Below are 57,046 nucleotides of genomic sequence, written 5' to 3' on the forward strand. Positions count from 1 at the left end.
AGGCCGACGTCAAGGCGGTGGTGCGCGGGTGACCAGAAACGTGGATGCGATCGTCATTGGCGGCGGCATCCACGGATGCTCGACCGCGCTGCATCTGTGCCTCGCTGGTATGAAGCCGGTGCTGATCGAGAAAGACTACGCCGGCCGCCATGCGTCCGGCGTCAATGCCGGCGGTGTCCGCCAGCTTGCGCGGCACATTCCGGAGATCCCGCTCTCGATCCGCTCGATGGGGATCTGGGAGAAGATCACCGATCTCCTCGACGACGATTGCAGCTTTGAGAGTTACGGTCAGGTGCTCGTCGCCGAGAACGAGGAGGAGCTCGCCGTCTGCCGCGCCCGCGTCGCCGAGCTGAACGCGCTCGGTTTCACCCATGAGGAGCTGATCGACGCCACCGAGCTGCGGCGGCTGGTGCCCGCGGTGGCAGAGACCTGTCCCGGCGGCGTGGTCTCGCGCCGCGACGGCGCGGCCAATCCGGCGCAGACGACGAGCGCGTTCCGCCGCAAGGCCGAGCAGCTCGGCGCGACGGTGCGCGAGGGCGTGGCTGCCAGCAACATCCGGCACAGCGCTGGCCTCTGGTACGTCGATGTCGGCACTGAGAGCTATGCTGCACCGGTGCTCGTCAACGCCGCCGGCGCATGGGCCGGGACGATCGCGGCTGCGCTCGGCGAGCCGGTTCCTGTCGAGACCGTGGCGCCGATGCTGATGATCACCTCGCGCGTGCCGCACTTCATCGATCCCGTCGTGATCCTGCGCGGGCGCAAACTGTCCTTCAAGCAATTCACCAACGGCACCGTGCTGATCGGCGGCGGCCATCTGGCGAGGCCCTATCAGGACCGCAACGAGACGGTGCTGGACTGGAAGAGCCTTGCGACCAGCGCCCGCACCGTGTTCGAGCTGTTTCCGGTGATGCGCGATGCCACGATCATGCGCGCTTGGGCCGGTATCGAGGCGAAGATGAAGGACGACATCCCAGTGTTCGGCCCGAGCACCCGCCACAAGGGCCTCTATCACCAGTTCGGCTTCTCGCTGCACGGCTTCCAGCTCGGTCCCGGCGCCGGCGCGGTCATGGCGGAGCTGATCGTCAACGGCGGCACCCAGACCCGTGTCAGCGGTCTCGGCATCGACCGTTTCCATCCTTCCACACTCTAGCAACAAGAGGACATCATGAGCATCACCCGCAGCATCCGCACCCCCATCATGCACCGCGCCGTCGAAGCCAACGGCTTCGTCTTCATCGGCGGCACCATCGCCGACGACACCTCCGTCTCGATGGGCGAGCAGACTCGCAACATCCTCAGCAAGATCGCCGGCTTTCTAAAGGAAGCGGGCACCGACAAGAGCCGAATCGTCAGCACCTCGATCTTCGTTACCGATCTCTCTAAGAAGAAGGAGATGGACGCGGCCTGGACCGAATTCTTCGGCGACAATCTGCCGACGCGCGCCACCGTCGGCGTCGCCGATCTCGGCGGCGGTGCGCTGATCGAGGTGGTGGTCACCGCGCTCAAGGACTGAAATGCTCGCCGGCGGAGCCGATACGGCTTGATCTCGTCCGCCGGCAGGTTTAGTTAAGCCAGCTCCCAATCAGGAATTAGCAGCCATGGATTTTACCCCGACCGCAAAGCCGACCTGCCTTGCTCACGGGGAATTCCATGCCTGCTTCAATCATCCTGTCGAACCTGTCGCTGTTCACGCCTGACGGCCGCGCTCTCTTTTCCAACATCGATCTGACGTTCGGTGCCGAACGAACCGGCCTCGTCGGCCGTAATGGCGTCGGAAAAACCACCCTGTTTGCATCGATTGCCGGGGAGCGTGCTCCCCAGTCCGGACGCATTCTGATCAACGGGACCATCGGCCTGCTGCGCCAGGACGTGCAAATGCCTGCGGGTGCGACGGTGGCCGACCTGTTCGATGCGCGGCAGACGCTGGAGCTGCTTCGCCGTGCGGAGCGGGGCGATGCCTCGGCCGAGGATATCGCCGAGATCGACTGGACGCTCGAAGCGCGGCTTGAGGCTGCTCTGGCGCGCCTCGGGTTCGGGCCTTCTCCCGATACGGAGTTGTCCTGCCTGTCCGGCGGACAGGTCACGCGGGCCCGTCTCGCTGCGCTGGTTTTCGCACAGCCGGACTTCCTGCTGCTGGACGAGCCGACCAACAATCTCGACCAGGACGGACGCAAGGCCGTGACCGATCTCCTCGCCGCCTGGCGCGGCGGCGCGATTGTCGTCAGCCATGATCGGGGCTTGCTCGAAACGATGGATGCGATCGTCGAGCTGACGTCGCTTGGGGCGACGCGATATGGCGGCAATTGGAGCAGATATCGCGAGCAGAAGGCCACCGAACTCACCGCCATCAGGCACGACCTCGCGCACGCCGAGAGGCGTCTGTCCGAGATCGACGGGAAGACGCAAGAGGCAGCCGAACGGAAGGCACGCAAGGACAGCGGTGGTAGGAAGAAGCGGGCCAAGGGCGACATGCCGCGCATCCTGGCCGGCGCGCGCAAGGACCGCAGCGAGGACACCGGCGGCAAGAACGCGCAAATCGCCGAGCGACGTCGCGCCGAAGCGCTCGAGGCCGTCGACGCGGCGCGCCGGCGCATCGAGATACTTCAGCCGCTGTCCGTGAAACTGCTGTCGACGAATTTGCCGGCGGGCAGAGAGGTGCTCTGGCTGGATCGCGTCAGCGCCGGCTATCAGCCGGAGCAGCCGGTTTTGCGCGATCTCTCATTCGCCGTCGTTGGGCCGGAACGGGTCGCGCTGGCCGGACCCAACGGCTCCGGCAAGACGACGCTGCTGAAACTCATCGCGGGCGAGCTGCGCCCGCTCTCGGGCTCCGTCCGGGTCAGGCCGGAGTTTGCGCTGTTCGACCAGAAGGTCAGCCTGCTCGATCCCGCGATGTCCATTCTGGACAATTTTGCGCGTCTCGATCCAATGGCGGGTGCGAACGAGTGCCATGCTGCCCTGGCCCGGTTCATGTTTCGCGCCGATGCCGCCTTGCAGATCGTCGGGAGTCTGAGCGGGGGGCAGCTGTTTCGCGCGGGCCTCGCCTGCGTGCTGGGCGGGTCGATGCCGCCGTCCCTGCTGATCCTGGACGAGCCGACCAATCATCTCGACATCGACTCCATCGAAGCCGTCGAAGCGGGCCTGAGAGCCTATGACGGCGCGCTGCTCGTGGTCAGTCACGACGAGGCATTCTTGCAGGCGATCGGTATCACGCGCAGGGTCGAGCTGGTCGCCGACTCGGCCCTCTCAGGCACATTGGTCGACAACAAAAACCCGACGCCCTGCCCCCAGCGCGTCGGGTGAAAAGATTGAATATCAATCGGTGATCCCAACGCCATTGTTGTGACGCGTGCCGCACCAATTGACCACTCCGGGAAACTACCGCGTCGGAACCGGCCCGCGCCTGCCTTCGATCTATGCGCTGCCGCCCGGCTCCAGCGCCTCACCCATGTCCAGCGGATGGGCCATGGTCTCGTGCAACGCGTCGCGATCGAGCTCGCCTTCGGAGAGGCTGATGACGACGCAGGCGACGCCGTTGCCGATCAGATTGGTCAGCGCGCGGCATTCGCTCATGAACTTGTCGATGCCGACCAGGATCGCGATCGACTGGATCGGGATGTCGGGCACGATCGAGAGCGTCGCGGCAAGCGTGATGAAGCCGGCGCCGGTCACGCCCGAGGCGCCCTTCGAGGTGATCATGGCGATGCCCAGAATGCCGAGCTCCTGCCAGATCGTCAGATGGGTGTTGGTCGCCTGCGCCAAAAACAGCGTCGCCAGCGTCATGTAGATGTTGGTGCCGTCGAGGTTGAAGCTGTAACCGGTCGGAATGACCAGGCCGACCACCGAGCGCGAAGCGCCGAGATGCTCCATCTTCTGGATCATCTGCGGCAACACCGTCTCCGACGAGGAGGTGCCGAGCACGATCAGGAGCTCGTCCTTGATATAGGCGATGAAGCGCAGGATCGAGAAGCCGGCGAGCCGGGCGATCGAGCCCAGCACGATCAGCACGAACAGCATGCTGGTCAGGTAGAACGTGCCGATCAGGGCTGCGAGGTTGAGCAGCGAACCGAGGCCGTAGGCGCCCACCGTGAACGCCATCGCGCCGAACGCGCCGATCGGTGCGGCGCGGACGATGATGCGGATGATGCCGAAGAACATCTTCGCGGCCTTGTCGATGGCGTCTGCGATCGGTTCGCCCGCCTTTCCGAGGAAGGCGATGGCGAAGCCCGACAGGATCGAGATCAGCAGCACCTGCAGCAGGTCGCCGCGCGCGATCGCGCCCAGATAGCTGTCGGGGATGATCGCCATCAGATGGGCGACGATGCCTTCCTCCTTGGCCTTGGTGACGTAGGTCGCCACCGACTTCGGATCGATCGTGGCGGGATCAATGTTGAAGCCGTGCCCGGGCTGGAGCACCTCGCCGACGAGCAGGCCGACCGCGAGCGCAACGGTCGAGACCGTCTCGAAATAGATCAGCGACTTCAGCCCGACCCGGCCGACGCGCTTGAGATCGCCCATCGAGGAGATGCCGTGCACCACGGTGCAGAAGATCACCGGCGCGATCATCATCTTGATCAGCGCGATGAAGCCGTCGCCGAGCGGCTTCAGCGCCTTGCCGAGATCGGGATAGGAATAGCCGATAAGCACCCCGAGCGCGATCGCGATCAGAACCTGGATGTAGAGGATCTTGTACCAGGGCTGATGCCGGCGGTGTATGGCTGGCTGGATCGCGACTTGTGTCATATTGTAGGTCCCGGAACGCATTGATTTTGCAAGCTTCTGGATCTTGCTTGACTTGCATCATGTGATGGCCGCCGCAGAAGCGACAATCACATTTTTGTCTGATCGCACGAAGATCGATCGCTGCACCGCAACTGAGGGGACCATGACGATCACAGGCTCGGACGAGCAAGCGCAAGGCCGTTCTTCGCAGGTCTATTTTCCACGTTGGAAACTCAAGTCCTCGGGCGTGATCATGCCCGAGGAGCGGCTGTCATGGGGCCAGACCGTTGTCTCCGGTCTCCAGCATTGCGTCGCAATGTCGGGTTCGACGATCATCGCGCCGCTGCTGATGGGGTTCGATCCCAATGTTGCGGTCCTGTTCTCCGGCATCGGCACGCTGATCTTCTTCGTCATCGTCGCGGGGCGCGTGCCGAGCTATCTCGGCTCGAGCTTCGCGTTCATCGCCGTCGTCATCGCCGCCACCGGTTACGCCGGGCATGGATCGAATCCGAATCTCTCCGTCGCACTCGGCGGCATCATCGGCGCCGGCGTGCTCTACGGTGTCATCGCGCTGATCGTGATGTGGTCGGGGGTCGGCTGGGTCGAGCGCCTGATGCCGCCGGCCGTGACCGGCGCCGTGGTCGCCGCGATCGGCCTCAACCTCGCACCGGTGGCGGTCAAGGCAGTGAGCGCCAACGCGTTCGACACCTGGATCGGACTCGCGACCGTTCTGATCATCGGCGTGGTTGCCGTTGCCGCTCCGGGCCTCTGGCGCCGCCTGCCGATCATCCTTGGCGCGATCGGCGGCTATCTTTTGTACCTGCTGTTCGCGAACGGCCTCGGCTTCGGCAAGCCGGTCGACTTCGCGCAGCTCTCGGCCGCGCCGTGGCTCGGCCTGCCGAAGTTCACTGCGCCGAGCTTCCATGCCGATGCAATCTTCCTGATCGCGCCGGTTGCGATCATTCTCGTCGCCGAGAACCTCGGTCACATCAAGGCCGTCGGCGCCATGACGGGCCGGAGCCTCGATGCCTATCTTGGGCGCGCCCTGCTCGCCGATAGTCTCGCGACGATCGTCGCGGCCTGCGGCGGCGGCACCGGCGTCACCACCTATGCCGAGAACATCGGCGTCATGGCGGCGACGAAGGTCTATTCGACTTTGCTGTTTGCGTTCGCGGCCACGGTGTCGATCGTGCTCGGCTTCTCGCCGAAATTCGGCGCGCTGATCCTGTCGATCCCCGGCCCTGTCATCGGCGGCCTCTCGATCGTGCTGTTCGGATTGATCGCCGCGATGGCGGGCCGGATCTGGGTCGAGAACAAGGTTGATTTCGCAAATCCCGCAAACCTGATTACCGTCGCCGTGGCCCTGACCGCAGGTGCCGGCGATCTCACGCTCAAATTCGGCGCGTTCACGATCGGCGGGATCGGCACCGCAACTTTCGGCGCCATCATCCTATACCAGATCCTCACCTCGCCCTTGGCGCGCCGCGCGGAATGAATCCCAGCGATGCGCTGGAGGATGGAACAAAATTCCGGTTCCACCGATGATGCTGCATTCCGGAGAAAGCAAGCCCATGTCGCAGACCAATCGCTCGACCCCGTTTCCCTCCCGCCTCGTCGGCCAATACGCGCTGGTGACCGGCGCCTCGCAAGGCATCGGCCGCGCCGTCGCCATACGCCTCGCGCAGGAAGGCGCAACCGTCGCCATCAACTTCTTCGATCACCCTGAAGGGGCCGAGGAGACGCTCGCGCTTGCTCGGACGGCGTCGGGCGACCGCGGCCCTGGCAAGCTCGATCACATTGTCGTCAAGGCCGACGTCGGCAACGAGCAGGAGATCGCGGCGATGTTCGAGACGATCCTTTCGCGCTGGAAGCGCCTCGACTGCCTCGTCAACAATGCGGGCTTCCAGCGGGAGTCGCCGAGCGAGGCGCTCGACGTCGCAACCTATCGCCGCATCATCGAGGTCAATCTCAACGGCGCCGTGCTTTGCGCGCAGAAGGCGCTCGCGCATTTCGTCGCGCGCGGCGCAGGCGGCAGTATCATCAATTGCTCCAGCGTCCACCAGATCATTCCGAAGCCCGGCTATCTCGCTTATTCGATCAGCAAGGGCGGCATGGCCAATCTGACGCGCACACTGGCGCTGGAGTTCGCCGGGCGGGGCATTCGCGTCAACGCGGTGGGGCCTGGCGCGATCGACACGCCGATCAACGCGGCCTGGACCGGTGATCCCGCAAAGCGCGGCGTGGTCAGCAGCCACATTCCGCTCGGCCGCGTCGGTACCCCGGAAGAGATCGCGGCCGTGTTCGCCTTCCTCGCCTCGGATGATGCGAGTTACATCACCGGGCAGACCATCTATGCCTGCGGAGGCCTGACGCTGTTCCCGGAATTTCGCGAGAACTGGGCGAGCTAAGGCGCCGCTTGCCCATATGGCAAAACCTGGCGGCGCAGACTACATCTGCGCCATGGCATACCGTCCGCTCGAAGATTTCGTCGGCCGGCACGAGCGTCTGTTCGTGCTGACCGGCGCCGGCTGTAGCACCAATTCGGGGATTCCCGACTATCGCGACGGCCACGGCAAATGGAAGCGGACCCAGCCCATCAACTTCCAGGCCTTCATGTCGGAAGAGCATACGCGCCAGCGCTATTGGGCGCGCAGCCTGATCGGCTGGCGGCGCTTCGGCCAGGCCCGCCCGAACGATGCGCATCATGCGCTCGCCCGGCTCGAGGCAAACGGGCGGTGCGGGATGCTGTTGACCCAGAACGTCGACCGGCTGCATCAGTCCGCTGGCCACCGGCAGGTGATCGACCTGCACGGCCGGCTCGATCTGGTGCGCTGCATGGGCTGCGGGCGCAAGACCCCGCGCAGCGAATTCCAGGATACGCTTGGCCGGACCAATGCGGAATGGCTGACGCTCGATGCCACGGACGCGCCGGACGGCGACGCCGATATCGAGCACGCGGATTTTTCGTCGTTCAAGGTGCCGGCCTGCGAAGCCTGCGGCGGCATCCTCAAGCCCGACGTCGTGTTCTTCGGCGAGAACGTTCCGCGCGACGTGGTTGCCTCCGCGCAGGATCATCTGACGCAGGCTGACGCCATGCTGATCGTCGGCTCCTCGTTGATGGTCTATTCCGGCTTCCGCTTCGTGCAGGCGGCTGCGCGGAGGGAAATTCCGATCGCCGCGGTCAATCTCGGACGTACCCGCGCCGACGATCTGCTGACGCTCAAGGTCGAGGAGCACTGCGAAGCGGCGCTTGCATTCCTGCTCTGAAAGCGCACGCGACGAAGACGTCTTGCCTATTGCATAGGTGCCAAGCAGAATAGCCGGGCGCAGCGCTTTGACATGCTGGATGGCATGGAAATTGCTGCAGTTTCGCCCTGAGTCTTGACGATCAGCACGGAGAATTTTGGAATGCTTGAGGGAGCCGAGGTGCGGCTTGCCGTTGATATCGGTGGCACGTTCACCGACATCGTGCTGGACGTGGGTGAGGCGCGCAAGACGCGCAAGCTGCTGACGACGCAGGCGCGGCCCGAAGAAGCGGTGCTGGATGGGATGCGTCTCATTCTCGCCGATGCGCGTGCCCATATCAGCGACATCGACGTCTTTATTCACGGCACGACGCTCGCGACCAATGCGATCATCGAGCGGCGCGGCGCCAAGACGGCGCTGATTGCGACCGAAGGTTTTCGCGACGTGCTCGATATCGGCACCGAGAGCCGCTACGACCAATACGATCTCGGCATCGACAAGCCGAGGCCGCTGGCGCCGCGCAGCCTGCGCTTCACTGTGCCCGAGCGCATCGATGCCCATGGCGCTGTTCGCCTCCCGCTGGATGAAGCGGCAGTGCGTGCACTCGCGCCGAAATTGCGCGCGCTGAACGTCGGGAGCGTCGCTATTGCGTTCCTGCATTCCTACGCCAATCCCGAGCATGAGCGCCGCGCCGCCGCCATCCTCACTGAGGAGATGCCCGGCATCTCCGTGACCGCGTCCTCTGCGGTGTGTCCGGAGATCCGCGAATATGAGCGCACGTCCACCGCGGTTGCCAACGCCTATGTGCAGCCCCTGATCGACGGCTACCTCGCGCGCATGGCCGAGGCGTTGCTGGTCGAGCAGTTCCGCGGCGCGATCTATCTCGTCACCTCCGGCGGCGGCGTCACCTCGATCGAGACGGCGCGGCGTTTTCCGGTGCGCCTGGTCGAGTCCGGTCCCGCCGGCGGCGCGATCTTCGCGGCGCAGATCGCCGCAAGGCTCGGTGAGAGCAAGGTGCTGTCCTTCGACATGGGCGGCACCACGGCAAAAATCTGCCTGATCGAGAAATACCAGCCCGAGACCTCGCGCGTGTTCGAGGTCGATCGCGCCGCGCGGTTCCTGAAAGGCTCGGGCCTGCCGGTGCGCATCCCCGTCATCGAGATGGTCGAGATCGGCGCCGGCGGCGGCTCGATCGCGCATGTCGACGCCATGAAGCGCGTCACCGTCGGTCCCGAGAGCGCCTCGTCGGAGCCGGGCCCCGCCTGCTACGGCCGCGGCGGCCAGCGGCCGGCGGTGACGGATGCCGACGTCGCACTCGGCATGATCGATCCCGACGACTTCGCAGGCGGTACGATGAAGCTCGATCCGGAGCTGTCGAAACAGGCGCTGCTCCGCGAGGTCGGCGAGCCGCTCGGCCTGTCGGCGGAAACCGCGGCCTATGCCGTGCATGAGGTCGTCTGCGAAAACATGGCGAGTGCGGCACGCGTGCATGCGGTCGAGCGCGGTGAGGTCGTCGGCCAGCACACGCTGATCGCCTTTGGCGGCGCCGCACCGCTGCATGCGGCGCGCGTCGCCGAGAAGATCGGCGTCTCCCGCGTGATCGTGCCGGCAAATGCCGGCGTCGGCTCGGCCGTCGGATTCCTGGCGGCTCCCATCGCCTATGAGCTGGTGCGCAGCCGTCACGTGCGGCTCGATGATTTCGACACCGAGGCGGTCTCTGATCTCTTGCAGGAGATGGCGACCGAGGCGCGCGCGCTGGTGGAGCCGGGTGCCGCCGGTGCGCCGGTGCGCGAACGCCGCGCGGCCTTCATGCGTTATGTCGGCCAGGGCCACGAGATCTCGGTCGAGCTGCCGAACCGGCGGCTGACGACGACCGATCTTGCTGGCGTGCGGCAGAAGTTCGAGGCCGAGTATGCGGGGATGTTCGAGCGGGCGATCCCGGGCGCTGCGATCGAAGTCCTGAGCTGGTCCGTGCTCGCGACCACCGAGGCGCGTAATCCGCCGCGCGTTGCCGACGTTACGCGCAAGCCCGCCGGCGAAGCCTCCGGCAGCCGCAGGTTCTTCGACGGCCGGGCCGGGGAGGTGATCGAGATCCCGCTCTACCGCCGCGAGGACATGGCGCCCGGCGCGACCATTGCGGGTCCGGCTGTGATCGCGGAGGACGAGACGTCGACATTCGTCTCCAACAGTTTTGACGCCCATATCGACGGTGCCGGCAGCATCGTCATGGAACGGAAGGCGGCCTGATCATGAGCAAGGCAAGCGGCGCGAGCCTGATCGATCTCCAGATCATGTGGCACCGGCTGATCGCCGTGGTCGAGGAGCAGGCGCAGGTGCTCTTGCGCACGGCCTTCAGCCCGATCGTGCGCGAATGCGGCGACCTCTCGGCCGGCGTGTTCGACCTCAGTGGGCGGATGCTGGCGCAGGCGGTGACCGGTACGCCCGGTCACGTCAACTCGATGGCGGAATCGGTCAAGCACTTCATTGCGCATTTCCCGATCGAGACCATGAAAGAGGGCGACGCCTACATCACCAACGATCCCTGGATGGGCACCGGCCATCTCAACGATTTCGTCGTCACCACGCCCTGCTTCAAGGATGGCAAGCCGGTCGCGCTGTTCTCCTGCACCAGCCATCTCATGGACATCGGCGGCATCGGCTTTGGGCCCGACGCCACCGACGTGTTCATGGAGGGGCTCTACATCCCCATGCTGAAGCTGATCGACCAGGGCGTCGTCAACGAGACGCTGATGGCGATGATTCGCACCAACACACGGCTGCCGATCGACACCGAGGGCGATACCTATTCGCTGGCCGGCTGCAATGACGTCGGCTGCGAGCGCCTGGTCGAGATGATGACCGAATTCGGCATCGACACGCTCGACGAGCTCGGCGACTACATCTGCGACCGCTCGCGCGAGGCCGTGCTGGCCGAGATCGCAAAACTGCCGAGGGGTAGCTGGCGCAACACCATGGTCGTCGACGGCTATGACGCACCGGTCACGCTGGCCGCAACGCTGACGATTTCGGACGCGGGCATTCACGTCGATTTCGACGGCACCTCGGCCGCCTCGAAATTCGGCATCAACGTGCCCTTGTCCTACACCATCGCCTACACAGTGTTCGGTCTCGGCTGCGTGGTCGCCTCGCAGATCCCGAACAACGCCGGCTCGCTCTCGCCGCTGACGGTATCGGCGCCCCCTGGCGCGATCCTGAATGCGCCGAAACCCGCGCCGGTCGCCTCGCGCCACATCATTGGCCAGATGCTGCCCGACGTCGTGTTCGGCTGCCTGCGCCAGATCATTCCCGAACGCGTGCCTGCGGAAGGCACCTCGTGCCTGTGGAATCTCAACGTCCGCGGGCAGACCCGCTCCGGCGCCGGCGGCAATTACGGATTCTCGATGGCGGTGACCAGCAATGGCGGCACCGGCGCACGCTTTGCCAAGGACGGGTTGTCGGCGACCGCCTATCCCAGTGGCGTGCGCGGCACGCCGGTCGAGATCGCGGAGACACAGACGCCGCTGATCTTCTGGCGCAAGGAGCTGCGTCCGGATTCCGGCGGGGCAGGCCGCTCGCGCGGCGGCCTCGGCCAGATCATCGAGGTCGGCAGCGGCGTCGATGCGCCCTTCGATATCCTGGCTGCGTTCGACCGCATCGACCATCCGCCGCGCGGGCGCGATGGCGGCCAGAATGGCGAGGCCGGCTATGTCGGCCTGAAGTCCGGCAAGAAGCTGCGCGGCAAGGGCTTTCAGCAGGTGCCGCCGGACGACCGGCTGGTGGTGCTGACGCCGGGCGGCGCCGGCATCGGTGCGCCCGCCGAGCGCGATCGCGCGGCCGTCAAGGACGACATCGAAAGCGGCCTCGTGTCTTCAGAGAATGCAGTTGCTGTTTATGGGCTCGCGCAGTGACGAGCCGAAGGCTTGCGCGATAGCAAAACGGAGGGGACCTATGATCACGCGACGAAATTTCACCGCGGGCGCAGCGACGCTGCTCGCCGCCGGCCACATCTCGACCCGCGCGCGGGCCGCGACGGTGAGCTGGGACATGTCGACGGTGTGGCCGGACGGCAACTTCCACACCCAGAACGCGATGGCTTTCGCGGAAGAGGTGAAGAAGCAGACCGGCGGCTCGGTCGCCATCACCGTGAAGGCCGGCGGTCAGCTCGGCTTCAAGGGCCCTGAGCATTTGCGCGCCGTGCGCGACGGCCTGGTGCCGCTCGCGGACGTCCTCAACATCCAGCAGGTCGGCGACGAGCCGTTCATGGGTGTCGAGAGCATTCCCTTCCTCTGCGGCTCGATGGACGAGCTCAAGGTGCTGCACAAATATGTGCGGCCCGAATACGAGAAGGTCGCCGCACGCAACAACCAGAAGATCCTCTACATCGTGCCGTGGCCGACGCAGTATTTGCACCTCAAGGTCAAGGTCGCCGATGTCGACGGGTTGAAGAACATCAAGATCCGCGTGCCCGACAAGAACGCGGTCGACATGCTGGCCGTGGTCGGCATGGCGCCGGTGATGATCCCCTGGGGCGAGACGATCCCTGCGCTGGCCTCCGGTGCGGTCTCCGGCGTTTCCACTTCTGCGGTGTCGGGCGTCGACGGCAAGTTCTGGGAGTTCTTGAAGTACATCTACCCCACCAACCACGTCTGGTCCTCGCAGATGCTCACCGTCAATCTCGACTCCTGGAAGGCGCTATCGAGCGACCAGCAACAACTCGTCGCGGGGGTTGCGGCGAAGATGGAGCCGGGCTTCTGGGCGAACTCGCTCAAGGCGGACGTTGACAGCCTTAACCGCCTGAAAGAGGGCGGCATGGAGGTGGTGCCGGTCTCGGAGGCGATGATCACGGACATTCGAGCCAAGACCGCGCCGCAGCTCGACGCGTTCGTGAAGCGCGTGCCGGCAGCCGATAAGCCCGTAAAGACCTATCTCGCCGAAATGAAGCGCTGAGGGCCGGTCATGGTCAGTGTTTCGCCCGCGGCCCCGCAGAGTCTCAACGCAGCGGCGCCGGCGCCGCTGCGGATGCTGCTCGACGGCATCGACCGTCTTGGCCGGCTCGACGGCTGGATCGGCGGCGGCTGCCTGTTGATGCTGACGCTGTTGATGCTGTGCGAGGTCGCAACCCGCTTCCTCTCGAACTTCCTGCCGTTTTTCCCGCCGACCATCTCGATCGCGTGGGAATATTCCTCCTATCTGATGGCGGCGTCCTTCACCTTTGGCGCCGCCATGACCTTGCGCGTCGGCGGCCACATCCGAGTCGTGCTGCTTCTGAAGAACGCTCCTGCGCCGGTGCGGTATGCGCTCGAGATCCTTTCGGCAGCGGCCGGCTTCGCCTTCATGGCGTTCCTGACCTCGGCGATGGCGAAGTTCGCCTTCGGCGCCTATGTGCGCGGCCAGGTTTCGACCTCGAGCGACACGCCGCTGTGGTTTCCGCAAGCGGTCGTCGCCTTCGGCATGCTGCTGCTGACGCTCCAGTTCCTGGCGCGCGCGATCCAGGCCGTGCTCGGCCTGCCGCTGGAGGATCACCGCATGAAGGCTTCTCCCGTCGAATGATCGCCCACGCGCCAGCTCTCGGACGTCGGATCCCATGACCATCGAAGTCGCCGCTCTGTTTGCGATCCTGTTCGCGCTTTTGGCATGCGGCGTATGGATCGGCCTGACGCTTGCGCTCACGGCGACGCTGCTGCTCGCGATGTTCCGCTCGATCCCGCTCGACAAGCTCTTGCCGCAATACGCCTGGAATATCCTGACCACGCAGGAGCTGCTGGCGCTGCCACTGTTCATTCTGATGGGCGAGCTGTTGTTTCGCACCCGGTTGTCGCGTTCTCTGTTCCAGGGCCTCGCACCCTGGGCTGGTCTTCTGCCCGGCCGCCTGCTGCATGTGAACGTGATCGGCTGCACCATCTTCGCGGCGATCTCGGGCTCGTCGGCCGCAACCACGCAGGTGATCGGCCGCATGTCGCTCAACGAGCTTTTGCGCCGCGGCTACTCCCGCGACATCGCGATCGGATCGCTCGCCGGCGCCGGCACGCTCGGCTTTTTGATCCCGCCGTCCAACATCATGATCATCTACGGCGTGCTCGGTGACGTTTCCATCCTGAAGCTGTTCACCGCGGGCGTGCTGCCCGGCCTGTTGCTGGCTGCGACCTTCATGGGCTGGGTCATGCTGCACACAACGCTGAACCGCACCATGGTGCCGGAGGCGGAAGCCAAGCTCTCGCAGGTGCCGTGGGGCGAGCGTTTCGCGGCGCTGAAGGACCTTGCACCGGCGCTGTTCCTGATCGGCTGCGTGCTCGGCTCGATGTATGGCGGGCTCGCGACCCCGTCGGAGGCTGCCGCCGTCGGCGTGTTCGGCGCGGGGCTGGTCGCCTGGGCGCAGGGCTCGATGTCGCAGCAGGTGATGCGCGACGTGCTGATCGGCTCGGTCGTGACCTGCTCAATGATCGCGCTGATCGTGCTCGGCGCCTCGATCCTCGGCAATGCCGCGGCATTCCTCGGCATCCCGCAGACGGTGGCCGCCTTCGTCAAGGGCCTCGGCCTGTCGCCCTTCATGTTGATCGTGGTGCTGGTCGTTTTCTACCTGATGCTGGGCTGCTTCCTCGACGGCTTCTCGATGATCGTGATGACCTTGCCGATCGTGCTGCCGATCGTGAAGGGCGCGGGCTTCGACGAGATCTGGTTCGGCATCTTCCTCGTGCTTGCCGTCGAGATGGCGCAGATCACCCCGCCGGTCGGCTTCAACCTGTTCGTCATCCAGGGCCTGACGGACGACGGCCTCGGCTACATCGCGCGCGTCACGATGCCCTACTTGCTCATCATGGTTGCCTTCGTGCTGCTGCTGACGCTCTGGCCCGGCATCGTCACGATCCTGCCGCGGGTGCTGTACGGATAAACCTGCGCCGCCCTGGTGCGGTCGGGAGAAGAGGTCAATACACACCCGGTTTGCCAGCCGCCATGATCTCGAAGGCGCTTTATTTGGACATGCCTCGCACTGCCAGGGAACGTTGAATGGCGCGGCGGCATTGAGTAGCGTCGGCACTCCAGCCGGCTCATGATGGAGGAGATCAATTCATGAGAAAGCTTCTTCTGTCGGCGGCGGTCAGCGCCGCGATGTTAGCTGGCAGCACATTCGCAAATGCGCAAGGAACTTCGACGGGTGGATCGAGCGGTCACGATCTCAAGCAATGCTGGGACGTCAGCAGCAGGGTGGTCCGCGACATGAGTGGCACCACTGCAACCGGACCATCTGGAAACACTACGGTCGGTTCAACAACATCGCCGGGAGCAAGCTCTGGTACTTCTACTTCTACTACTTCTTCTTCTACTCCTTCTTCCGCTACCAGCGCCAATGCCAATGCTTCGGCACGCCCCGCAGGAATGCCAGACTGCTAGCCTTCCGTTCGCGGCGAGCTACAGAGCCACGACGGTGACTCCCCCCGCTTTACGGGGGTTTTCTTTTGTTTACTGGCCAGCCAACGCCGCAGTTGACGGCGCGGTCGTGGCCGCTCCTGAGACTAGCGCCGTGCTGCCGACAAACCACCAGTCGTTCCTCGAATGTGGGTTCTGCCGCTACAGGCAGCAGACAAATCGTCGTTGATAGGAAGGTAAGCTGGCCTGTCATTCCGCGTAACTAGCGCATGCGCATCGTCATTGCACTCCATGTGATCCGGCGTACTCTATGTGTCGAGCAGGAGGCGACAGCAGCCACGCCCAACGAACGTAGCTTCGTAGCTTCTTTGGCGATCTTCGCTGGAGAGATCGAAACCTGCTGGGAGCTCGTACAGGGAGAGCCGACGGGTACTGAATGCAATCACACCACGCAATCGGCCTTTGAAAACATGCAGTCAAATAATTGCAAAAGCGGGAGGACGTGCACATGAACAGACGATGGCTAAATTCAGGTCTTGTTGTTATCGGCGCGACGCTGATCGCGTCGTCAGCGCTGGCTCAATCGGTGGATACTGCGCGGATCGAGTCCGCCGGTCAGAACGATTGGCTGACCTATCACGGTTCATACAAGTCCTATCACTACAGCCCGCTCGCGCAGATCAATGCAAGCAATGTCGGCAATCTGAGCGTCGCCTGGATGCATATTCCTGGACGCTCTACCCGTGGCCTGCAATCAATGCCGCTCGTGGCTGATGGCGTGCTCTACTACACGGGTTCTTACAGCCGGGTTTTTGCGCTCAACGGCGCGACGGGCGAGGTGATCTGGTCCCATTTTCCGGAACTGGACGAGGTGCTGATCGCCCGCCAGACGCATTCTCCCTACAACCGCGGCGCGGCACTCGGCGAGGGCAAGGTCTTTGTCGGTACCATGGATGGCAGGCTTCTCGGTCTGGATATGAAATCGGGGAAGGTCCTCTGGGAAACCAGGCTAATCGACTCGCAGAAGCTCACGGTCGGTTTTACCGGTGCGCCACTTTACGCGAAGGGTACGGTGATCATCGGAGCGCAAGGCGGTGAATGGCCGGGCCGCGGCCCGATCTTCGCTGTGGATGCCACCACTGGAAAGAAGAAGTGGGAGTTCTTGACAGTTGCAGGCACCGACGAGGCCATGAAGACGTGGGGAAGCGACTCCTGGCGCACGGGCGGGGGCGGCGGCTGGATGCCGGGCACTTACGACTCCGAGACCAACACCATCCTGTGGGGCACTGCAAATCCGGCGCCGCTCTACGATTGGTCGGGCGCCGACTACAAGACGCAAGGTGCGCGTCCCGGCGACAATCTCTATACGAGTTCAGTGATCGGTCTCGACATCGATACCGGAAAGCTGAAATTCTACCATCAGGAGTTGCCGCACGACGCCTGGGACTTCGACAGCGCCGTCGGCGAGTTTGTGATGCTGGAACGCGACGGCCAAAAGTTCGTAGTCCATCCGAACAAGGGCGGTTTCGTTTTCGTCTACGACCGCAATCTCGCCGTGAAGAATGTCTGGCGGCTCGTTGAGAACATCAATTTCGTCAAGGATATTGACCCCAAGACGGGCGCTCTGATCGGCCGCCGCGACTTCAGCGCGGGGAAAGTCACCGAACCGCCGCTGTGCCCATTCATTGGTGGCGGCGTCAGCTGGAATGCCGGCTCGTACAATCCGAAGACCGGCCTCTACTACAAGATCGGGCAGGAATGGTGCATGACGCTCGACGTCCAGAAGACGACGCCGGTCACCGCGCCCCAGGTCCAGCTCAACATCGGCGCTGATTTCAAGATGGCCCCACCTCCGGGCGGCGAGATTTATGGACATCTCGACGCACGCGATCCCATCACCGGGGCCAAGAAGTGGGAAGTTCGCTATCCCGAGCCGCCGCTTGGGAGTGTCCTGTCGACCGCGGGCAATCTCGTATTCGTGCCCGACTCCCGCGGCATCCTCCATGCCTACGATGCCGAAACCGGGACCGAGCTGTGGAATCACAACAACGGCACCGGCCATCAGGGCGGCATCGTCAGCTATTCCATCAACGGCAAACAGTATATTGCCGTGGCCGCAGGCTTTGGCGGCATGCTGGCGGACGAGTACGCGCCAAACTTCGGCGGCGTCTACAAGAGCATGCCGCGTGACGACGGGGCCCTCGTCGTATTCAGCCTGAAATAGGTCGTCGCAGATTGCCGGGGAGCAGGCGCAAGCTTGCTTCCCGTGCACTGAAGTTGCGGACGTGCTTCAGGACATCGCGCTTCAGGACATCGTGCTTCAGGACATCGCGCTTCAGGACATCGCGCTTCAAGACATGGAGCTGGATACCTTGAAATTGCATTTGAAGAAGTTCACCGCGCTGCTATCGGCGGCGCTGGGCGCCTCGTCGCTCTGTGCTGCACCGGTTCAAGCGCAGTCTGCTACCCCTGCACCCGACAACGGGACATTCGACGTCGAGCAATTGTTCGCGGGGACTTGCGGCTTTTGTCACTCCGACGGCGGCCGGGCCGCCGGCAAGGGACCGCAACTGATGAATTCGCCACGCGACGACGACTTTCTTCACATCCGCATCAAGAACGGCAAGTCTGGCGCGATGCCGGCATTCGGCGGGGCCTTCACCGACGCGCAGATCGACCAGATCATCAAATATATCCGTGCCCTCAAGCCGCGCGAGGGCTGAATCGCCGAGGCCCGATCCATCGATGCGAGGACGCGGAATGAAGGCAATTCTCCCGCTTATGGTTGGTGCCGTCATCGGACTGTGGGGGCCGGTGCAGGCGCGAACCCTGGACGCGATCCGTTCGTCCGGCGTCCTCGGGTTATGCGCCCATCCCAACTCGCTTCCGTTCGCGAGCAAGGCCGGCGATCCTCCCGGCTTTCAGGTTGAATTGGGCCAGGCGCTGGCACGCGAGCTCGGCGTCTCGCTGCGGCTCGACTGGATCATCACCCAATACCAGATGCGGAGCGCCGGCTGCGACATACTTCTCGATGTCATTGCCGACCGCGAGGCGCAAGGCGAAACCCGTTTGAGGATCTCAAAACCGTATTATCGCACGGGCGTCGCACTCGCCGTGCCGTCATCCAGCACGCTCGCCTCGTTCCAGAGCCTCAACGAGCATACCAAGGTTGGGGTGCAGGTCGGATCCGTCGCGGCCATGATCATCAGTCGACGGCACGTGCCTACATCGACCTTCGGATTCGAGAGCGACAGCCTCGATGCCCTGTTAAACCATGAGATCGATGCCGCCGCGGTTACTCCCACGGCAGCGAGCTATTTCAATCTGACGCATCCGGACAAGGCACTCCGCATCCTGGATCGTGACGAGAGCGTAACCGATCTCAACTGGAACGTTGCCGTCGGCATGGTCCGTCCGGATGATGCGTTGCGCGAAGCCGTCGATGGAGCCCTTGAACGGTTGCGAAACGACGGCGCGATCGATCGGATATACGGCCGCTACGGGGTCGTACTGCACGCGCCGAGGTAGCAGCCATCGTCCCGGCCGCGGAAGCCGGGACGATCTCTCGTTAATTCGAAACGTCGCTACGCCGCAGCCTTCTTCCGCGCCTGCTCGGCCTTGTAGAGCTCGAACTCCTCCGCGATCGCCTTGGCGATCGAAGGCCGCTGACGCAGTCGCTCGTAATAGGCCTTTACGTTCGGCCATTTCGCAAGCTCGATCGGCGGTGTCGCCATGGTCCAGTTGATCACCGTGACGAGATAGGCGTCCGCAACGCTGAAATGATCGAGCAGGAAGTCGCGGCCCTTCAGGTAATTGTCGAGATAGTCGAGCCGCGACAGGTTCTTCTCCAGCACGTAGGCTTTCACTTCTTGCGGCGCCTTGCGGTCGAGCACGGGGACGAACAGGCCCTTGTGCAGCTCGGTGCCGATGAAGCAGAGCCATTGATGCAGCCGGGTGCGATCGATGCCAGCTCGCGTGCCGATGCCGGATTGCGGGAAGCGGTCGGCGACATATTGCAGGATCGCCGCGTTCTCGGTCAGCACCACGCCCTCGTCGGTGCGCAGCGTCGGCACGAGGCCGATCGGGTTCACGGTGCGGAAGTCGGAGCCGTCGCTCAGCACTGTCTTGGTCGGCGGGTCGACTTCGAGATAATTCGCCTCGGCGCCGGCTTCATAGAGCGCGACGCGGGTCGCCATCGAACAGGCGAGCGGCGAGAAATAAAGATCCATCTGGTGCCTCCTTGGGGCAATTCCTGTGGTGTTGCTCAACCTGGCCAGATTGATTTTTGTACCATCTTGCATATTATATCTGGGGTCAAGGATTAATTGCGAGATGGTACAAAAATCCAAAGAGCCGCCTGCGGCGTCGCCCGAGCAGCCCAAACGGCGCGGGCGTCCTCGCGCCTATGAGCCCGCCGTCGCCCTCGGCAAGGCGCTCGATCTGTTCCGCACGCAAGGCTTCGCCGCGACCTCGCTGGACGATTTGAGCGAAGCCACCGGCATGAACCGGCCGAGCCTCTATGGCGCCTTTGGCGACAAGCGCGAGCTCTACATCAAGAGCTACCAGCGTTACCGCGAGCACGCGCGCGCATCGATGGTGGAGATCTTTCGCCAGGAGATGCCGGTGCGCCAGCGGCTGGAGCGCATCTTCGCCTCCGCGCTGAACATCTATCTCTCCGGCGAGACCGGCCCGCGCGGCTGTTTCACGGTGGTGACCGCGGCGTCCGAAGCCGTTAGCGATCCCGACATCAGGGCCATGGTGCTGGACGGCCTCACTGAGCTCGACAAGGCCTTTGCCAATTGCTTCCGCCGCGCCAAGGAGAAGGGCGAGTTGCCCGAGAGCGCCGACCCCGCCGTGCTGGCGCAACTCGCATCCGCGACCGTGCACACCATCGCCATCCGCTCGCGCGCGCGCGTTCCGCGCAAGGAGTTAGAGGCGATCGTGAAGGGCGCAATTGATGTGATGGTGGGCGCCAAGCCCTAGGGTGTCGTCCCGGACAAGCGCAGCGAAGCGGAGCGCCGATCCGGGACCCAGAACCACAGGGAGTAGTTTGGCGAGGATTCTACGCCGCGCGAATATGCGCGAGGAAGCGATCCACCTCGTCGCGCAGCCGCTGCGACTGTTTTGACAGCTCAATCGCCGAGCCCAGCACTTCCTCGGCCGCCGTGCCCGTCGCCGCAATGCCGGCGGTGACGCCCGAGATGTTTTGCGAGACTTCGCCGGTGCGGGCTGCCGCCTGTTGGACGTTCTGTGCGATTTCCTGAGTGGCCGTGCCCTGCTGGCCGACGGCCGTGGCGATCGCGGCGGAGATTTCGTCGATCTGCTGGATCGTCACGCAAATCGACTGGATGCCATCCACTGCGCCGGTCGTCTCGCCCTGCACCGCCGTCACCTGCGCGCCGATCTCCTCGGTCGCCTTGGCGGTCTGGGTTGCCAGCGCCTTCACTTCGGAAGCAACCACCGCAAAACCGCGCCCGGCTTCACCTGCGCGCGCGGCCTCGATCGTCGCATTCAGCGCCAGCAAATTGGTCTGCCCTGCGATGCCATTGATGAAGGAGACGACGTCGCCGATTTTCTGCGCGGCGTCCGCGAGGCTCTGCACCCGCGCATTCGACTGCCGGCCGTCGCTTGCGGCCTTGCCGACCACCTCGGTCGCGTGGGCGAGGCGGCGGCTGATTTCGGTCATCGACGAGGACAATTCTTCCGCAGCGGCCGCGACCGTCTGGACGTTCTCCGAGGCCAGCGCCGAGGCCGACGAGACCGTGCGGGTCTGCTGCCGTGATTGCTCGACGATGGCTGACATCGAGCGCGCGGTGTGCTCCATCTCGACCGCGGCCGAGGACACCGTGGTGACGACGTCGCGGATGCTGGCCTCAAAATTGTCGGCAAGCGCGGCGAAGGCGCGGCGCTTCTCCACTTCGGACTGCGCCTGGATGTCGGCTTGCTCCGCCTGAAGCTTGTTGAAGTTGACCGCATTGTCGCGGAACACCGCCACTGCTTTCACCATGGCGCCGACCTCGTCATTCGCCTTGCTGACGGGAATGGCGACATCGAGGTGTCCGTCCGCGAGCTCGCGCATCACGCTCGTGATGGAAAGGATCGGGCGCGAAATGCTGCGGGCAATGAGATAGCCGACGAGCGCCGCGAGCACGAGGCCGAGCGCGGCAATTCCGATCGCCAGCAGCCAGGCGCGGTCGGCGGAGGCCTCGTAATCGGCATTGTCCATCACCAGTTCGACCGCGCCGAGCGGCTTTCCGGAGAAGTCCTTGATCGGTCCGAGCAGTGCGGCGACCGGCGTGGTGTCGAGCCTGGCCTGCCGCACCGTGAATCCGCCACCGGCGGCGCGGCTGTAGTCGGCCGCGTCGAAGAAGCTCTTGCCCTTCAGCGTGCCGCCGAACAGCTTGAAGCCTGAGCCATCGGCGAGATGGAAGGCGACGTCGACATGGCGGCTGGCCTTGAAGTCGTCGAGGAAGGGCTGGCCGAAGGTCAGGCCGAACTCGACGCTGCCGAGATGCTTGCCGGCTTGCGCGATCGGCACCACGCCGCGAATGCCGAGCCCGGCGACGCCGCCCTCAAGGCCGACCACGACCTTGCGCTCCTGGTTGGCGACGACGACGGTCTTGCGGAAGCCCGAGAGGTCGTCGCCGAACTTGGCCGGCTGGTGGACGCGCAGGTAGGATGTCGCCGGCGGCACGTGGAACTGGAACTGGTCGACGCCGTAGTCGGACTTGATGGCGGCGAACACCGGCCCGAACAGGCGCACCAGCGCTTCGCGGTCCTGCTTTGCCATCGCCTCCTGGGTCGCCGGCATCGCCGCCACCACAGCGCTCATCGCGGCGGCGCGGTGCGATTCCTCGGCGATGCGAGACTGTAAGGCATCGTAATGACTGCGCAGCTCGCGCTGGTCGGCGCGGTCGATGATCCCGCCGATGATCCACATCGCCCCGAGCACTGCAAACAGCGCGGTCGCCGCCGCCGTCACCGCCAGCGCAACCGTGGTCCGCATCCTGAGGCCGAGCGCCAACCGCATGTCCGACTCGTTCGTTGAGCGTTGATTAAGAATGCCTATCAACTTCTCGCTAAGAGAGGGTGAACGGGGAAGGGAGGGGGCAGTGGTTGTGGTGTGCGGGCTGCCGTCGCAAATATGCGCGGGCTGCCGCCCAAATACCAAATAACGGTGTCGTCCCGGCGGAACGCCGGGACCCATACCGCGGAATTTATCGATGGTCGCTGGTCGGAGTACCGAGCCACGGCCTCCGCCAAGCGATATCCTGTGGTTATGGATCCCCGCGTTCCGCCGGGACAACAGCGAGTGTGAGGCGCCAGCGTTCGCGAAAATTCAGGATGCCCTAATACCCCCGTGCCCGATCCACCACGTTCTCCAGCGCGCCGCCGGCCTCGAACCGCGCGATTTGCTCGGCGACATAGGCCGAGATCGCGTCCGCGTCGGTATCGGCCGCGTTGTGCGGCGTCAGCAGCACCTTGGGGTGGGTCCAGAACCGGCTGTCCTTTGGCTGCGGCTCCTGCACGAAAACGTCGAGCGAGGCGGCGCCCAGCGTGCCGTCGTCGAGGCACGTCAGGATATCGGCTTCGTTCTGGAGGCCGCCGCGGCCGGCATTGATCAGCACGGGCGCGCCGAGCGGGCTGTTGCGGTTGAGCTTTGCGAAGACGTCGCGGTTGAGAATGCCGAGCGTATCAGGCGTCAGCGGCAACAGGCAGACCAGGATATCTGCCGTGCGCAGGAACGCATCGATCTGCGCGGTGCCATGGAAGCATTCGACGCCCTCGATCGTGCGCGGGCTGCGGCTCCAGCCGGCAACGCGGAAGCCGAGCCGGCGCAGCACATCGGCCGCGTCGGCACCCAGCGTGCCCAATCCCATGACGCCGACCGTCACAGCGCTCGCCGGCCACTGATATTTCGGCTCCCAGCGCTTCGCGCGCTGCGAATCCCGCAAATAAAGCTCCTGGCGGTGGTGCATCAGCACGTGCAGCACGACGTATTCGGTCATGCGATTGGTCAGGTCCGGCACGGCGACGCGGACCAGCGGCACATCAGGCAGGCTGTTGTCCGCCATCAGCGCGTCGACGCCCGCACCCAGATTGAAGATGGCGCGCAAATTGGGGAAGGAGCCGAGATCGCCCGGCACCGGCTTCCATACCGCGGCATAGTGTACCTCGGCCGGATCGAGCCCGGCGTCGGGCAACAGCACCACGCGGCGGCCGCCGCAGACCGCATCGAATCGGGCCTTCCAGCGCTCCGGCAGCCAGTTCTGCTGCGTGCTGTTGATCAGGACGGCCAGTGTGCCTTTGGTCATTCCAGGTGCCTCGTCGGGTTCCGCTTCGAAAGGCCCTCCTTGGCATGATCTGCCGGATTTATCCTGCAAATTATTTCCGCAGTCCTGTCGGAGCGAGGCATAGTGGTTCGTCTTCAGAACAAGAGTTCAAGGAAAATGTGCCCATGCTTTACGCCATCCTTTGCTATCACGATGAGGACTTCGTCGGCTCCTGGAGCAAGGACCAGGACGAGGCCGTGATGAAGAAGCTCGCCGTGGTGCAGGACAAGCTCACCAAGGAGGGTCGGCTTGGGCCGGTGGCGCGGCTGCTTCCGACCACTGCGGCGGCGACGCTGCGCAAGGAGGACCCGCCGCTGGTGCTCGATGGCCCCTATGCAGAGACCAAGGAGCAATTGCTCGGCTTCTACATCGTCGACTGCAAAAACCTCAACGAAGCGCTCGACGTTGCGCGCGATCTCGGATCGGCCAATCCCGGCGGCGCCTATGAGGTGCGCCCCGTGGGGGTGTTCAGGCCCGGTGGAAATCTGACGTGAGCGAGACCGATACCGCCTGGATCGAGACCGCGCTGACCTCGGCGCGACCCCAGGCGGTCGGCGCACTGCTGCGCTATTTCCGCGATCTCGACACCGCCGAAGAAGCGTTCCAGAACGCCTGCCTGCGCGCGCTCAAGACTTGGCCGCAGAACGGCCCGCCGCGCGATCCCGCAGCCTGGCTGATCATGGTCGGCCGCAACGTCGCCATCGACGAGGTCCGCCGCGCGCGCAAGCAGCAGCCGCTGCCGGAGGATGACCAGGCGATCTCCGATCTTGACGACGCCGAGGGCGCGCTCGCCGAGCGGCTCGACGGCTCGCACTACCGCGACGACATCCTGCGGCTGATGTTCATCTGCTGCCACCCGCAGCTGCCGGCGACGCAGCAGATCGCGCTCGCGCTGCGCATCGTCTCGGGCCTGACGGTGAAGCAGATCGCGCGCGCATTCCTGGTCTCGGACGCGGCGATGGAGCAACGCATCACGCGCGCCAAGGCGAAGGTCGCGGAAGCTGGGACGCCATTCGAGGCGCCGGGCCCGATCGAGCGCTCCGAGCGGCTCGCCGGTGTCGCGGCGATGATCTACCTGATCTTCAACGAAGGCTATTCGGCGAGCGGCGGCACCGCGGAGCTCCGAAAGCCGCTGTGCGAGGAAGCGATCCGGCTGGCGCGGTTGCTGCTGCGGCTGTTCCAGAGCGAGCCGGAGATCATGGGGCTGACGGCGTTGATCCTGTTGCAGCACGCGCGCAGCGCCGCGCGCTTTGCCGCGGATGGTTCGCTGATCCTGCTCGACGACCAGGACCGTTCGCTGTGGAACGGCCCCATGATCGCGGAAGGCCTGGCGCTGATCGACAAGGCGATGCGCCACCACCGCAGCGGCCCCTATCAGATCCAGGCCGCGATCGCCGCGCTGCATGCGCGCGCGCCGACGCCCGAGGAAACCGACTGGACGCAGATCGACCTGCTCTACGGCGCGCTCGAAGTGGTGCAGCCTTCGCCGGTGGTGACGCTCAACCGCGCGGTTGCGGTCTCCAAGGTGCGCGGGCCGCAAGCCGCGCTCGAGCTGATCGAGCCGCTGGCGCCAAAACTCGCCAACTACTTTCATTTCTACGGCGTGCGTGGCGCTTTCCTGATGCAACTCGGCCGGAACGACGAAGCCCGTATCGCCTTCGACCGCGCCATCGCACTCGCCAATACCTCGGCGGAAGCCGCCCACATCCGCATGCATATCGATCGCCTGATCAGGGACAATCAGCCGAAGGGGACCAACGGCGGCGCCAGGCAGGGCGCGAAGGCGGAATAGCGCGACTCCCTATTCATGCCGTCATGCCCCGAGCCCGGCGATGACGGAGCAGTCGGTATGGCAAAGAATTTCAGTTCCAGATTGTCGGCTCCGGCCACCTTCCTTCGTCCTAAGCCCGTATCCAGGGAGCCATCCATGCTGAAAGCCATTGCCATCATCGCCATCGTGCTCGCGGTCGGAGTCGCGGCCGTGCTCGTCTTCGCCCTCACCAAGCCCGATACGTTCCGCGTCGAGCGTTCGCTCGCCGTGAAGGCGCCGGCCCATGCGATCTATCCACAGGTCGCCGATTTCCATCGCTGGACGGGCTGGTCGCCCTATGAGAGCCGCGATCCCGCCATGAAGCGCACGTTTGGCGGAACTGCGGCAGGCAAGGGCGCGACCTATGCCTGGGACGGCAACAACAATGTCGGTGCCGGGCATATGGAGATCCTCGAGGCGAGCACGCCGTCGAAGCTCCGCATCAAGCTCGACTTCGAGCGCCCGTTCGAAGGCCACAATACCGCCGAGTTCACCTTTGTGCCGCAAGGTGATGCCACACTTGTCACATGGGCGATGTCCGGTCCGGCCCCGTTCATGTCCAAGGTCATGCAGGTGTTCATCAACATGGACAGCATGATCGGCAAGGATTTCGAGGCCGGCCTCGTCAGCCTGAAGAAGCTCACCGAGAAGTAGCGAAGCCTCACTGCCCAAGGAAAGAAAAAGGAGAGAAACCATGCTCAATCCCTACCTGTTCTATCAGGACACCTGCGAAGCGGCGTTCGATTATTACGCCAAGGTTCTCGGCGGCAAGATCGATGCGATGCTGCGCGCCTCCGACGCGCCGGCGGACATGCCCGCCGCGCCCGGCCGCGAGAAGATGGTCATGCATGCGCGGATGTCGCTGCCCGACGGCAGCGTATTGATGGCCTCCGATGCGCCGGGCGAGCAGTTTCACAAGCCGCAGGGCTTTTCGATCTCGCTCACGGTCGCGGACCTCGCGGAGGGCGAGCGCAAGTTCAACGCGCTCGCCGACGGCGGCACCGTCACCATGCCCTTCAGCAAGACGTTCTGGGCCAAGGGCTTCGGCATGTGCGTCGACAAGTTCGGCATTCCCTGGATGGTGAACTGCCCGGCCGAAGGAATGTGACACGCGCGACCGCCTGATGCGGCAAGCCGAGGCCCTCTCCCGCTGTTGCGCAGGGCTATCGCATATGAAGAAAAAACGGCGGGAAGCTCGCTTGCGGCCATCCTCGAGACGCCCGCCTACGGCGGGCCCTCAGGATGAGGGCGTGTTTCGCGGCGAGATATCAGACCCTCATGGTGAGGAGCCCGCCAAAGCGGGCGTCTCGAACCATGCAGGCCGAGCACGTCCGGCAAGCTCTCAGCTGCCATATGCGATTGCCCTGCGCTGCTGCGGGAGAGGGCCACTTATAATGTCGTCATGTCACGCGGCCGATCGGCTGTATGCTCTCTCACCGGATCGATCCGGTCACGTCATCTTTTGGCGGGGACGATTGAACGCAGCGAGGGCAGATCACGAGCTTGGTGCCGAGCTGCCTGTCGTTCTCCGCTTCGATTTCGTCATGGACCGCCCACCACGCCTCTGAGTACGGGCGCAAGGTGCCGAGCACTCTTTCCCGCTCCTGATTGGGATTGTCCTGCGCAGGTTTCGGGTTCGCTGCGCGCCGCTTTGTAGCGGAGGGACGGTTGGCGGCTTGGTTCGGATCCCGGCCGAGGCCGTCCCATGCGATCGGTCGGCGCTCCTGCGCCGGCGCCACCGCGCATCCGATGAGCGCTGCGCAAAAAGTGAGCAAGACAAAGCCGCGTCGCATCATGCCGGACCCTTGGTGCAATACGCGACACGCAAACTCCGCATGCGGAAGCCTGCATCGCGCCGGTTAAATGGAACCTGAGGAAAATGATGTGGCCGGCATGGCCCAATATGGAATCGTGCTCTTGCATCACATTGCAAGAGCAGTGAGGCCGCTTCGTGAAATGATGCGGATCGCATCGCACAACAATTGGCGCAATATTAGGCTGTGAACTCCCCGACCGAATCGCTAATAATTCCTTCATAAAATCTACAAGGTAGGGCGGGGCGTAACTTGGAAGGGGAGCGACCGATGGTGGCGGCGCTACAAATCAATTTTGCACTTTGGGGCATGCTCATCTGCGCGACGCTGGAATTGGCGGAATTGGCGCAGACCATCCAGAGATTCTACTAGGCAAGACGAAATGCGTGACCGGCGCAATTGCGCCGTCGCGCTTGCCTGCTAGCCCACGCGCAACGCGATGAGCGTGAAGCTGACGCTTGCGATCACGATCATCGAAAGGATGTAGTTGCGCGGCCGTGCCGTCCGCGCGGGCGGCGGCCTCGCCGCTCACACGGCTGGCGGCGGCCGAATCCTCAGCGGCAGCGTGGATAAATCGCCGCAAGATCGCGGCCCTTCAACAAAAGCAATCTGGACGAGAGGCCGCCGCGGCGGCTGATCCAGTCGCGCACCGGACCGGGATAGGCCTGGAGCACCGCGTCGGACGCTTCCGGCTCGGCATAAAAACGCCCGCGCCGGTCAACCGAACGCGCCCCGTGGAAGCCGAGTACCGCGCGTTTGGTGACGCAGATGCGATCGCCCGGCACGATGCTCAGCACCAGCGTGCAGGCGGACAGGCACGGACCGTCGATCACCACGCGCTCGCCGCTCTCGCGTACCTTCTCGAACAGGTCGAGGAACGGCCCGACCTGTCCGCCCGGACTCTGGATGATGCGGATTTCGGCCACGGCGGGCGTGGCGGCGAGCAGCGCGGATGCGAGCATCAGGGCTTTGAGGCGGGTGACGCGTCGCATGAAGCCTCCACGAATTCGATTCCGTAGGGTAGGTTGGCGAACGGAACCCACCTCTTTCGTGCCGCGCGAGAACAGGTGGGTTACGCTTTCGGCTGCCCCGCCTGACAAGCTTCTACCCGTTCCGCCGTTCGCCGCGCAGCGTCGGCAGGCCGATGCCGGCCGCATCGAAGCCGCCATCGACGGCTAAAATTTGGCCGGTGATGTAGCTCGCACGCTCAGAACACAGGAAGTAGATCGCTTCGGCGAGTTCCTCCTCCAGGCCGTAGCGGTTGAGCGGAATGGCGTCGTGATAGTCGGCGCGGATCTCCCTAGTATGCACCTGCTTCGCCATTGCAGTGTCGACCGGCCCCGGCGCGACCGCATTGACCCGGATGTTAAGCGCAGCGAGCTCGACCGCGAGCTGCTTGGTGAGATGCGCAAGGCCTGCCTTGCTGGTGCCGTAGGCCGAACGCAGCGTCGAGGCGCGCACCGCCGAGATCGAGGTGATGTTGACGATGGCGCCGCCGCCCTGCTCGCGCATCAGCGACGCGGCCGCCTTGGTGCACAGGAACGGGCCGGTGAGATTGACCGCCATGATCCTGTTCCAGTCGGCGTCGCTGGTCTCCAGCACTGGCGCGAACACGGCGACGCCGGCATTGTTGACGAGAGCATCGAGCCGACCGAAGCGGCTCATGACCGCGGCCATTGCAGCTGCCACGGCCGCTGCGTCGGACACGTCGCAGGTGATCGCCAGCGTGTTTTCGGGAACCTTCAACGCCGCGGCCGCGCTCGCCTGCAGCTCTCCCTCGACATCGAGCAGCGCCACGCGCCATCCTTCGGCGAGAAAGCGCTTCGCCGTCGCCAATCCAATCCCGCGTGCGGCACCGGTGACGAGGGCGACTTTGGCGGGAGAGGAGGTCATGACGCGGTCCTTTTCTCGGGCCTGCGGCATGACAGTTTAGCCGATCCCGCGCAAGGGATCAGAATTTGGTGCCGACGGATCTGAGGCGGCTTATGTCGGATTGTCCCTGCTCGGGGAATTCGAGCGTCGGCGTAACGTGGCCGACAAGGATACCGGGTGTCACGGCTGTCTTGATGTACTTCGTCTCGCCCGCGGCCAACTGGAACGTCACCGCATTTTCGACTTCGGTGGCAGTGGTCACGGCATATTTCCCCGGGGGGCGATCGACAAACGAGAACCCGCCGGGCACAGACCTGCCGACGACTTCATTGTTCATCCGGATCTCGGGTTGTACAGCCGCCCCGCCGAATTCGCCCGGCCGGGTGAAGTAGACGCGGCCGTAACCCGGCTTCAATTGCGGAAGCTGCAAGGGCGGTTCGTCGAGGCCGCGTGGGCTCGCGCAACTTGCCAACAAAAATCCAACAAGCAAAAGGGGCAGCGCCCCGATCTTCGCTCTCATTAGTGCCCAACCCCAATCGACCGCAAACGGCGAGCAATTGCCTCGCTGCTTCCTCGTTCCCCGAGGTCTATAGGCCATACACGCACTGATTGCGCAACAGTTTTTTGATCGGCAGGCGCAGCAATGGTGAATTGTCGATCGGGCACGTCATGTCATGCCATGACGCACTGGAGGTAGAGCTTCGTGCTCTATCGCCGCCACCCCCGCGCAACCGCGAAGCCGTTGTCGCTGGAGGTGGTCCGCTTCTTCGGCGACCGTCGAAGGGTGACGGATGGAGTGAGAGTTTACGACAGCTCCGCCGACGCGCGCTGCATGTTGGCCGACATGTCGGCCGTCACGGCGCTTTGCTCCTCGACCGCGGCGGCGGTGGTGGCGATGAACTCGTTGACGCCGGCGATCGCCGCCTTGATCGCGGTGAGCGAGCTGGCGACGTCGCCGGAGATAATGTTCAGCGCGTCGATTTCGGACGTGATCGTGTCGGTGGCCTGCTTGGCCTGGTTGGCGAGGTTCTTCACCTCGGACGCGACCACCGCAAAGCCGCGGCCGGCTTCGCCCGCGCGCGCCGATTCGATCGTGGCGTTGAGCGCGAGCAGATTGATCTGGCTGGTGATGCCGGCGATCATCTCGACGATGCCGCTCATGGCCTGCGCGGCCGCGTTCAGCCGCTGCGCCTGGCCGTCGGCGGCGTCGACCCGGGTGGTCGCGACCTTGGAGGTCTCGCGCGATTTCGCCATGGTCTCGGAAATCTCGCGGATCGAAGCGCTCATCTCCTCGCTGCCGGCCGCGACCGCCTCGATCAGCCCGCGCGCATTCTCGGCCTTCTTGCGTCCGATCGCCTGCGCAGTGATGTCGGTGGCGTATTTCACCACCTTGTAGGGCTTGCCGTTGAGGTCGAAGATCGGGTTGTAGGACGCCTGGATCCAGATCTCGCGGCCGCCCTTGGCGATGCGCTTGTATTCGGCGGCCTGGTATTCGCCGCGGTTGAGCGTCTCCCAGAACTGCCGGTAGGCCGGCGAGTTCTTCTCGTTCGGCTCCACGAACATGCTGTGGTGCTGGCCCTTGATCTCGGCCAGCGAATAGCCCAACGCGCCCAGGAAATTCGCGTTGGCGGTGCGGATCGTGCCGTCCATGTTGAATTCGATCACGGCCTGCGACTTCTGGATCGCGGCGAGCTGGCCGTCATTGTCGGCCGTCTTCATCTTTTGCGCGGTGACATCGGTCGCGAACTTCACCACCTTGAACGGCCTGCCCATCTCGTCGAGGATCGGGTTGTAGGTCGCCAGAATCCAGATTTCCCTGCCGCCCTTGGCGATCCGCTTGTATTCGGCGGCCTCGAACTGGCCGCGGTTCAGCCGCGCCCAGAAATCGGCATAGGCCGAGCCGGCGCGATCCTCCGGGGTCACGAACATGCTGTGATGCTTGCCCTGGATCTCGTCGAGCGAGTAGCCCACCGCGTTCAGGAAGTTCTCGTTGGCGGTGACGATGGTGCCGTCCATGTTGAACTCGATCACGGCCTGGGCGCGGCTGATCGCATCGATCTTGCCCGCGTCCTCGATGGTCCTCATCTTGTAGGCCGTGATGTCGGTGGCGAACTTGATGAAGCTGACCACCTTGCCGTTCTCGTCGAGCAGCGGCGCATAGGAGGCGTGGACCCAGAGTTCCTTGCCGTTCTTGCCGTGGCGCCTGTATTGCGTGGTCTGGAACTCGCCGCGGTTCAGGCTGGCCCAGAAGTCACGGTAACGCGCGCTCTCGCGTTCCGCGGGGCTGACGAAGATGCTGTGGTGCTTGCCCTTGATCTCGGCGAGCGTATAGCCGCTCATCTTGAGAAGGTTCTCGTTGGCATCGAGGATGGTGCCGTCGAGACCGAATTCGATCACCGCCTGGGAGCGATCGAGCGCCTCGACTTCCGCAACCGCGTGTCTGACCTTCTTGCTCTGGAAATTGAACACGTGATCCTCCGCAAAAATAATCCGCTGGTGGATCGGCGGAAAACCGTTCCGTCGCCCTTAGCGGAAAGGTTGCATGAGCTTGTTGAGCAACTGTAAACTCTTGCAACAATCTGCGCGGCTTCCGTAATCTCGCCTGCCTCCTTCCATCCCCTTCAGTTCACGAAGCTTCTTGGCCCATATGCACGCCGACAGCCACATGCCGGCCGGGATGTTTCCGTAGTTGTACGGGCGGCAATTTGAAATCTTTTTCGCGTTCCGTGCATGCAACGCTGCGACAAAATGTCGACACTGTCATCCACGCATCGTCTTCCAGGGATTAGATGCCGAGGAGAGCGTCGATGTCTGACGACTGCGAGCGCCTGATTCGAAACCTGTTCGCCGCCTATCTCGCCAACGACCGGCAACAGGTCGCCGACGCGCTGGCCGACGATTTCCGTTTCACCAGCCCCTTCGACGACGACCTCGACAAGGCGGCCTATTTCGAACGTTGCTGGAAGGACACCGGCTGGATTGCGCGTCACGATATCGAGCGCATTTTCGTCCGTGGCGATGAAGCCTTCGTCACCTACCGTTGCCTGGCAACAGATGGCAGGAGTTTTCGCAACACCGAGTTTTTCACCTTCGTTGCCGGCAAGGTCCGCAGCATCGAGGTCTATTTCGGCGCGGCGTTCCAGGACGGTCAATTCGTGCCGCAGCCGCGCTGACGCCCCGCCATGACCTCCGAAATAATTTCCGTTCCGATGTCGGTTCTATAAGACGGCATCCGTCTTACAGGGGAGCGCAGGCCAGCTCGGCCTGCCCCAAAGAGAATGTCACGGAGCAGGTCGATGCGTTTCATGGTAATCGTCAAGGCAAGCCAGGACACCGAGGCCGGCAAGATGCCGAGCACGGAGATGCTGGCCGCCATGGGCAAGTTCAACGAGGAGATGGCCAAGGCCGGCGTGATCGAGGCGGGCGAAGGCCTGCATCCGACGGTCAAGGGCGCGCGCGTCAAGTATGGCGCGTCGGAGGCCGGCGTCACCCGCGGTCCTTTCAATATTTCCTCCGATTTGATCGCCGGCTTCTGGCTGATCAAGACTGCCTCGCTCGACGAGGCGATCGGCTGGATGAAGCGCGCGCCGTTCGATCCCGGCTCCGAGATCGAGATCCGCCAGGTGTTTGCGGCCGAGGATTTCGGCGAAGCCTTCACGCCCGAACTGCGCGAGCAGGAAGAGCGCACGCGCGCGTTCGCGGCGAAAAAGTAACTCTCCTTCCGTCATTCCGGCGCATCCCGGAATGACACTGAAAACGAGGAAGCTCCCATGCGATTCATGATGCTGATGATCCCGCTCGGCTACGAGACCGCGGCGCCGGACGTCCAACTCGATCCCGAACGCGTCGCCGCGATGATGCGCTACAACGAGGCGCTGAAAGATGCCGGCGTGCTGATCACGCTCGACGGCCTGCATCCGCCGTCGACGGGCGCGCGCGTCTCCTTTGCGACCGGCGAGCCTGTTGTGACCGACGGTCCCTTCACTGAGGCCAAGGAAGTCCTGGGCGGCTACTGGATGATCGAGGTCGCCTCGCGTGCGGAGGCGATTGCCTGGGCGAAGAAGTGCCCGGGATCGCCGAATGAAATCATCGAGATCCGTCAGGTGCAGGAGATGAGCGACTTTTCGCCGGAAGTGCAGGAGGCCGCCGCCGGGTTTGCCGACCTGAAGACCAAATAGAAAGGCGGCGGCCACGGCCGCAGCCCGAACGTTCCCCTGACCATCAAAACCCGAGGAGATACCCATGAGCACCGAACACACGTTTCTCGCCGTCTATCTCGGCAGCATGACCGGCGCGAAAATGACGGCGTGGCACGCGCTGCCTGAAGCCGAGCGGAAGGTAAAGGAGCAGGAGGGCATGGCCGCCTGGCACGGCTGGGTCGAAAGGCACAAGGCCGTCATCGTCGAGATGGGCGGACCGCTCGGCAAGACCCGGAGGATCGACGCCGGCGGCATCACAGAGGTCAGCAACGCCCTGACGGGCTTCACGGTCGTGCGTGCCGCTTCGCAGGAAGCCGCCGCGGACCTGTTCAAGAATCATCCGCACTTTGCGATATTCCCCGGTGAGGCCATCGAGATCATGCCGGTGCTGCCCATCCCGGGTCGTTAGGGCCTCATTGTCATTCCGGACCGCGCGTTGGGCGGTGCCGTCGTGCCCCGGAATGACCGTGCAAATACGGTTCACCAAAACCCGTCGCCGCTAGTGACCTGCACGCCCGGCTCATGTAAAAGCCGTTCACATGAGCTGGCGCAAGGAGCCGCGCCGCGCCGAGCGCGGCTATCACCACGGCAATCTGAAGGAAGCGTTGTTGCAGGCTGCACTCGGGTTGATCGCCGAGAAGGGCGCAGCCGGCTTCACCTTCGCCGATGCCGCGCGCATGGCCGGCGTCAGCGCGGCGGCACCGTACCGGCATTTTCGCGATCGTGACGAGCTGCTGTCCTCGATCGCACAACGCGGCTTCGAGCAGTTCGAACAGCGCCTGACCGCGGCCTGGGATGACGGCCGTCCCGACACCGTCACGGCGTTCGAGCGTGTCGGCAGGGCCTATCTCGCCTTTGCCCGCGAGGAGCCCGCTTTCTACAACGCCATGTTCGAATCGGGCGTGCCGGTCGATGCCAATCCCGCGCTGCAGGCCGCCAGCGAGCGTGCTTTCAACATCATTCGCGCAGCCGCCGAACGGCTCGCGGCGCTGGCACCGCCGGGCACGCCGCGCCCGCCGGCGATGATGATGGCGCTGCACATCTGGTCGATGGCGCACGGCGTGGCCTCGCTGTTCTCGCGCGGCGATGCCGCGCGGCGAAAACTGCCGATGTCGCCGGATGAGCTGCTCGAAGCCGAGGTGTTGATCTATCTGCGCGGTCTCGGCTTCCCGACCGATCGGCGTCCGCCGGCGAAAAGCCCCGAGCCGCCTCCGGTGCCACCGGAGGCATCCTCCGGTTCTGGCGTGCCGCCCGGCGGCCCTCCAGCTGGTCCTTGGGGCAAGCCGAAATAAAATTGCGCAAATAATTCGCCTACCCTGTTGGGTGGCCAGCTTGACAAAATCGCGGGATCAGCTAGCTATGTGAATGTTATTTACATTCACAACGGCGCTGATGCCGTCATGGAGATGGAAATGGCCTACACCGCTGATGTCAATCGATGGCGCGGTCCTTCGGAACAACACTACGAGCGCCCCCACATGCTCGATACGCCCTGGCATCCTGGCTGGATCGCCGTGACCATCCTCGGCTTCATCATTTGGTGGCCGATCGGACTAGCCCTTCTCTTTTTCACACTCGGGAGCAGAAAAATGGGTTGCTGGAGCCACCAGGATCGCTGGCAGAACAAGATGGAGCGGATGCAGTACAAGATGGACCGCATGCGCGGCCGCATGGAGCGCCGCGGCTTCGGCTTCGGCTTCGGTCCGCCCACGAGCGGCAACCGTGCCTTCGACGAATACCGCACCGAGACGCTGCAGCGGCTCGAGGAAGAGCAGATCGAGTTCAAGAACTTCCTCGATCGTCTGCGTCACGCCAAGGACAAGGAAGAGTTCGACCAGTTCATGGCACAGCACAAGACCCGTCCGACTCCGCCGCCGAACGATCAGCCCCCGCAGGGCTGATTCGGAAGGCCGAGACCTCTCAAAGCCTTCAGGCGCATGCCCCCAAAGTCCTGATGGCCCCGAGCCGCCCGCCTGCGCAACCCGCCGGCGGGCGGTTCGGTTTTTGTGGGCCGCACTTTAACGTTCTCCCGCTTGCTAGGAGGCGTTGCCGCCTTTGGCAACGGCGCGCGCCTCGGCGGCTCGACTGGCGTCTTCGCGCGGACCGCCTATATTCGCGGTCACAAGCATTGACGGGGCGGAGGCGGCGGAAGCTGCGATCATGGCAAGCGACAGTCTTTGGCTAGAGATCCGGGCTGAAGCGCAGCGCGCGACGGTCGCCGATCCGATCTTCGGCAAGGCGCTTGCCGACACCATTCTGGTCCGTGACGATTTCGCCGCCGCCCTGGCCGATCTGATCGGGCGCCGGCTCGGCGCCAACACTGCCGAAACTGAGCGCTTCACGGCGTTTTCCCTCGATGCCTTTCGCGGCCAGCCGGATCTGATCGAGGCGGCCAGCCGGGACTTGCAGGCCATCGTGCTCCGCGATCCCGCCGTCGCCGGCCTGCTGGCGCCACTGCTGAATTTCAAGGGTTACGCCGCGCTGCAAGCCTGGCGCGTCTCGAACTCGCTATGGCGCCGCGGCCATACCGATGCGGCGCTGCTGTTTCAGAACGAGGCGTCGAACGTCTTGCAGGTCAGCATTCATCCGGCGGCGAGCATCGGGTCGTGGGTGTATCTTGACCACGCCACCGGCATCGTAATCGGCGCGAATGTCGCGATCGGCGACGAGGTCACCATGCTTCAGAATGTCAGCATTGGCCGCAGCAGTGAACTGCCGACGCGCTCGCCGCGCATCGGCCGCGGCGTCTTCATCGGCGCCGGCGCAACCATCCTCGGCGACGTCAGCATCGGCGATTTCGCCAAGATCGGCGCCGACACGGTCGTAACCACTGACATGCCCGGCGGCTGCACCGCGGTTGGCAATCCGGCGCGACTGACCAACTGCCCGGAGCCGGCTCCGGCGTGATCGTCCCAGGTCAGATGCCGTTCGCTCAGGCGGCGCGGCGGTGGCTCTCGTCACCGTGATGCGGCGAGATCGGCTCCGAGCTGGTCTGACCCGGCGCGTCAAGCACCGCGACGTGATGCCGGTAGACCATCTCCCAGCCCTTCCATCCCGTGAACAGGAGGATGCCGACCACGACGAGGGACAGCACCACGCCCCACGGCTTGACCGCGGCTTCGGCGCCTTGGGCATAGCGGAGATAGAAGTTGACCAGGGCCAGCACCACGGCCGTGAGATTGCCGACCATGTGGTACCAGGCATCGTTCAGGCGACGAATGCGGGGTTCGTTGAGGAAATCGGTAAAGCCGGCCGTGGCAGCAACCAGCGCCATGACGATGCCGGCGCCGATCAACCAGATCGAGGCCCTGGCCCAGAAGCCGTCGCCGGTTCCGATGAAGGCCAGATCGGCGATAGGCGCGCCGACCAGAAAGGCGACGGGGAATGGGATGATCATGGGGTGGAGCGGATGGTCGCCGATCGCAGCGGTCGTCTTGGGGTTGATGGTCATGGCAAAGCCTCGCCGAAGGTGATTTTCGGGACAATTTTCTGGGTGAGCGCTGGTTCCTCCGGACCCGAAGACAGGCCCCATCCCCCTACACTGCCTGCCTTTCCGGCAGCCAAATTCGATTCCGGTAACCCCGCGTTAACCAACGCCGGGCTCTGGTAAGTGCGGACAATCGCGCCCAAAGCCCGGAGTGGTCTTGGGTCGAGGCCCATAGTTTTGACATCTTGGCAGGGAATGCAGACGGCCGGCTTTGGACGAGCCCCTGCACCCCAGAAAGACAAGGCTTTGAGCGGGCTTGCCGGCCGCGCGGTTCTAGCGCGGCTGTTGGGGAACCGGCAGTCATTTGCTGGCCGGAGACGTCAGGTAATGATCGCCTTGAGAGGATACTGCTTATGAATCCGGCCGATGTGGCTCAGTCAGCCCTTCCGGTTGCCGCCTCCGCGGATGTGTCGCTGATTGCGCTGTTCTGGCAGGCTCACTGGATCGTGAAAGGGGTCATGCTGGGACTTCTGTCCTGCTCGGTCTGGGTCTGGGCGATCGCCATCGACAAGATCTTCCTTTATGCGCGCACCCGCCGTTCGATGGACCGCTTCGAGCAGGCATTCTGGTCCGGCGAGTCGATCGAGGAGCTCTATCGCACGCTCTCGGCCAAGCCGACGCATTCGATGGCGGCCTGCTTCGTGGCGGCGATGCGCGAGTGGAAGCGTTCCTTCGAGAGCCACGCCCGCTCGGTCGCGGGCCTTCAGATGCGCATCGACAAGGTCATGAACGTCTCGATCGCGCGCGAGGTCGAGCGGTTGGAACGCCGGCTCTTGGTGCTCGCGACCGTCGGCTCCGCCGGCCCCTTCGTCGGCCTGTTCGGCACGGTCTGGGGCATCATGTCGAGCTTCCAGTCGATCGCGGCGTCGAAAAATACCTCTCTGGCGGTGGTGGCGCCCGGCATTGCGGAAGCGCTGTTTGCGACCGCCGTCGGCCTTATCGCCGCCATTCCTGCCACTATTTTCTACAATAAGTTCACCTCCGAGGTGAACCGGCAGGCCCAGCGGCTCGAGGGCTTCGCCGATGAATTTTCAGCCATCCTGTCGCGTCAGATCGACGAGCGGGGCTGACGGACGGCATGTATGACGGCATGTATAGTGTGAAGGGCAATTTGGGCACCAGACCATGGGCATGAACGTCGCGAGTTCGTCCGGAGGCGGCGGCCGCCGCAGCCGGCGCAAGCCGGTCATGGCCGAAATCAACGTCACGCCGATGGTCGACGTGATGCTGGTGCTGCTCATCATCTTCATGGTGTCGGCGCCGCTCTTGACCGTCGGCGTGCCGCTCGACCTGCCGCAGACCCAGGCCAAGAGCCTCGAGCAGAACGACCAAAAGCCGATCCAGATGTCGGTCGACATCAAGGGCAAGGTGTTCATCAACGACGCCGAGATCGCGATCAACGAACTGGTGCCGAAGCTGAAGGCAATCACGGACGCGCGCGGCGGGCTGGAAGAGCGCATCTATCTGCGCGCCGACAAGAAGGCGGATTACGGAACCGTAGCCAGGGTCATGGGCCTGTTGTCCGGCGCCGGCTTCAAGAAGCTCGCCCTCGTCACGGAAGCGGATCAGGGGTAAGCCGTGAAGGTGAAGGTCGACAAGACACTCGTTGCGTCGATTGCCCTCCACCTCCTGGTGATAGGATGGGGACTCGTCACCTTTAGCAGCAGGGCCTTCGTTGCGCCGGAAGAGTCGCTGCCGATCGACATCATCTCCTCCGATCAGCTCGCCAAGATGATGGCGGGACAGAAGACCGGCGACAAGAACATGCCGAAGCCCAAGGTCGAGAAGATCGCCGAGGCCAAGCCTGAAGAAGACGCCGTCGGCAAGGTCACCGAGAAGAAAGAGCTGATCAAGACCAACTCGACGCCCGAGCCGCCGCCGAAGCCCGTCGAAAAGCCGGTCGAGAAAAAGCCCGAGCCGCCCAAGCCGGTCGCCGAGGCCAAGCCCAAAGAAGAATCAAAGCAAGAACCGAAGCCGCAGGAAAAGAAACCTGATCCGGCCAAGGAAGATCCGATCGCCGAGCTCCAGAAAAAGTTGGAGACGAAGAAGCCGCCGCCCAAGCCGCCGGAGCAAAAGGTCGCGGCGGTGCAGCCGCAGCAGCAGCCGAAGCCCAAGGAGCGCAGCTTCGATCCCTCGCAGATCCAGCGCGACCTCGACAAGCGCGCAACGACGCGGCACGAGCTCACCGGAACGGCGCTGAATGCGTCGGCCGCACTGGGATCGACAACTGGGACGGCCGCCAACAATGTCGCGACCTGGCGAGGTGCGTTCCAGGGCGCGGTCAAGCGCTGCTTCACGCCGACCTATAACGGGCAGGATGCCGACCAGTACGAGGCCGACATCGACATTCCCATGAAGATCGACGGGTCGCTCGCATCCGAGCCCGTCGTCGTCGCGGTGAGGGGACCGTCGCGGTCAATCGCCCAGGCGGTGGCCGAGAGCGCCAAGCGCGCCATCGTGCAGTGTCAGGTCTATTCGTTCATGCCGAAACCGCAGTATGAGAGCTGGAAGCTCATTCCGATGACTTTCGGCCTGAAAGATATGTTGTGACATCCGAACAAAAGAATTTTGCGATGAATGACGTCCGATCGATGAACCGCCGCCGCTTCATGACCGTCACCGGATCGGCGCTCGCGATGCTCGGGGGCGGACGTGCCTTCGCCCAAGGCCAGGACCGGCTCCGTATCGATCCCACCGCATTCCAGCCGGTCCCGATCGCGATCACCAATTTCGTGCCGGGCTCGCCGTCCGATGGCGATGTCGGCAACGGGGTCACGCAGGTCATCACCAACAATCTGAAGCGCTCGGGCCTGTTCGCGCCGATCGACCAGGCCGCCTTCATCGAGCGGATCAGCAACATCGACGTCGCGCCGCAATTCCAGAACTGGAAGACCATCAACGCGCAGGCGCTGGTCACCGGCCGCATGACGCGGCAGCCTGACGGAAGGCTCAAGGCGGAATTCCGCCTGTGGGATGTGGTCTCCGGCCAGCAGCTCGCCGGCCAGCAATATTTCACCTCGCCCGAATATTGGCGCCGCATCGCCCACATCATCTCCGACCAGATCTACGAGCGGATGACCGGCGAGAAGGGTTATTTCGACAGCCGCGTCGTGTTCGTGGACGAGACCGGACCGAAGGAGCGCCGCGTCAAGCGGCTCGCGATGATGGACCAGGACGGCGCCAATGTGCGCTATCTGACCCGCGGCTCCGATCTCGTGCTGACGCCGCGCTTCTCGCCGAACTCGCAAGAGATCACCTATATGGAGTTCGGCCAGGGCGATCCGAAGGTCTATCTCTTCAACATCGAGACCGGCCAGCGCGAAATCGTCGGCAACTTCCCGGGCATGACCTTTGCGCCGCGCTTCTCGCCGGACGGCCAGCGCGTCATCATGAGCCTGCAGCAGGGCGGCAACTCCAATCTCTTCGCGATGGATCTGCGCTCGCGCTCGACCACGCGCCTCACCGACACGCCGGCGATCGACACGTCTCCGTCTTACTCACCGGACGGCACCCGCATCTGCTTCGAATCCGATCGCGGCGGCAGGTCGCAGATCTACGTCATGGCCGCGGGCGGGGGAGCTGCGCAGCGCATCTCCTTCTCCAAGGACGACACCAACGCCAGCTATTCGACGCCGGTGTGGTCGCCGCGCGGCGACTACATCGCCTTCACCAGGCAAGGCGGCGGACAGTTCTCGATCGGCATCATGAAGCCTGATGGCTCCGGCGAGCGGCTGCTCACCTCCGGCTACCACAACGAAGGCCCGACCTTCTCGCCGAACGGCCGCGTGCTGATGTTCTTCCGCGATCCCGGCGGCAGTGGCGGGCCGTCGCTGTTTTCCGTCGACATCTCCGGCCGCAACGAGCTCAAGGTGCCGACGCCGGGCTTCGCCTCCGACCCGGCATGGTCGCCGCTGCTGTCCTCGACACCCGGCTAGAAACATCGTGGCTAAACATCGCGCGTTCCGACGCGCGATGTTTTCGAAAAATCGCGCCGATTTTTTTCGGGTTTCCTGCGCGACGCAAGGTTTCCTTCACCTTGTGCCCGGCAACGATTGCCTAGTTGCTTGATATTTCAGCGGAAACAGGTTCGCTATTGCCGAAAACAACTCGACTTTAACGATGTTCCCTCAGAAAGGCTTCATCTGGTCTGGGTAACAATGCGCGGCAAACAGGACGCGTAACAAGCCGATGCAGCTGGCCGACCAGAAGCAGAGCGATCGAGACGAGCTGGAGCCGATACTCTACGCCGCTCTCATCAACTCTATGGTTCAGAATTTCTGGGCGATCTTCCTGGGCTCGGCCTCGGCGGCCGCGGCCGCGGTCATGACTGCGCTCAAGACTGGCGACGTCCGGCTGTGGCCAATCGCGTTCCTGCTGATTGCCGTCGGTACGGCTCGCGCATTCCAGATGCGGCGCTACGAAAACCGCTCGAATGGATTGTCGCTGGAGGAGGCCAGGCATCTGGAGCCGCGCTACTGGCTCGGCGCGATCAGCTATGCTGCGGTGCTCGGCCTGTGGGCCTTCGTCGTCATCTACCTCAACGAGGATGCGGTTGCCGACATGCTCTGTGTCGCGATCGGCATCGGCTATACCGCCGGCGGCGCCGCCCGGAATTACGGCCAACCCCGGATGATCCAGTGGCACATCGCGCTGGCCTGCTTGCCGATGTCGCTCGCCCTCTTGCTGCACGGCGGCTTCTATCACGTCGGGCTTGCCATCCTGCTCGTGTTGTTCTTCATCGGCATGAAGAACATCAATCTCAGCCTGCATGCGATCTTCGTCAAGGCGCTGACCTCGAGCTTTCGCGAATCCGCGCTGGCGAGCCAGTTCGACACCGCGCTCAACAATATGCCGCATGGCCTGTGCATGTTCCGCGCTGACGGCCGCCTTGCGGTGATGAACCATCGCTTCGGCGAGCTGATGGCCTTGCCCGAGGATCTGGTCAAGCGCGGCGCCACCGCCACCGATATCGTGTCAGCCTGCGTCGCCGCGGGCTCCATCTCGGCGGAAAGCGGCAACAAAATCCTGGCCGAGATCGAGCACGCGCGGATCTGCGAGATCGTCACCGCCGATCCGGATTCCGCGCGCGGCAGAACGCTGTCCTGGACGTTCCAGCCGATGAGCCGCGGCGGCACGGTGCTGCTATTGGAAGACATCACCGAACGTACCAACGCGGAAGCCCGGATCACCCATCTCGCCCGCTATGACGATCTCACCGCGCTGCCGAACCGGGTCAGCTTCCGCGACGAGATCGAGCGGTTGCTGGCGATCTCGCACGGCGCCGAGCGCCTCTCCGCGCTGCTGTTCGTCGACCTCGACCAATTCAAGCAGGTCAACGACACGCTTGGCCATCCCTGCGGCGACCAGCTCCTGTGCGCGGTCGCCAACCGCCTGCGCGAGATGCTGCGCCCCGATGATTTCGTCGCCCGCTTCGGCGGCGACGAGTTCGTGGTGTTCCAGCAGAACATCAGCACGGCTGAAGACGCCGCGAGCCTTGCCCGTCGTATCGTCGAGCGGCTGAGCGAGCGCTACCGCATCGACAATCATCTGGTCGAGATCGGCGCCAGCGTCGGGATCGCGCTGACCTCGCCGGACGGCGACGTCAGCGCCGACACGCTGCTCAAGAACGCCGACATGGCGCTCTACCGCGCCAAGGCCGACGGCCGCGGCACCTTCTGTTTCTTCCGCGACGAGATGGCGGCGACCGTCGAGGCGCGCCGCATCCTCGAGCTCGACCTGCGCAAGGCGCTCGCCAACGAGGAATTCGAGCTGTTCTACCAGCCGCTGGTCAATCTGAAGTCCGGCAAGATCACCACTTGCGAGGCGCTGCTGCGCTGGAACCATCCGGTGCGCGGCACGGTGTCACCGGTCGACATCATCCCGGTCGCCGAGGACATGGGGCTGATCGTCGATCTCGGCCGCTGGATCCTGCGCCGCGCCTGCATGGAATGCATGAAGTGGCCCGACGGCGTCAGCGTCGCCGTCAACTTTTCGCCGCAGCAATTCCACCAGCGCGATGTGCTGAGCGAAATCCGCTACGCGCTCGAGGTCTCGGGGCTGCCGGCCCACCGGCTGGAGATCGAGATCACCGAGTCCTCGCTGCTGCGCAACACCCAACTCACCCACGACACCTTGTCGCAACTGCATGCGCTCGGCGTGCGCATCTCGCTCGACGATTTCGGCACCGGCTATTCCAGCCTCAGCTATCTGCACAATTTCCCGATGCAGAAGGTGAAGATCGACCGCTCCTTCCTCGAAGGCATCGACACCGACCGGCCACTGACGCTGCTGCGCGGCGTGGCGCGGCTGTCCGCCGACCTCGGCATGGCGGTCGTGGTCGAGGGCATCGAGACCAACGAGCAGCTCGAGCTGATCAGCGCCGACGGCACCGTCTCCGAGGCGCAAGGCTATCTGTTCAGCCGTCCGGTGCCCGCCGTGCGGATGCGCCAGCTCCTCAGCGCCTCGCATGGGCGACGCGGCGAGAGCCTGCTCCAGGTCGTCGGCTCACGCTCCTTCGCCTAGAGTCCATGTCAGAAATTTGCTGTCGTTTCAGCCAGTTGCTGGCCTGCCGTAGTGCTACGGGAGTTAACCCTATCCGCTCGATTGCTTTGCATCGTTGTTAAGGAGGTGTTAATAAATCGCCACGCGCGCACAAGTTGTTCGGCAGCAAATGGCCCGGGCTCGCGCGGCGTGAGTGATGGGTAAGGAGTTGGAATGCAGTCCTCAGCCAGATCTGTCATTTCGGCTGTTGGACGGGGAGCGGAGCTCCTGACCGACGTCGACTATCATCTTGCGGAAACGGCCGCGGAGAAGGAGGAAATCTACAACCTCCGCTATCGCGCCTATCTGCGGGAGGGCGCCGTCAGGGAATCGGCGGAAGCCCGGGTCGCCGACCGCTACGACGAGCTGCCGAACGCGTGGACCTTCGGCGTCTATCTCCGTGGCCAGCTCTGTAGCTCCGTGCGCATCAGCGTGCTGACTTCGGAATGGCGCGAGTCCACCTCGGCCGACGTCTTCCCCGACATCCTGCTGCCGCGGCTCGATCGCGGCGAGGTCATGATCGACCCGACCCGCTTTGTCGCCGACCCCGATCAGGTGAAGCGGGTTCCGGAATTGCCCTATCTGACGACCCGGCTCGCCTACATGGCGTGCGAGCATTTCAGTGCCGATCTCGGCCTTGCCATCGTGCGTCCCGAGCATCAGGCCTTTTACCGGCGCGTGTTCCTGCATGAGACGATCGCCGAGCCCCGCCTGGTTCCGGGTCTCACCAAGTCGTTCGGACTGATGGCGGCGGATTTCCCGATCTTCCGCAAGAAGGTGTTCGAGCGCTACCCGATCATGCGGTCGACCGCCTTCGAGCGGCGGATGCTGTTCGGGCGCGGCGGGCAGCGCCAGGTCCCGCAGCGGCCTGTCGCGCAGCGGCCGGTGCTGGTGGCGGAAGCCGCTCACGTCTGATTGCCCACCGTCATCGCCTCGAACCGCCGCGCGCCTTTCGGCCGGGCTCTGTTCGCCTCAATGGTCGTTCGGGCCCAAATTCCAGCAACGACCGGCGGTTTTTGCTGGTCGCCGCAGCTTGCTTCACCCTCGCGCCACATTTAGAACCCATTAACCATAACGGTTGCTTTTCGCGCGTTGGGGGCATTTGAGCGGCTGAGGCAAGGTTCCATCAAGGTTGACGGAACGTTCGCTTAACCAACCCCCTGTAGACCGGACAGCAGTGGACGAACGTGAGCGTGGAGGCTCCGGAATGAAATATCCTATGCGTATCCTCCAGGGATTGAAGCTGGCTGCGGTGGTCGCAATCGCACTGTCGATGGGCGCGTGCGCGAACAAGAACGCAGCGACGGATGCGATGGCCAATGCTGCGACGCCTGGCAGCCAGCAGGATTTCGTCGTGAACGTGGGCGACCGCGTGTTCTTCGAGAGCGATCAGACCGATCTGACGCCGCAGGCGATCGTGACCCTGGAGAAGCAGGCGCAGTGGCTCCAGAACTATCGGCAATACAGCTTCACCGTCGAGGGGCATGCCGACGAGCGCGGCACCCGCGAATACAACATCGCGCTCGGCGCCCGCCGCGCCCAGTCGGTGCGTTCGTTCCTTGCCTCGCGCGGCATCGATCCGAACCGCATGCGCACGATCTCCTACGGCAAGGAGCGGCCGGTCGCCGTCTGTAACGATATCTCCTGCTGGTCGCAGAACCGTCGCGCCGTCACCGTGCTGAACGCGAGCTCCTGACGATCAGTCAGGCGCCGTTCAGCTTCAGAAATTGATTATGCCGGCGCCCTTCTCGGGCGCCGGTTTCGTTTCAGCGTTCTGTGAGGGAAACCCCTTGGTGGCAGTCACATTTTTGGCGTACTCCCTTCTTCATTGTGTGCCGCGGCAAACGATCCGCCGCGCGCCACGTCGCTTTCGTCGTCAGGGCCAGATGTCATCGAAATTCAAGGCAATTACCGGCACCGTGGCGATCGCCGCGCTGCTCTCTTTGTGCGCGCCCGCACTTGCGCAGTCGGACGATGCCGACCCCGAGATGCGGATCGAGCGGCTGGAGAACCAGCTGCGCCAGCTCACCGGTCAGAACGAAGAGCTGCAATATCGCAACCGCCAGCTCGAAGAGCGGCTGCGGGCGCTCGAGGGCGGCGCGCAAGGCGCGACCGGACAAGCGCCGGTCCAGCCCAATGTCGCCGCCGTGCCGCCCGCGCAAGTCGCGCCGGCCTATCGCCAGCAGCAGCAGGCCGCCCAGCCGAATTACGAGCAGCCGCAGATCGCGTCTCCCGCGCCGATCCTTCAGGGGCAGCCGGCGCCCGGCGCGCCCGGCGTGCGCCGCCGCGGTGATTCCTTCGATCCGAACCAAAACCCGAACGCGCCCGGCGCGCCGCGCGCGCTCGGTGGCGGACAGCAGCCGATGCCGGCAGGGGCCCTTGGCGGCGCGCCCGGCGGGCGCGGTGCCGGCGAGCCGCTCGATCTCGCCAACACCGGCACCCGCTATCCGCAAGCGGCCGCGGCGCAGCCCGGCTATCCGCCGGCACAATCAGGCTATCCGCCGCCGGCCGGCGCCGGTCTGGCCACCCTGCCGCCCGCGGCAACGCCGCGCGACGAGTTCGACCTCGGCATCGGCTACATGCAACGCAAGGACTATGCGCTGGCCGAGCAGACCATGAAGAATTTTGCGCAGAAATATCCGAGCGACCCGCTGCTCGGGGACGCGCAATACTGGCTCGGCGAGAGCTATTTCCAGCGCCAGCAATACCGCGACTCCGCGGAAGCCTTCCTTGCGGTCACCACCAAATACGATAAGTCCGCCAAAGCGCCGGATGCCCTGCTGCGGCTCGGCCAGTCGCTGGCCGCGCTGAAGGAGAAGGAGGCTGCCTGCGCCGCCTTCGGTGAAGTCAGCCGCAAATATTCGCGCGCCTCCGCCGGCGTCAAAGCCGCGGTCGAGCGCGAGCAGAAGCGGGTGAAGTGCTGACGCGCGGCGCTCGATCCTGACAAACCGGATGATGCTGCGCTAAACAGTCGGTCGACCCGCGGACGATGATAGCGTCATGCCAGACGACGACAACTCACCGATCTCGGCGCGCGAGGCGAAGCAACTCTTCGCCGGGCTCAAGAGCGCGCCGGCGCTGGTGCTCGCGGTCTCCGGCGGGCCTGACTCGGTCGCGTTGATGTGGCTCGCCGCGCGCTGGCAGCGCGGCCTTGCACGCGGTCCTCGTCTCCTTGTCGTCACCGTCGATCACGGCCTGCGCCCGGAGGCGGCGCGCGAGGCGCGCGAGGTCAAGCGGCTGGCTGCTGAACTCGGGCTGGCGCACCGGACCCTGCGCTGGCGCGGCGCGAAGCCGAACACGGGGCTGCCTGCCGCTGCACGCGAAGCCCGCTACGGCCTGCTTGCGCAAGCCGCGCGCAGCGTCGGCGCGAGCCATGTGCTGACCGCGCACACCCGCGACGATCAGGCCGAAACCCTGCTGATGCGCCTTGTCCGCGGCAGCGGGCTTGCCGGGCTGTCGGCGATGGCGCCCTTCACGGCGCGCGACGGCATTGTGCTGGCGCGCCCGCTGCTCGATGTCTCGAAGTCGCAGCTGATCGCGACCTTGAGGCGGGCGAAGCTCGGTTTTGCCGATGATCCCACCAATCGCGACACCGCCTTCACCCGGCCGCGGCTGCGCGCGCTGCTGCCGCAGCTTGCGGCCGAGGGCGGCGATGCCCGCAACCTGGCGCGGCTCGCCGCGCGGCTGGCGCGCGCCAATGCGGCGGTCGAGGTGCTGGTCGATGGCGCCGAACGCTTCCTTCAGCTCCGGGCGCGCGGCGATGCGCCGCAGGCGGGCCTTCGCAGCTTCGAGGCTTCGGCGTTTGCCGTCTTGCCTGAGGAGGTCCGCCTGCGGCTCCTGCTGCGGGCCGTTAACGCCCTCGGCCATGAGGGGCCGGCGGAACTCGGCAAGGTCGAGACCCTGATGGCCGCGCTCGATCAGGCCATCGCTGCAAGCCCCCGTACAGGCACAAATGGCCGGCCAGCCCTGAAGCAGACCCTTGCGGGAGCCTTGATCAGCCTTGCCGGGGGGCATATCCACATCGGGCCGGCGCCGGCCCGGCGGTCGAAAGGCGGACAAGGGCCGATTAAGAGCGGATCATGACACCGGCCGTTCCACTGCACGGCGTCAGGCCAGCTTAACCAGGCAGGAAAAACCACGCATATGTCGCCATTATTTCAGCGGGAATCGCGCTAAGATGGGATAAATAGTCCCATCTCCTTCCCTTGGCAGCGACCGGGGCGGCACCTAAATTGTATGCGTCCAACCGAGAGGATTCCTTGGGGATTTCCTCGTACACCCCCAAGCAACTGCTTAAGTAACGACCCAAGTAACTGCCCAAGGATCAGGCCGCGATCCGCGCGACCACGAAGGAAGATCGATGAACGCCAATCTGCGCAATTTCGCCCTCTGGGTCATCATTGTCTTGCTGCTGTTGGCGTTGTTCACGCTCTTCCAGAATCCGGGTCAGCGCGCCGCCTCCCAGGATATCGCCTTCTCCCAGCTCCTGAGCGAAGTTGACCGCGGCAATGTGCGCGACGTCGTGATCCAGGGCCCGGACATTCACGGCACCTTCACCAACGGCTCGAGCTTCCAGACCTATGCGCCCAGCGATCCGACGCTGGTGAAGCGCCTGTATGACAGCAAGGTTCAGATCACCGCGAAGCCGCCCGGCGACAACGTACCCTGGTTCGTCTCGCTGCTGGTCTCCTGGCTGCCGTTCATCGCGCTGATCGGCGTGTGGATCTTCCTGTCGCGGCAGATGCAGGGCGGCGCCGGCAAGGCGATGGGCTTCGGCAAGTCGCGCGCCAAGATGCTGACCGAAGCGCATGGCCGCGTTACCTTCGAGGACGTCGCCGGCGTGGATGAAGCCAAGCAGGACCTGCAGGAGATCGTCGAGTTCCTGCGCGATCCCGGCAAATTCCAGCGCCTCGGCGGCCGCATCCCGCGCGGCGTGCTGCTGGTCGGTCCTCCCGGCACCGGCAAGACCCTGATCGCGCGTGCGGTGGCGGGCGAAGCCAACGTGCCGTTCTTCACCATTTCGGGTTCTGACTTCGTCGAAATGTTCGTCGGCGTCGGCGCTTCCCGCGTCCGCGACATGTTCGAGCAGGCCAAGAAGAATGCCCCCTGCATCATCTTCATCGACGAAATCGATGCCGTCGGTCGTCACCGCGGTGCCGGTCTCGGCGGCGGCAATGACGAGCGCGAGCAGACGCTGAACCAGTTGCTGGTCGAAATGGATGGCTTCGAGGCCAACGAGGGCGTGATCCTGATCGCCGCGACCAACCGTCCCGACGTGCTCGATCCCGCGCTGCTGCGTCCCGGCCGCTTCGACCGTCAGGTCGTGGTGCCCAATCCTGACGTTGTCGGCCGCGAGCAGATCCTCAAGGTTCACGTTCGCAAGGTGCCGCTGGCGCCGGATATCAACCTCAAGACCATCGCGCGCGGCACCCCGGGATTCTCCGGCGCCGACCTGATGAACCTCGTCAACGAAGCCGCACTGACCGCCGCCCGCCGCAACAAGCGGATGGTGACGCAGGCCGAGTTCGAGGAGGCCAAGGACAAGGTGATGATGGGCGCCGAGCGCAAATCGCTCGTCATGACCGAGGAAGAGAAGCTGTTGACGGCTTACCACGAGGGCGGCCACGCCATCGTCGGCCTCAACGTCGTCGCGACCGATCCGATCCACAAGGCGACCATCATTCCGCGCGGTCGTGCGCTCGGTATGGTCATGCAGCTGCCCGAACGCGACAAGCTGTCGATGTCGCTGGAGCAGATGACCTCGCGGCTCGCCATCATGATGGGCGGCCGCGTCGCCGAAGAACTGATCTTCGGCCGCGAGAAGGTGACGTCCGGTGCGTCGTCCGACATCGAGCAGGCCACGCGACTGGCGCGCATGATGGTGACGCGCTGGGGCCTGTCCGAAGCGCTCGGCACCGTGTCCTATGGCGAGAACCAGGACGAGGTTTTCCTCGGCATGTCGGTGTCGCGCACCCAGAACGCGTCGGAGGCGACGGTTCAGAAGATCGACACCGAGATCCGGCGCTTCGTGGAAGAAGGCTACAACGAAGCGACGCGCATTCTCACCGAGAAGCGCGCCGATCTCGAGGCGCTTGCCAAGGGCCTGCTGGAATTCGAGACGCTGAGCGGCGACGAGATCATCGACCTGCTCAAGGGCAAGAAGCCGAACCGCGAATCCGTGCTCGAGCCGACCACGCCGCGCGCCTCCGCCGTGCCCCCGGCCGGCAAGTCGCGCCCGCGGCCCGATCCGGATCCCGGCCTGGAGCCGCAGCCGCAGGCGTAATCGCGAACCGCAGATTGAATTGAAAGACGCGGCGGAAACGCCGCGTTTTTTTTAATGGCCGGCGGTGCGTCTGCGGATGCGGTAATTCAATGACGCAGCTCCGTAGGGTGGGGCAAAGGCGCCCTTGCGCCGTGCCCACCATCTACGGCGTGCTGGCGACGGTGGGCACGCCGACACCTTGCCCACTCTACAATCCCGCGACTCATAATGATTGGAGTCTGCCGCGATGTCGTGGCATCCTGCCCTCAAAGAAAGGCGCGGCTCGACCGCGCGGTCAAGGGGAGGGGAAGCCGATGCGGTTTGCCATGGCATTGGGCGCGCTTGGCGCCGTTTCGATCCTGCTTTTGCCTGCTGCTTCGCCTGCCGCCGAGATGCGCGGCGTCACCGCGACCGAGATCAAAATCGGCCAGACCATGCCCTATAGCGGGCCGGTATCGGCCTTCGGTGCGCTCGGCAAGGGCGAGGTTGGTTACTTCAAGATGCTGAACGAGAAGGGCGGCATCAACGGCCGCAAGGTCAATCTGATCTCGCTCGACGACAGCTACGCGCCGCCGAAATCGGTCGAGCAGACCCGCAGGTTGGTCGAGAGCGACGAGGTCGCGCTGATCTTTTCCTCGATCGGCACCGCCCACAACACGGCGATCGCAAAGTATCTCCAGTCCAAGAACGTGCCACAGCTCTTCATCGGCTCCGGCGCCTCGAAATTCGCCGACATCGCGCAATATCCGCAGGCGACGATGGGCGTGCAGGCGCCGTTCCGCTATGAGGCGCGGCTCTATGCGCGCTATGCGCTGGCGAAGAATCCGAACGCGAAATTCGCCGTCATCTCGCAGAACGACGATTACGGCCGCGACTATCTCGCCGGCCTGAAGGACGTGCTCGGCGAGAAATACGATTCCGTCGTCACCGGCGCGACCTACGAGATCCAGGACCCGACCATCGATTCCCAGATCGTGAAGCTCAAGGCGTCAGACGCCGACACGTTCGTGATCGCGGCGACGCCGAAATTCGCGGCGCAGGCGATCCGCAAATCCTTCGAGATCGGCTGGCGGCCGATGACGTTCCTCTCCAACGTCGCAGTGTGGGTCTCGACCGTGATGGAGCCTGCGGGACTGGAAGCGGGCACCGGCATTCTCTCCACCGCTTATGTGAAGGACCCCGACGATCCCGCCTGGAAGGACGACCCCGGCGTCAAGGGCTGGCGCGCGTTCATGACGAAGTATGTGCCGGAGGCCGACCAGCACGACACCAATTACGTCAACGCCTACAACAGCGCGATGGCGTTGAAGGCAGTGTTGAAAGCCTGCGGCGACGATCTCTCCACCGAGAACATCCTGAAGCAGGCCTACGCAATCCGCGATCTCGAATTGCCGATGCTGTTGCCCGGCATCAAGGTCAATACCGGCCCGACCGATCACGTCCCGGTCGATCAGATGCAGTTCATGCGCTTCAACGGCAAGAGCTGGGAACGCTTCGGCGAGTTGCAGACGGGCAATTAACGCGCCGGACCGCAACGATCTGGTCACATGCCCGGTCGGAACTTACCGCCGGCCCGGCGTGCCAAATTCCCGGGTGCCGATTAATCGGCCATTAGCGTTTGCGGGTTACTTCTGCTGTCGTCCGTCTTCATCGCTCCGCGGGCGAGGGCCAGCCAGACGCCTGAAAGCGGGCAGTAAGCACGGCGCTTAACCGAGGCTGACCCGCAGCCGTCACTTCCTCCGGCACCCAATGGCGGACGTCAACGTCACCTCTGACATGGTTTGCCGCGGTCGTGCGACCAGCATCCCGAACTCCTGGGTTGAGACATTTCTGGTCGCCGTGTTCGCGTCGGCGATATCCGTGCTCCGGACGGGATTTGTCTTCGGACTGACAAGCAACCTCTATCATTTGCCGATCGTCGCCGGTCTCTACGATGAGCCGCAATATCATGACGACGGCTTTATCCAGTCGTTGCGCTATTTTGCTTCGGGCGTCTGGCTGACGTTGAGTGGCGTCGAGAAATATTTCGACAACGTTCCGTTGCTGTTCTTCGTTCTGTTCTTCCTCTCCCGGCTGGTCAGCTTTGTCGGATTTCTCTGTTGCGCCTCCCTGCTTGGGGTGACGGAACGGCGAGACAAGATCGTCTTCAGCCTGATTCTCTGCTTCATCGCGTTTCTCGACGGCTACAGCTACGCCGGCTCCGGTGGCCTGTTCATCAACTACTTCACCCATTCGGAGATGGCGAATGGCGTGGCTCTTCTGGCGATCTACTTTGCCGCACGAGGCCGCTTCACGGCAGCGGTCGTTGCTGTTGGCATAACGGCGTTCATCAACGCTTTCTTTGCGGCTTGGCTCTTGCCGCCGCTGGCGCTGATCGGGATCTGTCACCTGTCGCAGCGGAAAGCCACGATCGGCGCAATCTCTTCGCAGGTGCTGATCGGCCTCATCCTGTGCTTGCCGCTTTTGTTTGTCGTGCTCCGCGGGTTTCTCGCAAATCCGGAGTTTGGTCATCCGTTTGACCTTGCGAATTTCCTTCGCCAGTATTTTCCGGGGCACGTGTTGATCGACTCGACCTCGCTCGGCGACATTTTCGGGCTGTCGGGTGTCACCCTGATCGGAGCGCTTGCACTGTTTTGGCCGAAGCGGGTCGCTCCCGAATTACGGGCAGCCTATCTGGGCGCGATCCTGGTCTATCTGATCGGAATCGTCCTTCCGTTCGTCACGGGATCGCCAATTATTCTCAACCTTCATCTCCTGCGATCGAGCACGGTCATTCATCTGCTTGCCGCCCTGGCGATTGCGGCATTGGCGACCAACTGGTTGCGGCGCGACAGGGAAGCGGCTTTCCTTCCGGCCTGCCTTGTCGTGCTGTTCGTGACCTTTGAGGGCTGGGCCGGCTTGGCTCTCGTCACGGCCGTTTTGATATTTGGTCTTCGAACAAAAGCGCCGGGACCGGCCCCATCCTATCAGCGCACCATGGGCTATCTGGTGCTCGCCACGGCTGTTCTCGTCGCATACCCGCTCGCGATCTGGTCCGGCGTCAACTTCAGCCGGATCTGCAACGAGGCGGTCTCGGAGTGGACCGACATCGGCAAATGGGCCCGTAGCAACACGCCTTTGACTGCAACATTCCTCACGCCAATAAGGCCGGAGCTGGACGGTCGGGCTGACGTGAGCATCGCCGACATGGCGCTCGATCGCGGGAGCGTGTTTGAATTCGTCTCGCATCGTCGCGTCTGGGTCGATTTCAAACGTGGCGGATCGTCGGTATTGACGCCGTCGTATTATCCAGTCTGGCGAAGCAGGTTGACGGATGTCGAGGGCTTGAATTCGAGTGCGGAACGAATTGCCTATGCGTCGCGCAACGGCATCGGCTATGTCATCGATATCTGTCAGGGCCCAGCAGCGGGGAACGGTGTCATCCATCGAACGAAGCGGCTCTGCGTATTCTCGACGGAGACAAACGGACCCACGATCCGGAAGGATGCATCGTCGGCGATGAAACGACTTGCCGGCTGAGCATCGAGCTCTGCACGCGCGGCGACAAGGAACCAAGGACAACGCGCCAAGACAAATAATTGAAGGCGCGGCTTGCGCGCTCCCTCAGTTGCGCAGGCGCCAGACCGTCCAGCCGGATTTTGACGCTGCCTGGATCGGCTCCAGATAGTCTGGAGATTCGCCGCGGCCGAGATGCGCGGCCAGCCCGTCCGGCGCGATGCGGACAAGATCCTGCTGATCAGCAGAGCCGTTGCAGGTCAGGATGTAATTGACGTGTCGCTCACTCAGCATTGCGCGGGCGGCTTGCGGGGTTGCCATCATTGTATGCACCATGACGAGGTTGCCGTCATTGTTGCGGTGGTAGGGACCAGCGAACACGAAATGTCCCGTCGCCGCCAGGATCACAGGACCCGAATCGATCGGCGCCATCACCCGCCCCGGCGGCAGGGTGGCGAGAGGTGCGGCGCTGGAGATGGTCTGGCAGGAAGCGGTCGGATCGGGTACCGCGATCTTGTGTCCGTCCGTGCCGGCAGCGAATGCCGGCCAGACCACAAAGCCGATGCCGCCAAGTGTGGCGGGCGACACGAGCAACGCCGCGTATAGCAGCCGCCAACCGGCCGCGGCATCCGCGCGAAGCCTTGCAATTCCGATGACGCATAGCGGGGCGGCAACGATGTTCGCGGCGGCGGCGCCGCGCAATTCCCACAGGCTTACGCCGAACAGCGCTGCGAGCGTGGCGGTCGAAACGATCCAGCGAAAGCGCGTCTGGCGTGTGCCGCCGATAATACCGGCAACGCACAGGCCGAGCGTCAACAGTGGAAAAGCATAATACGCCAGCAGTTTTTGCGGTTGCAGCTGTGCCAGCTCCGTCACCGGAATGGTCTCGGCAACGCGGTCGAGCCAGAAGCTGACGAGCAGGGGATCGACCTGCGCATAGGGCGACGCAATGCAGCTCGGATAGGACTTGTAGAACGCGCCCAGCAGGAGCGCGCCCGAAAGTGCCGCCGCCGCCAGCCGCATCCACAAGGTCCGGCGCAGGCGGCTGACGCCGGCAACCGCGAGCAGTGCAACGCCGCCGCCTGCGGACAGGAGCAGGATGGGGCCTCCGAAGGCATCGCAGACTGGCCTGGCAAGATCGTTCGTCGGAAGCAGCAGGAGTGCCAGCAGCAGCGACGACCCGGCCAGGCCTGCACCAAAGGCGCAGGCGGAACGCAGCACTTCAGTGCCCTTCCAGATCAAGAGTCCCAGCACAGCCGCGCTCGCCATGGCGATGGCAGGCAGCATTTCCAACCCGATCGCCAGCGAAAGCGCCGCGAGGAATCCCGCCAAGGCCGCCTTGGCTACACGCTGTTCCAGATCGGAGATGCAGAGCACGAAGCCGAGCAGCAGTACGATCTGCAGATTGTGGTGATCGATCGCGCCCGCGCGGAAGTGGGGCAGGGCAGGGATCGATAGCGACGTGACCAGAATTGCGGCGAGCCATGTCTGCGGCCGGTCGGACGCGGCGCTTGCCTGACCTGCGATTCTCGCTGCAAGCCATAGCGCAGCACCCATCAGCAGCGACGGCCACAGCACCAGCGTGAGCGCTTCGGAATAGTGCTGGCCGAGCAGAGGGCGAAACAAGAGGATCAGCATGGCCAGGGGCGCATCGACGATGCGGGACCAGTGCATGGCAGTTCCGGGCGGGTCGAGCCGGTATTGGGTCAGATCGAACCAGCCTTGGCCGGCCAGAAGATCGCGCACTTCGACCAGACGCATGGCGTCGTCGGTCGACAGCGCGTCGAACACGCCGGGCTTGATCGCGGGAAGTCCGAGCGCCACCACGATCACCGCCCAGGCCATCGTGAGCATGATCGCAGGGTTGAGCGCAATGATGGATCGGTGCTCGGTCGGCTGGACGATTGGCGACATTGTCCGGGCCTCAATTTGGTACTGCGGGCACGGGCGCGCTGTCCGCGCCCTGTCGTTCATCCCGCACATGGATCACCGCGATGTCATCCGCATAAATCCGCTTCCAGCCCTTGAGCTGGTCGAGGATCTGCGGGCCCGGCGCGTCGGCGACCAACAGCGTCGCGTCGATCTTGTATTCGTCGAGCAGGCGCGGCAGCAGCTCGGGCTTTTTGCCCTCCGTCGCCTTGAAGAAGTCCATGACGAATTTCTCGCCATAGAGCTCGGCGCGTCCGTCCACGTAGACAGGGATGTCGCGCGAGATCAGGTAGCCGCCGAACTGATAGGCGTTGAAGATGCGCTGGACTTTGCGCTGTTCGAGCAGGTCGACTGCCGCAACCGGCGTCTGCGTCATCGTGAAGGTGAAGCGGTGGTGCCCCATGTAGAGCGAGGTCGAGGTCCAGCCTGCGGCCACGATCATCAGCGCGCCGAGTGCGGTGACACAGCGGACCGGCCAGCGGTCGGCGCCGGCTGCGTTAGGCTCGGGGCGTGGAAACATTTCGCCGAGGGGCTTTGCCAGCACCAGCGGCACCAGGAAGGCAAAGGCTTCGATGCTCCTGACATGGGTCAGCGCGCTCCAGGTCAGGAACAGGATCAGGAAGATCCGGGGCGCCGAGAGCACGAGGCCGCGGTAGTAACCGAGCGCGATCAGGCCGAGCAGGGCGCCTTCGAACGAGGTGAACGTGGCGAAGTTCGCCGGCATCCATTCGAAGATCAGCGACAGCAGCTCGCCGAGGCTGAGAATGTTGGTGGCGCCCATCAGCGTTCGCCAGCCGTAAGGCGTACAACAACTCGCGATCAGTGCGCCGACGCCGAACAGCACCCAGCGCAGGAACAGTCGAAGCCGTTGTCCCTTCTCGGCATGCTCGACCGCCTCCAGCGAGATCGGACCGATCAGCGCGAGGCCCAGCACGAAGCCGCCATGCAAATTCGCCCAGAGCGCCATCAGCGGCAGCCAATACCAGGACGGCGCGCGTCTGCGGTCGGCCGCCGCCATCAACAGGCCGACCCACGCCACCATGACCGGCAGCGCTAGGATATGCGGACGCGCCAGGATGTGATGCAGCGACAGCAGCAGCGCCAGCATCGCGAACAGCACCGCGCGCGGTGCGCCGATCTGCGCGTCGAGCAGATAGACGAAGATCGCGGCCGTGAGCGCGACCCCGATCGCGGTCAGGATCACGGGGCCGGCCCAGTCCCATTGCGCATGGGAGACGGCGAACAGCACCTGCGACAGCCACGAGGTCGATATCCAAGGTTCGCCGGTTCGCGTGAAGGAATAGAAATCCGTAGTGGGAAGCGCGCGGTGATCGAGGATCCATTGCCCGATCTTGATCTGCCAGAACGAGTCGGAGTCCTGAAGCAACGTGTCGCCGACAAAGAGGAAGAAGAGATAGGCGCCGGCACCGACGCACAGCGGCACCAGTGCGCGCGCGCGGCTCTGCACCGCGATGCTGTTGGCAAAGGAAAGGGACATGCCGCCTCGTCGTCCTGTTTGGTCTTGTCGGCCGGAGCATGATCCGGAAAAGTGTGTAGCGGTTTTCCGAGAAGATCATGCTCAAACAATAATCTGAAGCGCGATGAACGATTCATCTCGTCGCGCGTCAGACCGAGCGGGCGGCATTGGACCACGGCCGGTCATAACTTCGGGTAAATCGCGGGCGCGGCCGCTGCCGCGGATACCGACGATTTAACGCATTGTTTTCAATTCCCCTTTACCATCGACGAATACACGCAAAGCGCTCCGTGTTTACGCAGTCGAATTAACTGCGGCGCAATTCTTTGCCACTAGCTTCGGTTCCATGGTTGGGCGGCGCTGGGAAGCCGAAAGTCCAGACCAATTGTAGCCTCGTGTAGATTTTTGGGAGCACCCTATGAAGAACCTCGTTTCGCGTTTCGTAAAGGACGAATCCGGCGCCACCGCCATTGAATACGGCCTGATCGCTGCCGGCAT

The 57,046-nt window shown here is 64.0% G+C and carries 53 protein-coding genes (2 of these 53 running past the window's edge); 41 read left to right on the forward strand and 12 right to left on the reverse strand.

From position 1 onward, the window contains the following. From IVA80_RS28120 to IVA80_RS28135, 4 genes are all read left to right on the forward strand, one after another. On the forward strand, positions 1–32 hold the end of the coding sequence (locus tag IVA80_RS28120; protein ID WP_247437723.1) for an NAD(P)/FAD-dependent oxidoreductase. 1,387 nt of this gene lie to the left of the window's left edge; 32 of the gene's 1,419 nt are visible here — the last part of the coding sequence; the start codon falls outside the window, past its left edge; the stop codon is at positions 30–32. Next, complete coding sequence (locus IVA80_RS28125) at positions 29–1,150, forward strand: FAD-dependent oxidoreductase (RefSeq protein WP_247437724.1); 1,122 nt, start codon at positions 29–31, stop codon at positions 1,148–1,150. Before IVA80_RS28120 ends, IVA80_RS28125 begins: the two co-directional genes overlap by 4 nt. 15 nt (positions 1,151–1,165) lie before the next feature. Then, positions 1,166–1,513, forward strand: a complete 348-nt coding sequence (locus tag IVA80_RS28130) for a RidA family protein (RefSeq protein WP_247437726.1) — start codon at positions 1,166–1,168, stop codon at positions 1,511–1,513. Between the two features lie 137 nt (positions 1,514–1,650). Beyond that, positions 1,651–3,300, forward strand: a complete 1,650-nt coding sequence (locus tag IVA80_RS28135; RefSeq protein WP_247437729.1) for an ABC-F family ATP-binding cassette domain-containing protein — start codon at positions 1,651–1,653, stop codon at positions 3,298–3,300. 111 nt (positions 3,301–3,411) lie between these two features. Here the strand turns inward: IVA80_RS28135 and IVA80_RS28140 are convergent, their stop codons facing one another. Further along, positions 3,412–4,740: a dicarboxylate/amino acid:cation symporter gene (locus IVA80_RS28140; protein WP_247437731.1), complete on the reverse strand. Its 1,329-nt coding sequence runs from the start codon at positions 4,738–4,740 to the stop codon at positions 3,412–3,414. A 142-nt stretch (positions 4,741–4,882) separates the two neighbouring features. Between IVA80_RS28140 and IVA80_RS28145 the strand changes: the two genes are divergently transcribed. From IVA80_RS28145 to IVA80_RS28200, 12 genes are all read left to right on the forward strand, one after another. After that, positions 4,883–6,214 carry a solute carrier family 23 protein gene (locus IVA80_RS28145; RefSeq protein WP_247437733.1) on the forward strand — a complete coding sequence of 444 codons (1,332 nt, stop codon included), beginning with the start codon at positions 4,883–4,885 and terminating at the stop codon, positions 6,212–6,214. 76 nt (positions 6,215–6,290) lie between these two features. Further along, positions 6,291–7,127 (forward strand): SDR family oxidoreductase, encoded by an 837-nt coding sequence (locus IVA80_RS28150; RefSeq protein ID WP_247437735.1) that lies wholly within the window; start codon positions 6,291–6,293, stop codon positions 7,125–7,127. 52 nt (positions 7,128–7,179) lie between these two features. Beyond that, complete coding sequence (locus IVA80_RS28155) at positions 7,180–7,986, forward strand: NAD-dependent protein deacetylase (protein ID WP_247437839.1); 807 nt, start codon at positions 7,180–7,182, stop codon at positions 7,984–7,986. Between the two features lie 141 nt (positions 7,987–8,127). Then, positions 8,128–10,212, forward strand: a complete 2,085-nt coding sequence (locus IVA80_RS28160; RefSeq protein WP_247437738.1) for a hydantoinase/oxoprolinase family protein — start codon at positions 8,128–8,130, stop codon at positions 10,210–10,212. A 2-nt stretch (positions 10,213–10,214) separates the two neighbouring features. Continuing rightward, positions 10,215–11,873, forward strand: coding sequence for a hydantoinase B/oxoprolinase family protein (locus IVA80_RS28165; RefSeq protein ID WP_247437740.1), 1,659 nt, complete (start codon positions 10,215–10,217; stop codon positions 11,871–11,873). Between the two features lie 40 nt (positions 11,874–11,913). Further along, positions 11,914–12,912, forward strand: a complete 999-nt coding sequence (locus IVA80_RS28170; RefSeq protein WP_247437741.1) for a TRAP transporter substrate-binding protein — start codon at positions 11,914–11,916, stop codon at positions 12,910–12,912. 9 nt (positions 12,913–12,921) lie between these two features. Continuing rightward, entirely contained in the window at positions 12,922–13,515 is a 594-nt protein-coding gene (locus IVA80_RS28175; protein ID WP_247437744.1) for a TRAP transporter small permease, read from the forward strand. A gap of 34 nt (positions 13,516–13,549) precedes the next feature. After that, the gene (locus IVA80_RS28180) at positions 13,550–14,854 is read left to right on the forward strand and encodes a TRAP transporter large permease subunit (RefSeq protein WP_247437746.1); all 1,305 of its coding nucleotides are present in this window, start codon (positions 13,550–13,552) and stop codon (positions 14,852–14,854) included. A 179-nt stretch (positions 14,855–15,033) separates the two neighbouring features. Beyond that, positions 15,034–15,354, forward strand: coding sequence for a hypothetical protein (locus IVA80_RS28185; RefSeq protein WP_247437748.1), 321 nt, complete (start codon positions 15,034–15,036; stop codon positions 15,352–15,354). Between the two features lie 484 nt (positions 15,355–15,838). Then, on the forward strand, positions 15,839–17,554 hold the full coding sequence (locus IVA80_RS28190; RefSeq protein WP_247437750.1) for a PQQ-binding-like beta-propeller repeat protein: 1,716 nt from the start codon (positions 15,839–15,841) through the stop codon (positions 17,552–17,554). A gap of 61 nt (positions 17,555–17,615) precedes the next feature. Next, positions 17,616–18,053, forward strand: coding sequence for a cytochrome c (locus IVA80_RS28195; protein WP_247437751.1), 438 nt, complete (start codon positions 17,616–17,618; stop codon positions 18,051–18,053). A gap of 37 nt (positions 18,054–18,090) precedes the next feature. Continuing rightward, positions 18,091–18,858, forward strand: a complete 768-nt coding sequence (locus tag IVA80_RS28200; protein WP_247437753.1) for a transporter substrate-binding domain-containing protein — start codon at positions 18,091–18,093, stop codon at positions 18,856–18,858. Positions 18,859–18,914: 56 nt separating this feature from the next. On the opposite strand, the gene IVA80_RS28205 is transcribed toward IVA80_RS28200, so the two are convergent. Continuing rightward, positions 18,915–19,559 carry a glutathione binding-like protein gene (locus IVA80_RS28205; protein ID WP_247437755.1) on the reverse strand — a complete coding sequence of 215 codons (645 nt, stop codon included), beginning with the start codon at positions 19,557–19,559 and terminating at the stop codon, positions 18,915–18,917. A 103-nt stretch (positions 19,560–19,662) separates the two neighbouring features. On the opposite strand from IVA80_RS28205, the gene IVA80_RS28210 reads away from it, so the two are divergent. After that, entirely contained in the window at positions 19,663–20,313 is a 651-nt protein-coding gene (locus IVA80_RS28210; protein WP_247437757.1) for a TetR/AcrR family transcriptional regulator, read from the forward strand. 79 nt (positions 20,314–20,392) lie between these two features. Here the strand turns inward: IVA80_RS28210 and IVA80_RS28215 are convergent, their stop codons facing one another. After that, on the reverse strand, positions 20,393–22,360 hold the full coding sequence (locus IVA80_RS28215) for a methyl-accepting chemotaxis protein (RefSeq protein ID WP_247437759.1): 1,968 nt from the start codon (positions 22,358–22,360) through the stop codon (positions 20,393–20,395). Positions 22,361–22,679: 319 nt separating this feature from the next. Further along, on the reverse strand, positions 22,680–23,645 hold the full coding sequence (locus IVA80_RS28220; protein WP_247437761.1) for a glyoxylate/hydroxypyruvate reductase A: 966 nt from the start codon (positions 23,643–23,645) through the stop codon (positions 22,680–22,682). Between the two features lie 143 nt (positions 23,646–23,788). On the opposite strand from IVA80_RS28220, the gene IVA80_RS28225 reads away from it, so the two are divergent. From IVA80_RS28225 to IVA80_RS28240, 4 genes are all read left to right on the forward strand, one after another. Continuing rightward, the gene (locus IVA80_RS28225) at positions 23,789–24,157 is read left to right on the forward strand and encodes a YciI family protein (protein ID WP_247437763.1); all 369 of its coding nucleotides are present in this window, start codon (positions 23,789–23,791) and stop codon (positions 24,155–24,157) included. Then, positions 24,154–25,455, forward strand: coding sequence for an RNA polymerase sigma factor (locus IVA80_RS28230; protein WP_247437765.1), 1,302 nt, complete (start codon positions 24,154–24,156; stop codon positions 25,453–25,455). The genes IVA80_RS28225 and IVA80_RS28230 overlap by 4 nt, the downstream gene beginning before the upstream one ends. 135 nt (positions 25,456–25,590) lie before the next feature. After that, complete coding sequence (locus IVA80_RS28235) at positions 25,591–26,127, forward strand: SRPBCC family protein (RefSeq protein ID WP_247437767.1); 537 nt, start codon at positions 25,591–25,593, stop codon at positions 26,125–26,127. Positions 26,128–26,167: 40 nt separating this feature from the next. Continuing rightward, the gene (locus IVA80_RS28240; RefSeq protein ID WP_247437770.1) at positions 26,168–26,581 is read left to right on the forward strand and encodes a VOC family protein; all 414 of its coding nucleotides are present in this window, start codon (positions 26,168–26,170) and stop codon (positions 26,579–26,581) included. A 325-nt stretch (positions 26,582–26,906) separates the two neighbouring features. Here IVA80_RS28240 and IVA80_RS28245 read toward each other — a convergent pair whose 3' ends face one another. The 5 genes from IVA80_RS28245 to IVA80_RS28265 all read right to left on the reverse strand — a co-directional run bounded on the left by IVA80_RS28245 (position 26,907) and on the right by IVA80_RS28265 (position 31,628). Then, on the reverse strand, positions 26,907–27,269 hold the full coding sequence (locus tag IVA80_RS28245; protein ID WP_247437771.1) for a hypothetical protein: 363 nt from the start codon (positions 27,267–27,269) through the stop codon (positions 26,907–26,909). Positions 27,270–27,841: 572 nt separating this feature from the next. Next, complete coding sequence (locus IVA80_RS28250) at positions 27,842–28,279, reverse strand: hypothetical protein (RefSeq protein ID WP_247437774.1); 438 nt, start codon at positions 28,277–28,279, stop codon at positions 27,842–27,844. A gap of 112 nt (positions 28,280–28,391) precedes the next feature. Continuing rightward, positions 28,392–29,180, reverse strand: a complete 789-nt coding sequence (locus tag IVA80_RS28255; RefSeq protein WP_247437776.1) for an SDR family oxidoreductase — start codon at positions 29,178–29,180, stop codon at positions 28,392–28,394. A 58-nt stretch (positions 29,181–29,238) separates the two neighbouring features. Next, the gene (locus IVA80_RS28260) at positions 29,239–29,679 is read right to left on the reverse strand and encodes a DUF2846 domain-containing protein (RefSeq protein WP_247437778.1); all 441 of its coding nucleotides are present in this window, start codon (positions 29,677–29,679) and stop codon (positions 29,239–29,241) included. A gap of 284 nt (positions 29,680–29,963) precedes the next feature. After that, positions 29,964–31,628 (reverse strand): PAS domain-containing methyl-accepting chemotaxis protein, encoded by a 1,665-nt coding sequence (locus tag IVA80_RS28265; protein ID WP_247437780.1) that lies wholly within the window; start codon positions 31,626–31,628, stop codon positions 29,964–29,966. 338 nt (positions 31,629–31,966) lie between these two features. On the opposite strand from IVA80_RS28265, the gene IVA80_RS28270 reads away from it, so the two are divergent. The 7 genes from IVA80_RS28270 (at position 31,967) to IVA80_RS28300 (ending at position 36,265) form a co-directional block, all read left to right on the forward strand. After that, positions 31,967–32,332, forward strand: coding sequence for a nuclear transport factor 2 family protein (locus IVA80_RS28270; protein WP_247437782.1), 366 nt, complete (start codon positions 31,967–31,969; stop codon positions 32,330–32,332). A 123-nt stretch (positions 32,333–32,455) separates the two neighbouring features. Then, on the forward strand, positions 32,456–32,872 hold the full coding sequence (locus IVA80_RS28275) for a YciI family protein (RefSeq protein WP_247437785.1): 417 nt from the start codon (positions 32,456–32,458) through the stop codon (positions 32,870–32,872). Positions 32,873–32,929: 57 nt separating this feature from the next. Next, the gene (locus tag IVA80_RS28280) at positions 32,930–33,337 is read left to right on the forward strand and encodes a YciI family protein (protein ID WP_247437787.1); all 408 of its coding nucleotides are present in this window, start codon (positions 32,930–32,932) and stop codon (positions 33,335–33,337) included. A 64-nt stretch (positions 33,338–33,401) separates the two neighbouring features. After that, the gene (locus tag IVA80_RS28285; RefSeq protein WP_247437790.1) at positions 33,402–33,767 is read left to right on the forward strand and encodes a hypothetical protein; all 366 of its coding nucleotides are present in this window, start codon (positions 33,402–33,404) and stop codon (positions 33,765–33,767) included. A gap of 130 nt (positions 33,768–33,897) precedes the next feature. Next, positions 33,898–34,650 (forward strand): TetR/AcrR family transcriptional regulator, encoded by a 753-nt coding sequence (locus IVA80_RS28290; RefSeq protein WP_247437792.1) that lies wholly within the window; start codon positions 33,898–33,900, stop codon positions 34,648–34,650. A gap of 120 nt (positions 34,651–34,770) precedes the next feature. After that, positions 34,771–35,259, forward strand: coding sequence for a DUF2852 domain-containing protein (locus tag IVA80_RS28295; protein ID WP_247437794.1), 489 nt, complete (start codon positions 34,771–34,773; stop codon positions 35,257–35,259). A gap of 259 nt (positions 35,260–35,518) precedes the next feature. Continuing rightward, positions 35,519–36,265: a serine acetyltransferase gene (locus IVA80_RS28300; protein WP_247437797.1), complete on the forward strand. Its 747-nt coding sequence runs from the start codon at positions 35,519–35,521 to the stop codon at positions 36,263–36,265. A 25-nt stretch (positions 36,266–36,290) separates the two neighbouring features. On the opposite strand, the gene IVA80_RS28305 is transcribed toward IVA80_RS28300, so the two are convergent. Then, positions 36,291–36,809, reverse strand: coding sequence for a DUF2231 domain-containing protein (locus tag IVA80_RS28305; RefSeq protein ID WP_247437799.1), 519 nt, complete (start codon positions 36,807–36,809; stop codon positions 36,291–36,293). Positions 36,810–37,198: 389 nt separating this feature from the next. On the opposite strand from IVA80_RS28305, the gene tolQ reads away from it, so the two are divergent. The 12 genes from tolQ to IVA80_RS28365 all read left to right on the forward strand — a co-directional run bounded on the left by tolQ (position 37,199) and on the right by IVA80_RS28365 (position 53,166). Beyond that, positions 37,199–37,915 carry a protein TolQ gene (gene tolQ / locus IVA80_RS28310; protein ID WP_247437802.1) on the forward strand — a complete coding sequence of 239 codons (717 nt, stop codon included), beginning with the start codon at positions 37,199–37,201 and terminating at the stop codon, positions 37,913–37,915. A gap of 55 nt (positions 37,916–37,970) precedes the next feature. Then, complete coding sequence (gene tolR / locus IVA80_RS28315) at positions 37,971–38,420, forward strand: protein TolR (RefSeq protein ID WP_028173005.1); 450 nt, start codon at positions 37,971–37,973, stop codon at positions 38,418–38,420. 3 nt (positions 38,421–38,423) lie between these two features. Then, a complete protein-coding gene (locus tag IVA80_RS28320) occupies positions 38,424–39,395 on the forward strand; it encodes a protein TolA (protein ID WP_247437804.1) in 972 nt (323 codons plus the stop codon). Positions 39,396–39,436: 41 nt separating this feature from the next. Beyond that, the gene (gene tolB / locus IVA80_RS28325; protein WP_247437841.1) at positions 39,437–40,780 is read left to right on the forward strand and encodes a Tol-Pal system beta propeller repeat protein TolB; all 1,344 of its coding nucleotides are present in this window, start codon (positions 39,437–39,439) and stop codon (positions 40,778–40,780) included. 253 nt (positions 40,781–41,033) lie between these two features. Continuing rightward, on the forward strand, positions 41,034–43,367 hold the full coding sequence (locus IVA80_RS28330; RefSeq protein WP_247437807.1) for an EAL domain-containing protein: 2,334 nt from the start codon (positions 41,034–41,036) through the stop codon (positions 43,365–43,367). Between the two features lie 192 nt (positions 43,368–43,559). Further along, complete coding sequence (locus IVA80_RS28335) at positions 43,560–44,300, forward strand: hypothetical protein (protein WP_247437809.1); 741 nt, start codon at positions 43,560–43,562, stop codon at positions 44,298–44,300. Positions 44,301–44,592: 292 nt separating this feature from the next. Continuing rightward, positions 44,593–45,081: a peptidoglycan-associated lipoprotein Pal gene (gene pal / locus IVA80_RS28340; RefSeq protein ID WP_247437811.1), complete on the forward strand. Its 489-nt coding sequence runs from the start codon at positions 44,593–44,595 to the stop codon at positions 45,079–45,081. A 190-nt stretch (positions 45,082–45,271) separates the two neighbouring features. Beyond that, on the forward strand, positions 45,272–46,309 hold the full coding sequence (gene ybgF / locus IVA80_RS28345) for a tol-pal system protein YbgF (RefSeq protein WP_247437813.1): 1,038 nt from the start codon (positions 45,272–45,274) through the stop codon (positions 46,307–46,309). A gap of 76 nt (positions 46,310–46,385) precedes the next feature. Then, positions 46,386–47,468, forward strand: a complete 1,083-nt coding sequence (gene tilS, locus IVA80_RS28350; RefSeq protein ID WP_247437814.1) for a tRNA lysidine(34) synthetase TilS — start codon at positions 46,386–46,388, stop codon at positions 47,466–47,468. A 277-nt stretch (positions 47,469–47,745) separates the two neighbouring features. After that, a complete protein-coding gene (ftsH, locus tag IVA80_RS28355; protein ID WP_247437815.1) occupies positions 47,746–49,668 on the forward strand; it encodes an ATP-dependent zinc metalloprotease FtsH in 1,923 nt (640 codons plus the stop codon). 293 nt (positions 49,669–49,961) lie between these two features. After that, entirely contained in the window at positions 49,962–51,167 is a 1,206-nt protein-coding gene (locus tag IVA80_RS28360) for an ABC transporter substrate-binding protein (protein WP_247437816.1), read from the forward strand. A gap of 229 nt (positions 51,168–51,396) precedes the next feature. Beyond that, positions 51,397–53,166: a hypothetical protein gene (locus IVA80_RS28365; protein WP_247437817.1), complete on the forward strand. Its 1,770-nt coding sequence runs from the start codon at positions 51,397–51,399 to the stop codon at positions 53,164–53,166. An 84-nt stretch (positions 53,167–53,250) separates the two neighbouring features. Here the strand turns inward: IVA80_RS28365 and IVA80_RS28370 are convergent, their stop codons facing one another. Together IVA80_RS28370 and IVA80_RS28375 are read right to left on the reverse strand one after the other, a co-directional pair. After that, entirely contained in the window at positions 53,251–55,056 is a 1,806-nt protein-coding gene (locus IVA80_RS28370) for a hypothetical protein (RefSeq protein ID WP_247437818.1), read from the reverse strand. A gap of 10 nt (positions 55,057–55,066) precedes the next feature. Further along, on the reverse strand, positions 55,067–56,569 hold the full coding sequence (locus tag IVA80_RS28375) for a hypothetical protein (protein WP_247437819.1): 1,503 nt from the start codon (positions 56,567–56,569) through the stop codon (positions 55,067–55,069). A 397-nt stretch (positions 56,570–56,966) separates the two neighbouring features. Here IVA80_RS28375 and IVA80_RS28380 point away from each other — a divergent pair, with 397 nt between their 5' ends. Beyond that, positions 56,967–57,046: the 5' end (the start) of a Flp family type IVb pilin gene (locus IVA80_RS28380; protein WP_057757281.1), read on the forward strand. Its footprint extends 85 nt past the window's final position; 80 of the gene's 165 nt are visible here — the first part of the coding sequence; the start codon lies at positions 56,967–56,969; the stop codon falls past the right edge of the window.

The organism is Bradyrhizobium sp. 139, assembly GCF_023074175.1.
Lineage (GTDB): Bacteria > Pseudomonadota > Alphaproteobacteria > Rhizobiales > Xanthobacteraceae > Bradyrhizobium.

Excerpts from the sequence above, each read along its gene's own strand:
- IVA80_RS28130 (WP_247437726.1), top strand. The coding sequence starts at position 1,166 with ATGAGCATCACCCGCAGCATCCGCACCCCCATCATGCACCGCGCCGTC.
- IVA80_RS28135 (WP_247437729.1), top strand. The coding sequence starts at position 1,651 with ATGCCTGCTTCAATCATCCTGTCGAACCTGTCGCTGTTCACGCCTGAC.
- IVA80_RS28140 (WP_247437731.1), bottom strand. The coding sequence starts at position 4,740 with ATGACACAAGTCGCGATCCAGCCAGCCATACACCGCCGGCATCAGCCC.
- IVA80_RS28145 (WP_247437733.1), top strand. The coding sequence starts at position 4,883 with ATGACGATCACAGGCTCGGACGAGCAAGCGCAAGGCCGTTCTTCGCAG.
- IVA80_RS28150 (WP_247437735.1), top strand. The coding sequence starts at position 6,291 with ATGTCGCAGACCAATCGCTCGACCCCGTTTCCCTCCCGCCTCGTCGGC.
- IVA80_RS28155 (WP_247437839.1), top strand. The coding sequence starts at position 7,180 with ATGGCATACCGTCCGCTCGAAGATTTCGTCGGCCGGCACGAGCGTCTG.
- IVA80_RS28160 (WP_247437738.1), top strand. The coding sequence starts at position 8,128 with ATGCTTGAGGGAGCCGAGGTGCGGCTTGCCGTTGATATCGGTGGCACG.
- IVA80_RS28165 (WP_247437740.1), top strand. The coding sequence starts at position 10,215 with ATGAGCAAGGCAAGCGGCGCGAGCCTGATCGATCTCCAGATCATGTGG.
- IVA80_RS28170 (WP_247437741.1), top strand. The coding sequence starts at position 11,914 with ATGATCACGCGACGAAATTTCACCGCGGGCGCAGCGACGCTGCTCGCC.
- IVA80_RS28175 (WP_247437744.1), top strand. The coding sequence starts at position 12,922 with ATGGTCAGTGTTTCGCCCGCGGCCCCGCAGAGTCTCAACGCAGCGGCG.
- IVA80_RS28180 (WP_247437746.1), top strand. The coding sequence starts at position 13,550 with ATGACCATCGAAGTCGCCGCTCTGTTTGCGATCCTGTTCGCGCTTTTG.
- IVA80_RS28185 (WP_247437748.1), top strand. The coding sequence starts at position 15,034 with ATGAGAAAGCTTCTTCTGTCGGCGGCGGTCAGCGCCGCGATGTTAGCT.
- IVA80_RS28190 (WP_247437750.1), top strand. The coding sequence starts at position 15,839 with ATGAACAGACGATGGCTAAATTCAGGTCTTGTTGTTATCGGCGCGACG.
- IVA80_RS28200 (WP_247437753.1), top strand. The coding sequence starts at position 18,091 with ATGAAGGCAATTCTCCCGCTTATGGTTGGTGCCGTCATCGGACTGTGG.
- IVA80_RS28205 (WP_247437755.1), bottom strand. The coding sequence starts at position 19,559 with ATGGATCTTTATTTCTCGCCGCTCGCCTGTTCGATGGCGACCCGCGTC.
- IVA80_RS28210 (WP_247437757.1), top strand. The coding sequence starts at position 19,663 with ATGGTACAAAAATCCAAAGAGCCGCCTGCGGCGTCGCCCGAGCAGCCC.
- IVA80_RS28215 (WP_247437759.1), bottom strand. The coding sequence starts at position 22,360 with ATGCGGTTGGCGCTCGGCCTCAGGATGCGGACCACGGTTGCGCTGGCG.
- IVA80_RS28220 (WP_247437761.1), bottom strand. The coding sequence starts at position 23,645 with ATGACCAAAGGCACACTGGCCGTCCTGATCAACAGCACGCAGCAGAAC.
- IVA80_RS28225 (WP_247437763.1), top strand. The coding sequence starts at position 23,789 with ATGCTTTACGCCATCCTTTGCTATCACGATGAGGACTTCGTCGGCTCC.
- IVA80_RS28235 (WP_247437767.1), top strand. The coding sequence starts at position 25,591 with ATGCTGAAAGCCATTGCCATCATCGCCATCGTGCTCGCGGTCGGAGTC.
- IVA80_RS28240 (WP_247437770.1), top strand. The coding sequence starts at position 26,168 with ATGCTCAATCCCTACCTGTTCTATCAGGACACCTGCGAAGCGGCGTTC.
- IVA80_RS28245 (WP_247437771.1), bottom strand. The coding sequence starts at position 27,269 with ATGATGCGACGCGGCTTTGTCTTGCTCACTTTTTGCGCAGCGCTCATC.
- IVA80_RS28250 (WP_247437774.1), bottom strand. The coding sequence starts at position 28,279 with ATGCGACGCGTCACCCGCCTCAAAGCCCTGATGCTCGCATCCGCGCTG.
- IVA80_RS28255 (WP_247437776.1), bottom strand. The coding sequence starts at position 29,180 with ATGACCTCCTCTCCCGCCAAAGTCGCCCTCGTCACCGGTGCCGCACGC.
- IVA80_RS28260 (WP_247437778.1), bottom strand. The coding sequence starts at position 29,679 with ATGAGAGCGAAGATCGGGGCGCTGCCCCTTTTGCTTGTTGGATTTTTG.
- IVA80_RS28270 (WP_247437782.1), top strand. The coding sequence starts at position 31,967 with ATGTCTGACGACTGCGAGCGCCTGATTCGAAACCTGTTCGCCGCCTAT.
- IVA80_RS28275 (WP_247437785.1), top strand. The coding sequence starts at position 32,456 with ATGCGTTTCATGGTAATCGTCAAGGCAAGCCAGGACACCGAGGCCGGC.
- IVA80_RS28280 (WP_247437787.1), top strand. The coding sequence starts at position 32,930 with ATGCGATTCATGATGCTGATGATCCCGCTCGGCTACGAGACCGCGGCG.
- IVA80_RS28285 (WP_247437790.1), top strand. The coding sequence starts at position 33,402 with ATGAGCACCGAACACACGTTTCTCGCCGTCTATCTCGGCAGCATGACC.
- IVA80_RS28290 (WP_247437792.1), top strand. The coding sequence starts at position 33,898 with ATGAGCTGGCGCAAGGAGCCGCGCCGCGCCGAGCGCGGCTATCACCAC.
- IVA80_RS28295 (WP_247437794.1), top strand. The coding sequence starts at position 34,771 with ATGGCCTACACCGCTGATGTCAATCGATGGCGCGGTCCTTCGGAACAA.
- IVA80_RS28300 (WP_247437797.1), top strand. The coding sequence starts at position 35,519 with ATGGCAAGCGACAGTCTTTGGCTAGAGATCCGGGCTGAAGCGCAGCGC.
- IVA80_RS28305 (WP_247437799.1), bottom strand. The coding sequence starts at position 36,809 with ATGACCATCAACCCCAAGACGACCGCTGCGATCGGCGACCATCCGCTC.
- tolQ (WP_247437802.1), top strand. The coding sequence starts at position 37,199 with ATGAATCCGGCCGATGTGGCTCAGTCAGCCCTTCCGGTTGCCGCCTCC.
- tolR (WP_028173005.1), top strand. The coding sequence starts at position 37,971 with ATGGGCATGAACGTCGCGAGTTCGTCCGGAGGCGGCGGCCGCCGCAGC.
- tolB (WP_247437841.1), top strand. The coding sequence starts at position 39,437 with ATGAACCGCCGCCGCTTCATGACCGTCACCGGATCGGCGCTCGCGATG.
- IVA80_RS28330 (WP_247437807.1), top strand. The coding sequence starts at position 41,034 with ATGCAGCTGGCCGACCAGAAGCAGAGCGATCGAGACGAGCTGGAGCCG.
- IVA80_RS28335 (WP_247437809.1), top strand. The coding sequence starts at position 43,560 with ATGCAGTCCTCAGCCAGATCTGTCATTTCGGCTGTTGGACGGGGAGCG.
- pal (WP_247437811.1), top strand. The coding sequence starts at position 44,593 with ATGAAATATCCTATGCGTATCCTCCAGGGATTGAAGCTGGCTGCGGTG.
- ybgF (WP_247437813.1), top strand. The coding sequence starts at position 45,272 with ATGTCATCGAAATTCAAGGCAATTACCGGCACCGTGGCGATCGCCGCG.
- tilS (WP_247437814.1), top strand. The coding sequence starts at position 46,386 with ATGCCAGACGACGACAACTCACCGATCTCGGCGCGCGAGGCGAAGCAA.
- ftsH (WP_247437815.1), top strand. The coding sequence starts at position 47,746 with ATGAACGCCAATCTGCGCAATTTCGCCCTCTGGGTCATCATTGTCTTG.
- IVA80_RS28360 (WP_247437816.1), top strand. The coding sequence starts at position 49,962 with ATGCGGTTTGCCATGGCATTGGGCGCGCTTGGCGCCGTTTCGATCCTG.
- IVA80_RS28365 (WP_247437817.1), top strand. The coding sequence starts at position 51,397 with ATGGCGGACGTCAACGTCACCTCTGACATGGTTTGCCGCGGTCGTGCG.
- IVA80_RS28370 (WP_247437818.1), bottom strand. The coding sequence starts at position 55,056 with ATGTCGCCAATCGTCCAGCCGACCGAGCACCGATCCATCATTGCGCTC.
- IVA80_RS28375 (WP_247437819.1), bottom strand. The coding sequence starts at position 56,569 with ATGTCCCTTTCCTTTGCCAACAGCATCGCGGTGCAGAGCCGCGCGCGC.